General features: G+C 73.4%; 40 protein-coding genes, 3 tRNA genes and 4 pseudogenes. 16 read left to right on the top strand and 31 right to left on the bottom strand.

What is annotated here, in order from left to right; translation table 11 throughout:
- From AB0B01_RS24780 to AB0B01_RS24770, 3 genes are all read right to left on the bottom strand, one after another.
- A partial coding sequence (locus AB0B01_RS24780; protein WP_361723063.1) for a CHAP domain-containing protein occupies window positions 1–989 on the bottom strand: 989 nt, incomplete at its 3' end.
- Between the two features lie 152 nt (window positions 990–1,141).
- Window positions 1,142–1,411 carry a hypothetical protein gene (locus tag AB0B01_RS24775; protein ID WP_361723060.1) on the bottom strand — a complete coding sequence of 90 codons (270 nt, stop codon included), beginning with the start codon at window positions 1,409–1,411 and terminating at the stop codon, window positions 1,142–1,144.
- A gap of 6 nt (window positions 1,412–1,417) precedes the next feature.
- Window positions 1,418–1,612 carry a hypothetical protein gene (locus AB0B01_RS24770; RefSeq protein WP_361723057.1) on the bottom strand — a complete coding sequence of 65 codons (195 nt, stop codon included), beginning with the start codon at window positions 1,610–1,612 and terminating at the stop codon, window positions 1,418–1,420.
- A gap of 271 nt (window positions 1,613–1,883) precedes the next feature.
- Here AB0B01_RS24770 and AB0B01_RS24765 point away from each other — a divergent pair, with 271 nt between their 5' ends.
- The gene (locus AB0B01_RS24765; protein WP_361723054.1) at window positions 1,884–2,870 is read left to right on the top strand and encodes a helix-turn-helix transcriptional regulator; all 987 of its coding nucleotides are present in this window, start codon (window positions 1,884–1,886) and stop codon (window positions 2,868–2,870) included.
- A gap of 152 nt (window positions 2,871–3,022) precedes the next feature.
- Here the strand turns inward: AB0B01_RS24765 and AB0B01_RS24760 are convergent, their stop codons facing one another.
- The 6 genes from AB0B01_RS24760 to AB0B01_RS24735 all read right to left on the bottom strand — a co-directional run bounded on the left by AB0B01_RS24760 (window position 3,023) and on the right by AB0B01_RS24735 (window position 7,111).
- Window positions 3,023–3,319 (bottom strand): hypothetical protein, encoded by a 297-nt coding sequence (locus AB0B01_RS24760; protein ID WP_361723051.1) that lies wholly within the window; start codon window positions 3,317–3,319, stop codon window positions 3,023–3,025.
- A gap of 82 nt (window positions 3,320–3,401) precedes the next feature.
- Window positions 3,402–4,070, bottom strand: coding sequence for an NAD(P)-binding domain-containing protein (locus tag AB0B01_RS24755; protein WP_361723048.1), 669 nt, complete (start codon window positions 4,068–4,070; stop codon window positions 3,402–3,404).
- 61 nt (window positions 4,071–4,131) lie between these two features.
- Window positions 4,132–4,773: a disulfide bond formation protein B gene (locus AB0B01_RS24750; protein WP_361723045.1), complete on the bottom strand. Its 642-nt coding sequence runs from the start codon at window positions 4,771–4,773 to the stop codon at window positions 4,132–4,134.
- An 11-nt stretch (window positions 4,774–4,784) separates the two neighbouring features.
- Window positions 4,785–4,949 carry a DUF5993 family protein gene (locus tag AB0B01_RS24745; protein ID WP_361723042.1) on the bottom strand — a complete coding sequence of 55 codons (165 nt, stop codon included), beginning with the start codon at window positions 4,947–4,949 and terminating at the stop codon, window positions 4,785–4,787.
- A gap of 79 nt (window positions 4,950–5,028) precedes the next feature.
- Window positions 5,029–6,411 (bottom strand): HAMP domain-containing sensor histidine kinase, encoded by a 1,383-nt coding sequence (locus AB0B01_RS24740; protein WP_361723039.1) that lies wholly within the window; start codon window positions 6,409–6,411, stop codon window positions 5,029–5,031.
- A 10-nt stretch (window positions 6,412–6,421) separates the two neighbouring features.
- Window positions 6,422–7,111, bottom strand: coding sequence for a response regulator transcription factor (locus AB0B01_RS24735; RefSeq protein WP_361723036.1), 690 nt, complete (start codon window positions 7,109–7,111; stop codon window positions 6,422–6,424).
- Between the two features lie 79 nt (window positions 7,112–7,190).
- Between AB0B01_RS24735 and AB0B01_RS24730 the strand changes: the two genes are divergently transcribed.
- Window positions 7,191–7,736 carry a hypothetical protein gene (locus AB0B01_RS24730; protein WP_361723033.1) on the top strand — a complete coding sequence of 182 codons (546 nt, stop codon included), beginning with the start codon at window positions 7,191–7,193 and terminating at the stop codon, window positions 7,734–7,736.
- 177 nt (window positions 7,737–7,913) lie between these two features.
- Here AB0B01_RS24730 and AB0B01_RS24725 read toward each other — a convergent pair whose 3' ends face one another.
- Window positions 7,914–8,789 (bottom strand): fused MFS/spermidine synthase, encoded by an 876-nt coding sequence (locus AB0B01_RS24725; protein WP_361723030.1) that lies wholly within the window; start codon window positions 8,787–8,789, stop codon window positions 7,914–7,916.
- A gap of 34 nt (window positions 8,790–8,823) precedes the next feature.
- Entirely contained in the window at window positions 8,824–9,261 is a 438-nt protein-coding gene (locus tag AB0B01_RS24720) for a hypothetical protein (RefSeq protein ID WP_361723028.1), read from the bottom strand.
- Window positions 9,262–9,530: 269 nt separating this feature from the next.
- On the opposite strand from AB0B01_RS24720, the gene AB0B01_RS24715 reads away from it, so the two are divergent.
- The gene (locus AB0B01_RS24715; RefSeq protein WP_361723025.1) at window positions 9,531–10,823 is read left to right on the top strand and encodes a tetratricopeptide repeat protein; all 1,293 of its coding nucleotides are present in this window, start codon (window positions 9,531–9,533) and stop codon (window positions 10,821–10,823) included.
- A gap of 88 nt (window positions 10,824–10,911) precedes the next feature.
- Here the strand turns inward: AB0B01_RS24715 and AB0B01_RS24710 are convergent, their stop codons facing one another.
- On the bottom strand, window positions 10,912–11,514 hold the full coding sequence (locus AB0B01_RS24710; RefSeq protein ID WP_361723022.1) for a histidine phosphatase family protein: 603 nt from the start codon (window positions 11,512–11,514) through the stop codon (window positions 10,912–10,914).
- A 124-nt stretch (window positions 11,515–11,638) separates the two neighbouring features.
- Here AB0B01_RS24710 and AB0B01_RS24705 point away from each other — a divergent pair, with 124 nt between their 5' ends.
- The 4 genes from AB0B01_RS24705 to AB0B01_RS24690 are packed head-to-tail and all read left to right on the top strand — an operon-like array spanning window position 11,639 to window position 16,509.
- Window positions 11,639–12,532: a phosphatase PAP2 family protein gene (locus tag AB0B01_RS24705; protein WP_361723019.1), complete on the top strand. Its 894-nt coding sequence runs from the start codon at window positions 11,639–11,641 to the stop codon at window positions 12,530–12,532.
- Window positions 12,471–13,607 carry a hypothetical protein gene (locus tag AB0B01_RS24700; protein WP_361723016.1) on the top strand — a complete coding sequence of 379 codons (1,137 nt, stop codon included), beginning with the start codon at window positions 12,471–12,473 and terminating at the stop codon, window positions 13,605–13,607. The genes AB0B01_RS24705 and AB0B01_RS24700 overlap by 62 nt, the downstream gene beginning before the upstream one ends.
- Entirely contained in the window at window positions 13,595–15,178 is a 1,584-nt protein-coding gene (locus AB0B01_RS24695) for a hypothetical protein (RefSeq protein WP_361723013.1), read from the top strand. The genes AB0B01_RS24700 and AB0B01_RS24695 overlap by 13 nt, the downstream gene beginning before the upstream one ends.
- Window positions 15,175–16,509 carry an AAA domain-containing protein gene (locus AB0B01_RS24690; RefSeq protein ID WP_361723010.1) on the top strand — a complete coding sequence of 445 codons (1,335 nt, stop codon included), beginning with the start codon at window positions 15,175–15,177 and terminating at the stop codon, window positions 16,507–16,509. Before AB0B01_RS24695 ends, AB0B01_RS24690 begins: the two co-directional genes overlap by 4 nt.
- Window position 16,510: 1 nt before the next feature.
- Here the strand turns inward: AB0B01_RS24690 and AB0B01_RS24685 are convergent, their stop codons facing one another.
- On the bottom strand, window positions 16,511–16,984 hold the full coding sequence (locus AB0B01_RS24685; RefSeq protein WP_361723007.1) for a MarR family winged helix-turn-helix transcriptional regulator: 474 nt from the start codon (window positions 16,982–16,984) through the stop codon (window positions 16,511–16,513).
- 99 nt (window positions 16,985–17,083) lie between these two features.
- On the opposite strand from AB0B01_RS24685, the gene AB0B01_RS24680 reads away from it, so the two are divergent.
- The 4 genes and pseudogenes from AB0B01_RS24680 (at window position 17,084) to AB0B01_RS24665 (ending at window position 18,911) form a co-directional block, all read left to right on the top strand.
- A complete protein-coding gene (locus AB0B01_RS24680; protein WP_361723004.1) occupies window positions 17,084–17,683 on the top strand; it encodes an NAD(P)H-dependent oxidoreductase in 600 nt (199 codons plus the stop codon).
- A gap of 77 nt (window positions 17,684–17,760) precedes the next feature.
- Window positions 17,761–18,108 (top strand): hypothetical protein, encoded by a 348-nt coding sequence (locus tag AB0B01_RS24675; RefSeq protein ID WP_361723001.1) that lies wholly within the window; start codon window positions 17,761–17,763, stop codon window positions 18,106–18,108.
- A gap of 165 nt (window positions 18,109–18,273) precedes the next feature.
- Window positions 18,274–18,847, top strand: a pseudogene (locus AB0B01_RS24670) (hypothetical protein).
- A tRNA-Lys gene (locus tag AB0B01_RS24665) sits at window positions 18,838–18,911 on the top strand. The pseudogene AB0B01_RS24670 and the gene AB0B01_RS24665 overlap by 10 nt, the downstream one beginning before the upstream one ends.
- A gap of 67 nt (window positions 18,912–18,978) precedes the next feature.
- Here the strand turns inward: AB0B01_RS24665 and AB0B01_RS24660 are convergent.
- Window positions 18,979–20,214 (bottom strand): M6 family metalloprotease domain-containing protein, encoded by a 1,236-nt coding sequence (locus tag AB0B01_RS24660; RefSeq protein WP_361722998.1) that lies wholly within the window; start codon window positions 20,212–20,214, stop codon window positions 18,979–18,981.
- 431 nt (window positions 20,215–20,645) lie between these two features.
- Between AB0B01_RS24660 and AB0B01_RS24655 the strand changes: the two genes are divergently transcribed.
- Window positions 20,646–22,391: an EAL domain-containing protein gene (locus tag AB0B01_RS24655; protein WP_361722995.1), complete on the top strand. Its 1,746-nt coding sequence runs from the start codon at window positions 20,646–20,648 to the stop codon at window positions 22,389–22,391.
- A gap of 9 nt (window positions 22,392–22,400) precedes the next feature.
- Here AB0B01_RS24655 and AB0B01_RS24650 read toward each other — a convergent pair whose 3' ends face one another.
- From AB0B01_RS24650 to AB0B01_RS24635, 4 genes are all read right to left on the bottom strand, one after another.
- Window positions 22,401–22,661, bottom strand: a complete 261-nt coding sequence (locus AB0B01_RS24650) for a DUF397 domain-containing protein (protein WP_361722992.1) — start codon at window positions 22,659–22,661, stop codon at window positions 22,401–22,403.
- Entirely contained in the window at window positions 22,621–23,469 is an 849-nt protein-coding gene (locus tag AB0B01_RS24645) for a helix-turn-helix transcriptional regulator (RefSeq protein WP_361722989.1), read from the bottom strand. Before AB0B01_RS24645 ends, AB0B01_RS24650 begins: the two co-directional genes overlap by 41 nt.
- Before the next feature lie 164 nt (window positions 23,470–23,633).
- Window positions 23,634–25,316 (bottom strand): glycosyl hydrolase family 18 protein, encoded by a 1,683-nt coding sequence (locus AB0B01_RS24640; protein WP_361722986.1) that lies wholly within the window; start codon window positions 25,314–25,316, stop codon window positions 23,634–23,636.
- A gap of 260 nt (window positions 25,317–25,576) precedes the next feature.
- Window positions 25,577–26,707, bottom strand: coding sequence for an LLM class flavin-dependent oxidoreductase (locus AB0B01_RS24635; protein ID WP_361722983.1), 1,131 nt, complete (start codon window positions 26,705–26,707; stop codon window positions 25,577–25,579).
- Between the two features lie 249 nt (window positions 26,708–26,956).
- Here AB0B01_RS24635 and AB0B01_RS24630 point away from each other — a divergent pair, with 249 nt between their 5' ends.
- Window positions 26,957–27,715, top strand: a complete 759-nt coding sequence (locus AB0B01_RS24630; RefSeq protein ID WP_361722980.1) for an IclR family transcriptional regulator C-terminal domain-containing protein — start codon at window positions 26,957–26,959, stop codon at window positions 27,713–27,715.
- 99 nt (window positions 27,716–27,814) lie between these two features.
- On the opposite strand, the gene AB0B01_RS24625 is transcribed toward AB0B01_RS24630, so the two are convergent.
- From AB0B01_RS24625 to AB0B01_RS24600, 6 genes and pseudogenes are all read right to left on the bottom strand, one after another.
- Window positions 27,815–27,888: transfer RNA gene (locus AB0B01_RS24625), tRNA-Lys, on the bottom strand.
- A 66-nt stretch (window positions 27,889–27,954) separates the two neighbouring features.
- On the bottom strand, window positions 27,955–29,631 hold the full coding sequence (locus AB0B01_RS24620; protein ID WP_361722977.1) for an AMP-binding protein: 1,677 nt from the start codon (window positions 29,629–29,631) through the stop codon (window positions 27,955–27,957).
- Window positions 29,632–29,657: 26 nt separating this feature from the next.
- The gene (locus AB0B01_RS24615; protein WP_361723069.1) at window positions 29,658–30,275 is read right to left on the bottom strand and encodes a lytic polysaccharide monooxygenase; all 618 of its coding nucleotides are present in this window, start codon (window positions 30,273–30,275) and stop codon (window positions 29,658–29,660) included.
- Window positions 30,276–30,502: 227 nt separating this feature from the next.
- Entirely contained in the window at window positions 30,503–32,776 is a 2,274-nt protein-coding gene (locus AB0B01_RS24610; RefSeq protein ID WP_361722974.1) for an SPFH domain-containing protein, read from the bottom strand.
- A gap of 11 nt (window positions 32,777–32,787) precedes the next feature.
- Window positions 32,788–33,753, bottom strand: a pseudogene (locus AB0B01_RS24605) (peptidoglycan-binding protein); the annotation flags it as partial.
- A gap of 951 nt (window positions 33,754–34,704) precedes the next feature.
- Window positions 34,705–34,917 (bottom strand): annotated as a pseudogene (locus AB0B01_RS24600) (hypothetical protein); the annotation flags it as partial.
- A gap of 241 nt (window positions 34,918–35,158) precedes the next feature.
- Between AB0B01_RS24600 and AB0B01_RS24595 the strand changes: the two are divergent.
- Window positions 35,159–35,232: transfer RNA gene (locus AB0B01_RS24595), tRNA-Lys, on the top strand.
- Window positions 35,233–35,364: 132 nt separating this feature from the next.
- Here AB0B01_RS24595 and AB0B01_RS24590 read toward each other — a convergent pair.
- The 7 genes and pseudogenes from AB0B01_RS24590 to AB0B01_RS24560 form a co-directional block, all read right to left on the bottom strand.
- Entirely contained in the window at window positions 35,365–36,063 is a 699-nt protein-coding gene (locus AB0B01_RS24590; protein ID WP_361722971.1) for a class F sortase, read from the bottom strand.
- Between the two features lie 12 nt (window positions 36,064–36,075).
- Window positions 36,076–36,744: a hypothetical protein gene (locus AB0B01_RS24585; RefSeq protein WP_361722968.1), complete on the bottom strand. Its 669-nt coding sequence runs from the start codon at window positions 36,742–36,744 to the stop codon at window positions 36,076–36,078.
- Window positions 36,745–36,823: 79 nt separating this feature from the next.
- Complete coding sequence (locus tag AB0B01_RS24580) at window positions 36,824–37,603, bottom strand: HAD-IIA family hydrolase (protein WP_361722965.1); 780 nt, start codon at window positions 37,601–37,603, stop codon at window positions 36,824–36,826.
- 110 nt (window positions 37,604–37,713) lie between these two features.
- The gene (locus AB0B01_RS24575; protein ID WP_361722962.1) at window positions 37,714–37,839 is read right to left on the bottom strand and encodes a hypothetical protein; all 126 of its coding nucleotides are present in this window, start codon (window positions 37,837–37,839) and stop codon (window positions 37,714–37,716) included.
- Between the two features lie 639 nt (window positions 37,840–38,478).
- Window positions 38,479–38,625 (bottom strand): annotated as a pseudogene (locus AB0B01_RS24570) (haloacid dehalogenase); the annotation flags it as partial.
- A 126-nt stretch (window positions 38,626–38,751) separates the two neighbouring features.
- Window positions 38,752–39,519 carry a hypothetical protein gene (locus AB0B01_RS24565; RefSeq protein ID WP_361722959.1) on the bottom strand — a complete coding sequence of 256 codons (768 nt, stop codon included), beginning with the start codon at window positions 39,517–39,519 and terminating at the stop codon, window positions 38,752–38,754.
- Window positions 39,520–39,820: 301 nt separating this feature from the next.
- Window positions 39,821–40,948, bottom strand: a complete 1,128-nt coding sequence (locus AB0B01_RS24560) for an ROK family transcriptional regulator (protein WP_361722956.1) — start codon at window positions 40,946–40,948, stop codon at window positions 39,821–39,823.
- Between the two features lie 71 nt (window positions 40,949–41,019).
- Between AB0B01_RS24560 and AB0B01_RS24555 the strand changes: the two genes are divergently transcribed.
- Both AB0B01_RS24555 and AB0B01_RS24550 read left to right on the top strand, forming a co-directional pair.
- Complete coding sequence (locus AB0B01_RS24555) at window positions 41,020–42,126, top strand: Gfo/Idh/MocA family oxidoreductase (protein WP_361723066.1); 1,107 nt, start codon at window positions 41,020–41,022, stop codon at window positions 42,124–42,126.
- Between the two features lie 81 nt (window positions 42,127–42,207).
- A complete protein-coding gene (locus tag AB0B01_RS24550; protein ID WP_361722953.1) occupies window positions 42,208–43,404 on the top strand; it encodes an ALF repeat-containing protein in 1,197 nt (398 codons plus the stop codon).
- Window positions 43,405–43,475 lie beyond the last annotated feature (71 nt).

The raw sequence follows: 43,475 nt of genomic DNA, 5'->3' as shown, positions 1-43,475 counted from the left end.
GTGCCGTTGCTGGTGTAGGTCCACAGGCCGGTGCGGAAGCCGCCGCCGTCCTCCTGGCCGTAGTCGTACAGCACACCGACGTCGGCCTTGCCGTCACCGTTGAAGTCCGCCTGGAAGGTGGAGGTGGCCTCGCCGTTCGAGGTGATGACCTGGGTACGGGAGGTACCGGTGTTGCCGTTGGTGTCGGTCGCCTCGACGGACACGATGTGCTTGCCGTCCGGGACCCGGCTGCTGTCGAAGGCGTACCCGTACGGGGCCTTCGTGAGCTTGGGGCCGACCGGCTTGCCGTCCACGTAGTACTGGACGGAGGCGACCGGGTACGTGCCGGCCGTGGTCGACGCGGACAGGTTCGCCACGCCGGAGGCGGTGGCGCCGAGTCCGCTCAGGCTGACCTTCGGCGGGGTGGCGGCCTGGAGCTTCGGCGAGATGTAGGCGCTGATGGTCTGGCCCCAGGGCGCCTGGCCAACCCGGTACGAGGTGGTCGAGTAGGTGCTGACGATGCCCTCGGGGTTGGTGCTGTGGCCCTGGTTGCCGCCGGTGACGGTCACCACGTCGCCGTTGACCGCGGTGACCATGGCGACGTGCTGGGCGTAGCCGTTGGAGTACCCGTAGACGACGGCGTCACCGACGTGCGGGGTGCTCGACTTGGTGCCGTACTTCACCCCGTACTCGTAGAAGCTGGCGGCGCCGTCCGTGAGGGTGCTCATGCCCGTGACGTTGTAGTGGGACCAGACCCAGCCCACGAAGTCGGCGCACCAGGCGTGCGACTGGCCGCCGTAGCCGTCGCAGCTGTTGTTCTGGTTGATGTTGTCGTCGTAACCACCGTTGGCGCACGGCCCGTTGCCGTTCTGGCTCTTGGCCAGGGCGGCCATCTGGTCCAGCTCCGAAGCGGCGTGTGCGGGCGCCATGCCGAGACCGGAGATCGCGGCGGCGGCGACGAGGGCGGCGAGGCCGCTCTTCAGACGGAGCGGGTTCTTGGTGCTGGACATGGAGGTCTCCTGGAATCGGGCACAGCGGTGCCCTCGCAGTGGCGTGCGGTGGTGGGAGTGCGTGGTGCGTACTTCAGTGCCGCGTACTTCAGTGCTGCGTCGAGGCGTCGACGCGTGGCATGACCCGGCGGCGCGTGGCGCGCGCCGGAAGTTCAGGGGGCGGCGACGGTGAAACCGTGCGCGGCGATGGGGGTGTCGGCCCGGGTGAGCAGCGTGCGCATCTGCTCCATGGCCGACGCGTCGCAGTGGGCGCGGACGAAGAGGTAGAGGTCCAGACCGTGCTCGGTGGGGCGGGGCCTTATGTGCTCCAGGCCGTCGGCGAGCGTGGCGTGCGCCCAGAGCAGGTCGTGGATGAGGGGAGCGGCGCCCTGGGGGGCCGGTCCGGGAAGCGTGCGGTGCAACGAGGCCTGGATGACCCGCATCCGCGGTCAGTCCCAGCCGATGACGCGCTTGTCGGCGGCGGCCGAGTCCCAGCCGATGACGGGGGCGCCGGTGGCGACCGCGTGGTACGAGTCCCAGCCGATCACGCCGGAGCCGGCGGACGGAGCGACGACGGCGGCGGCGCCGACGGAGAGCAGAGCGGTGAGGCCGGCGGCAGCGATGAGGTGCGTGGTGCGAGACATGGTGTTCCCCCGAGCATGGAGTGGTGTGGTGCGGGTGGTGCGCGCTGCTCCGGCACGGCCTTTCGGCCCTGGCCTTGGGGGGGCTTTCCTGCCCCGCCGTCCCGGTGATCAATATCTTGCTGGCCGGTCCGGACCTCGGGAAGGTGCTCGGCCTGTCACCAGGCTGCATGGCAGCTTGGTGCCTGCGTCCGGGTTGCCGCAGGGGGCCGTTTAAGATCATCTACGGGCGGTCTGACCAGCCCGTCTGTACCGAACAGCTGGGGGGCTGAGCATGCTGGAAGCACTGGGGCTCGATGGGGACGTGGAGTCCGTGTACCGGGGGATGCTGGCGGATCCGTCCGGCGGACTGGCCGAACTGGGCGCGCGTGTCGGCCTCCCGGAGGGCCGGGTACGGGACGCGTTGGACCGGCTCGTCGACCTGGACCTCCTGACCCCCTCCCGGGAGAGCTCCGGCGGACTGCGCGCCGTCAGCCCCGAGGTCGGCCTGGAACTGATCCTGCGCCGTCAGGAGGAGGAGCTGGCGCGGCGCCAGCAGGAACTCGCCGCCGGCAAGGCGGCGGCGGCCCGGGCCATCGCCGAGTACGCCGGCCTGCGGCCGAACACGGAGACCGACGGCACGGAGCGGCTGGTGGGGATGGACGCCATCCAGTCGCGGCTGGAGCTCCTGACCCGTGACCTGGCCGCGGAATGCCTCGCGATCATCCCGGGCGGCGCGCAGTCCCAGGCCAGCCTGGACGCCTCGCGCCCGCTGGACGAGCAGGCCCTGGCCCGGGGCGTCGAGTTGCGGGCCGTCTACCAGGACAGCGTCCGCAACGACCCGGCCACCCTCGGCTATGCCCAGTGGACCACCGAACGCGGCGGCCAGGTGCGCACCAGCCCTGTGCTCCCGCCGCGGCTGCTGGTCTTCGACCGTACGACCGCCGTCGTCCCGATCGACCCGGCCAACTCCCGGCTCGGCGCGCTGTGCACCACGGCGCCGGGCATCGTCGCCTCGCTGATCACTCTCTTCGAGCAGACCTGGGAGACCGCCGTACCGCTCGGCGCGGACCTCAAGCAGCCGGCGGAGGACGGGATCAGCGCCGGCGAGCGGGAGCTGCTCAAGCTGCTGGCGTCCGGGCTGACGGACGAGGTGGCGGGCAAGCGCCTCGGCGTCTCGCTGCGCACCGTCCGCCGCCAGATGGCCGGCCTGATGGAACGCCTGCACGCCACCAGCCGCTTCGAGGCCGGCCTCAAGGCGGCCCAGCGCGGCTGGCTGTGACGGTATGACGTACCCCGCGCCATGGCCCTACCGGGCGGCCTTCGCGGTGGCGTGCGCGGCGGCCGCCGCCTCCGCCGTGCCGGCGTGGGCGGCGACGCGGGCGACCGCGGTGACTCCGAGGCCTACGACGGCTGCTACGGCTGCTACGGCTGCTACGACGACTTGATCGCCGCCAGTCCCTTCGCCAGTTCCTCGGCGTTCATCACCGGACCGACCTCGACCTCGGCGTTGAACTGCTGCAGCAGGTCCCAGGTCAGCGACGGCACCTGCGAGCTGTCCTGCAGGTCGAAGACGATCCAGCAGGAGCGCACACCCTCGTGGAGTCCGAAGTAGGCCGCTTCCGGTTTGACCTTGTCCAGCAGCCTCTTCATCGCCTCGGGCAGGGCCCCGGTCGTGATGCCCTCGTTGCTGGCGGCCGTGTCCATGTGTGCCCTGAGCATGACCTTCATGCGCGGCTCCTTCCGTCACGCCCACCCTCGGGGCGGGACGGGGGCACAGCAACATTTGCGCCCCCGTCCGGGCAGGGCGCTCCTAGCGCGTCACGCCCTGGATGTGGAAGTTGAAGTCCGTGTGCCCGAGGGTGCCCATCAGGCGGAGCCAGATCGGCAGCAGCATCTCGGTGCCGCGGGCCGTCTCGATCCCGCCCAGGTCGAGGACGGCCGCCTCCGGCCAGCCGAAGGAGTGCAGCAGCTCCCGTACGTTCTTCTTGGCCTCGGCGTCCTCGCCCGACAGGAACACGTGGTGCTCGCCCGCCACCCGGGCCGGGTCGACCATGACCTGGCAGTTCATGGTGTTCAGCGTCTTGACCACCCGCAGGCCGGGGAAGGTGCGCTGGATCAGCTCGCCCAGGCTGTCCTTGTCCACCGGGTCCAGGGTGGGAGGGAAGCCGTGCGAGAAGTCCAGCGGGTTCGCGATGTCGATGAGGATCTTGCCGTCCAGGTGCGCGGCGTCCGCCTCCGTCAGGGCCGCGATGCTCACCTGCCCGGCCGTCGCGTTGACGAGTGTGTCGCCCCGCCGGGCGGCCTCCGGGAAGGCGGCGAGGCCGGCCTGCGGGTTGGCCCGCTGCCAATCGGCGAAGTCGGCACGGGCGCGGGTGGCCCCGGGGTCCCGGGTGCCGATGACCACCTCGTGGCCCAGGGAGACGAGGCGGGCGGCCACCGTACGGCCGACGATGCCGGTGCCGAGGACTGCGTAGCGCATGACCATTCCATTCGGATCGAGGGGAAGGACCGACCACAACCAACCACCCCGTACGGTATGCCTAGTCGAGGATGCCGATGTCGTGGAAGAACTCGTATCGGCCGGGATCGTCCGGAAGGAACCAGTGCAGCCCTTCCTCCAGGAAGACGGCCACCAGGTTCACGGCGATCACCAGTCCCAGGAACCACAGGGCGAACAGGCCCACGGTCCGGTACCACCCCGGCCCCGTCGCCGGAATGGCCCTGTCCGCCGTCGTGTGGGCGTAGGCGAGCACCACGCCGATCGCCACCACCGACACCTGGAAGAGGATCCACGCCCACACGTACAGGTGGAGTCCGAGCACCTCGCTGCCGTACCCCTTGGCCCCGGGCAGGACGTGCAGCATGGTCTGCCGCCACGAGGCGAAGGATCCCGCGATCAGCGCGACCAGGGCCAGGCCCCAGCCCGTCATGTAGTCGCGGCCCGTCACCGCCCCGTCGGAGAGCGCCGTCCGCACGATGTACGCGGCGCCCGTCGCCGCCAGCAGCATGAACATCCGCTGCACGAGGCAGAGCGGGCAGGGGTACTCCCACAGGGCGAACTGGTAGAAGAGCCCGCCGCAGACGACGCCCGTCCAGCCGATGGCGAAGAAGCAGGCGAACCAGAACTGGACCCGCCCCAGCAGGCCGCCCTCCAGCGGGGTCTCCGGAACGATGCTGTGCATCACGGCCATGGTCAGTAGCTCAGGGTCAGGGCGAGGCTGCCGGTGATGTGGTGTGCCGTCAGCAGGAGCACGACGAAGAGCAGGATCCACCAGGCGGCGAGCACGACGGTCCGGGACGACTCCCGGTACAGGGCGATCAGTGTGGCGAGGAGCCCGCCGAAGATGAGGGTGTCCATGGCGCGGACCGTACCGACGCACGGCCACGCACCCGTCGAGGCGCGCCCCCGATCCGCATGGGTTACGTCGGTTGCCCGGTCAGCCGCTGCGCCGCCGGCGCCGGGGACCCCGTCGGCTGCGGGCGGCTCCCGCCCCGCCCCGGGCCCGGTCGTCCAGGGCGATCCACAGCCTGACCTCCGTGCCGCCGAGCACCGAACGGCCGATCCGCACGTCGCCGCCGGTCGATTCCGCGACCCGGCGCACGATGTCGAGGCCGAGGCCCGTCGAGCCGTCGCGGGCGCCGTCGTTGCCCCTGCGCAGGGCCGCGTCCGGGTCGGCGATGCCCGGTCCCCCGTCCGAGACGAGCACGATGACCGCGTCCCCCGCGTCGTGGACGTCCACCGCGAAGCGGGTGCCCTCGGGGGTGTGCCGGAAGACGTTGCCGAGCAGGGCGTCGAGGGCGGCGGCCAGTTCCGGCCGGGCCACGGGGATCCGTACCGTGCGGTCCACCCCGGCGAGCCGGACCTCGCGGCCCTCGTCCTCCGCGAGCGCCGACCAGAACGCCATGCGGTCGCGGATCACCTCCGAGGCGTCGCAGCCGACGCCGGTGACGCCCTGGGAGGCGGGGCGCTGCTCCCGGGCCGTACGGATGATCGTGTCGACCTCCCGTTCCAGCTGCTCCACCGCCGCCCGCGTCTGGTCGGCGGCCGGTCCCTCCCCGAGGGAGGCCGCGTTGAGCCGCAGCACCGTCAGCGGCGTCCGCAGCCGGTGCGAGAGGTCGGCGGCCAGCTCCCGCTCGTTGGCCAGGAGTTCGACCACCTGGTCCGCCATCGCGTTGAACGCGACGGCCGCCGAGCGCAGTTCCTTCGGCCCGGCCTCCGGCACCCGCGCCCCGAGCCGGCCGTCGCCCAGCTGGTGGGCGGCGTCCGCGAGCCGCTCGGCCGGCCGCACCAGCCGGGCCCCCAGCCGGTCGGCGACCGCCACCGAGCCCACGATCAGGGCCAGGCCGACGCCCGCGAGGATCACCCAGGCGGTCGCGACGCCGTTGCTGACCTCGCTCTCCGGTACGAAGATCTCCACCACCGCGATGTCTCCGGAGCCGAGGGCGGTCGGCTGGAGCAGCGCGGAACCGCCGCCCGCGACCGAGACCGTCATGGCCCGCCCGATCCGCCGGGTCTGCTCCACGGCGTGCGGGCCGGCCCAGCCCGCGCCGATCTCCACCGCCACCTTGCCGTCCATCGGGGGCACGTGCACGGCCATCCGCTGGGCCGCGCCCATCTGCGTGGACTCCACGGCCTTGCGCAGCTGCACGGGGTCGGTGGTGATGGACAGGGTCGGCCCGATGGTGGCGGCCTGCCGCTCGGCGTTGGAGAAGGCCCGGTCGCTGGCCATTTCCTGGACGACCAGCCCGAGCGGTACGGCGAAGGCCACGACCACCATGGCGGTGACCGCGAGGCACACCTTGACCAGGGCCCATCTCACTGCGCTCTCCTCACCGGGGCGGCTCCAGCTTGACCCCGACCCCCCGCAGCGTGTGCAGGTAGCGCGGGCTGGCGGCGGTCTCGCCGAGCTTGCGGCGCAGCCAGGACAGGTGCACGTCGATGGTCTGGTCGTCGCCGTACGACTGCTGCCACACCTCGGCCAGCAGCTCGCGCCGCGCGACGACCACCCCGGGCCGCCCGGCGAGGAAGGCCAGCAGGTCGAACTCCCGCCGGGTCAGGTCCAGTACGGCCCCGTCCAGCTCGGCCTGCCGCCGCAGCGGGTCGATGGCCAGCCCGCCCACGCGCAGCACTCGCGAGGGCGGCTCGGCCCCGGCGGCGGAGCGGACCCGGCGCAGGACGGCCGCCATCCGGGCGGACAGGTGCTCCACGGAGAACGGCTTGGTCAGGTAGTCGTCTGCGCCGTCGTTGAGCAGCCGGACGATCTCGGCCTCGTCGTCGCGGGCGGTGGCGATGATCACGGGCACGTCGGTGATGCCGCGCAGCATCTTCAGCGCCTCCGACCCGTCCAGGTCGGGCAGCCCGAGGTCCAGGATGACCACGTCGAACCGGTGGTGTGCGACCTCGCGCAGGGCCTCCAGGGCCGTGCCGACGCTGCGCACGGCATGCGAGGCGTCGGTGAGGTGCCGGATCAGGGCGGATCGTACGAACTGGTCGTCCTCGACCACGAGCACACTTGCCATGGCCCGCACCGTAGTCCATTCGGGGGACCGGGCGGGGTGTCGGCCGGTCCCTGGGACGCGTGGTGCAGTATGTGCGCTGATGCACCGAGCACTTGTACATGCTTTCGCCTGGACGCTGGCGACCGGGGCGGCGGTGACGCTGTCCTGGTGGGGCGTGCACACGGTCATGTCCGGCACCGCCTACGATCCCCCGCTGGCGGTGCCGCTGGCCACGCAGCCGCTGTCCTCCTCCACGCAGCGCCCCTCCCCGCCGGACGCGCCGTCCCCCTCCGCCTCGCCGTCCGAGAGCCCGGCCCCGTCCTCCTCGGCGTCCCCGTCGGTGGACCCCTCCCCCGCCAAGTCCGCGCCGAAGGCGGCGGCACCGGCCACGCGCCCGGCCGGGCAGCCGCCGGCGGGGGATCCGGGCCGGGTCAAGGGCTATACGGTCTCGGGCGGCCGGGTCGTCTTCGACCTCGGGACCTCCTCGTCCGAGCTGGTCTCGGCGACCCCGGCGGCGGGCTGGCGAATGCAGGTGTGGAAGCAGGACTTCTGGATCCGGGTCACCTTCACCCTCGACAACCGCGAGGTGTCGGTGTTCTGCACCTGGCACGACCACCCGCCGACGGTGGAGATCGTCGACCCCTGAGCCGGATCTGCGGTGCCTAGTGCTGTGGCCGGGAAGGTTTGCCGGGTCGCGTTGTCCGGTGCGGTGCATCGCAAGGCGGAGGCCCGCGGCTCGTACTGGACGTACTTGCGCGGTCCGACAACGCCGCGAGGTGCCGTGCCGGGCGGCGCGACCCGGTGGACCTTTCCGGCCACAGCACTAGCGGAACACCGACGGCGGAGGCTCGGGCGAGGCCACTGCCGAGGCGTCCGCGACCGCCGCCGCGCCGCCCGTGAAGTCCGCGAGGGCCCGGCCGTGCTCGACCCGGCCGGGGTGCGGGTCGCTCGCCACCCGGCGGGTGAACTCGGCCACCGGAAGCTCCCGGTCCGCGGCCACCAGCACGGCGTTGCCGAAGCGTTTCCCCCGCCACACCACCGGGTCGGCGGCCAGCGCCAGGTGGGCGAAGCGGGAGGCGGCCGTGGCGATCTGGCCGCGCAGGTGCGCCAGCGGCGGGCCGTCCGCGAGGTTGGCCACATACCACCCGCCGGGTGCGAGGGCCCGGCGTACGTCGTCCAGGAACTCCGCGCTGGTCAGGTGCGCGGGGGTGCGCGCCCCGCTGAACACGTCGGCGATCACCAGGTCCGCCCAGCCGTCCGGCACCTTGGCGAGCCCCGCGCGCGCGTCCACCGCCCGGACCCGGACCCGCGCCTGCTGGTCCAGCGGCAGGTGTTCCCGTACGAAGGCCACCAGGGCGGCGTCGATCTCCACCACCTGCTGGGTCGAGCGGGGGCGGGTGGCTGCCGTGTAGCGGGCGAGGGTGAAGGCGCCACCACCCAGGTGCACCACGTTCAGCGGCTGCCGGGCGGGCGCGACGAGGTCGATCAGGTGCCCGATCCGCCGCTGGTAGGCGAAGTCCAGGTGGCGCGGATCGGCCAGGTCCACGTGCGACTGCGGAGCGCCGTCGATCAGCAGGGTCCAGGCGTCGGCACGCTCACGGTCCGGGAGCAGTTCGGCCCGGCCGCCGTCCACTTCTCCGACGACCGCCTCGGCGGCCCCCCGCCGTTGCTGCTGCTTGCCTTTTCCCCTGCCTGCCACCATCCCATTGTCACCGGTCAGGGGCCCGCCGCCGTCAGCGGCAGTTGTCCGCGGCCTCGATCAGGCGGGCCGCCTCGCCGAGCGCGGCGCGCAGCACCTCCGGGTCGGTGACCGGCCCGACGGCCTCGGGCGGGAGCAGCCAGCCGGTGGCGCCCGCGGAGGGCGAGACGTCCCCGAAGCGCATGCCGCGCCCGTTGGTCTGCGTACACGCACTGCCCGGCAGGTCCCAGGCGTCCGCGGTGCCGGGCGGGACGAGGAAGCCGAGGGTGCCGCCGGAGCCGTCGTGCAGGACCGGGCCGACCCCGCCGGCCGGACTCGCGGCGCGGCGGATGATGTCCACGGCCTCCAGCCCCTGCCGGGCGGGCACGGTCACCAGGTCCGGTGCGTCGGCGGCCACCACCGGGAGGATCGGGACGAGCGGGACAGGGGGCGCGCCCGGTGCGGGCGCGGTGTTCGTTCCAGTGCTCTCCATGCCGCCCTCCGCCATCGGGACCTCCTTCATCCACGTACGGACAGGGCGGGAGTCGCCTCCCGCCCCCATCCCTTCAACGCACGGGAACGTCAACGGGTGCGGCGCCAAGACGCTGCAAAGGATGGCACTTCATGGCGGATCGTGGGTGAGATATCCGTTTTGTAGGCAAACACCGCCTCAAGAGGCCTGCTCGGGCGGTACGTTCATGCGCGCCGGACCCAGGTCGTCACAGGACCGGCGGTGCGTCCCTTGCCAGAGAGGTCACGTCCATGGCGGCGTTCCCCCACTCACCCAACCAGACGTTCCGGCGGCTGCGCGGCCAGCACTCCCCGGCCGAGTTCGCCGCCCTGGTGCGCCGGGCGGCGAAGGAGATCGGAGAAACGGTTTCCTGCGACGCCCGCTACATCGGCCGGGTCGAGTCCGGCGAGATCCGCTGTCCCAATTACGCCTACGAGCGGGTCTTCAGCCACATGTTCCCGGGCCGGGCCCTGGCCGACCTGGGATTCTCCCCGCGCGAGGCGGTCCGGGGCCGCTCCGCGCAGCGCCACCCCACCCCACCCAAGGAGAGCGACGTGCTGCGTCGCGCGTTCATGGCGGGCGGCTCCGCGACCGTGGCGGCCGCGACGCTCGGCCTCACCCTGCCCGGCGACACCCGCCGGGCGCCCTCCCGAGCCGGCGAGGCCGAGGCCGCCGCCGTCGAGGACGCCGTACGCCGGATCCGGCTGCTGGACGACCGGCACGGGGCCGACGCCCTGTACCGCAGGGCGGCCGAACCCCTGCGCACCGCCTATGCGTTGCTCGACGCGGGCACCTCGCGGCAGTCCACCGAGGACCGGTTGCACGCGGGCGCGGGCGAACTGGCCGTCTCCGTGGGCTGGCTGGCCCACGACTCCGGCCGTTTCGACGACGCCCGCTCCCACTACGCGGAGGCACTGGCCACGGCCCGGGTCTCGGGGAACGCGGGCCTGGAGGCGCACGCCTTCAGCAACATGGCGTTCCTGGCCCGGGACTGCGGGCGCCCGCGCGAGTCGGTACGGGCGGCCCAGGCGGGCCGCCGCGCCGCCCGCTCCCTCGGTTCCCCGCGGCTGCTGTCCCTGCTGGCCCTGCGGGAGGCCGGCGGCTGGGCCGGGCTCGGTGACCGCAAGGCCTGCGAGGAGGCGCTGAACCGCGCGCACACGGAGTTCTCCCGGGGCCCGGCGACCGCCGACCCGGAGTGGATGTCCTTCTTCGGCGAGGCCGAGCTGGAATCGCTGGAGTCGCGGTGCTGGGCGGCCCTCGGGGAGCATGCCCGTGCGGCCCGGCACGCCCGTCGCGCGGCGGACCTCCAGGATCCGCACTTCGCCCGGAACGTGGCCCTCTACACCGCCGAGCTCGCGGACAACCTGGCTCGCGCCGGCGCCCCCGACGAGGCGGCCTGGGCCGGCGGCCGGGTCATGGACCTGCTCACCGAGGTCCAGTCGACGCGGATCCGCTCGATGCTGTCGGAGACGGCCCGCACCCTGGTCCCCCACCAGCGCAGCCCCCGCGTGGGCGCCTTCCTGACCCGCCACGCCTCGGCCTGACCCGAAGGCCCGGCCCTAAGGCCCGGCCCTAAGGCCCGGCCCTAAGGCCCGGCCCCGGCGGCCGGGCCGGTGGCGGCGGGGCGGCGCGCTACGCGTCCAGGTCCAGGTGGCCCGTGTCGTTCCAGCGCTCCAGCGCCGGGGCGCCGTACGCCCATCCCAGCACCGACAGGGAGGTCGGGTCGAGCCGGATGCGGGCCCCGAAGGAGGCCTCCAGGCCGAGCCAGCGCGCGGCCAGGGTGCGCAGGATGTGGCCGTGCGCGAAGACCAGCACGTCGCGCTCCGCCGAGCGGGCCCAGGCGACGACCTCGTCCGCGCGGGCGGCGACATCGGCGACGGACTCCCCGCCCGGCACGCCGTCGCGCCAGATCAGCCAGCCGGGGCGGACCGCCTGGATCTCGGCCGGGGTCATGCCCTCGTACTCGCCGTAGTCCCACTCCATCAGCGCGTCCCACGGCTCCGCCCGGACGCCGAAGCCGGCCAGCTCGCAGCTCTCGCTCGCGCGGGCCAGCGGGCTGGTGCGGACCTCCACGCCCGGCAGCCCCCGCCACGGGTGCCGGGCGAGCCGCTCGCCGAGCAGCTTCGCGCCCTGCCTGCCCTCCTCCAGCATGGGCACGTCCGTCCGCCCGGTGTGCTTGCCGAGGCGGGACCACGCCGTCTGGCCGTGCCGGGCCAGGAGGATGCGGGGGGCCATGCGTTTTCTCCGGTTCTGAGAAGTTCATTCCGATTCATGTCATGACATCGTCCGACCATCATCCATCAGATGAACACCAGGCGGCCGAAGCAACCCATCCGGTCGAACAGCCGTCTTACGCCGTATGACTAACCGGCAGAAGCCCACCCGCTGGTGGGCCGAACTGCTGCTCCTGGGGCTCGTCTACGGCGCGTACTCCGGCGGCAGGCTCCTCGCCCGCGGCGACGTCCACCTCGCCGTCGACCACGGACTCGCGATCCTGCGGGCCGAGGAGTTGCTCCACATCGACTTCGAACGCCCCCTCAACCGGCTGTTCTCGCACCACGGACCGCTCGGCATACCCGCCGACTTCGTCTACGCCTCCCTGCACTACCTCGTCACCCCGGCCGTGCTGGTCTGGCTCTACCTGCGCCGCCCACAGCACTACCGGGCGGCCCGCAGCTGGCTGGTGGTGTCCACCCTGCTCGGGCTCGTCGGGTTCGCGCTGATGCCCACCTGCCCGCCCCGGCTGCTCGACGCGGCGCACGGGTTCACCGACACCATGGCCCAGTACAGCCCGTACGGCTGGTGGGGCGCCGAGGCCAGTGCCCCGCGCGGGCTCGGCGGGCTCACCAACCAGTACGCGGCCATGCCGAGCCTGCACGTCGGCTGGGCCCTGTGGTGCGGGATCCTGCTGTGGCGGCACGGGCGCCACCCGCTGCTGCGGGCGCTCGGCATCGCCTACCCCGCCCTCACGACGCTCGTGGTGATGGGCACGGCGAACCACTACTTCCTCGACGCGGTCGCGGGGGCCGCCGTCATGGGCCTCGGGTACGCCCTCGCACGCCGCCCGTCCGCCGGAGCCGCGGCCGCCCGGCCCACCGGACCGGCCGCCGGGACCGCCGCATCGGCCGCCGAGTCCGCCGGTTTCCGCAGGAAGACCACGATTGTCAGTGGCGGATGGGACACTTCCGCCCGTGAGCTCCTACCCGCCCAGCGGCCCGCCTCCGACGACGACTCTGCGGCAGCGGCTCGCTGACCTGCGCGGCCCCGCCGTGCCGCCCCGTCCGCTCGACGCCCGTGCGATCGCGGCGCTCGCCGCCAACCCCGGCTGCCGCAGACGCGCCCTCCTGGACGGCGCCGGTGTGGACAAGAACGCACTGGCCTCGGCGCTCGGCTCGCCCGCAGCCTTCGGCCAGTCGCAGTTCGCCATCGTCCGCGGGAACTCCTTCGAGGCGAAGGTCAAGGGTGACGGCGGAGCCGAGCTGCTGCGGCTGGTCCACGAGCACCTGGGCACGGGAGCCGCCGAGCCGCCCGGCCCTGGCGCCCTGGTCCCCGATCTCACCGCCGCCGGGCCCGAGGGCCGCGCCGCACGCACCGCGCTCGCGCTGCGCGAGGCCACGGCCGCGGGGGCCTGGACCCTGCTGGACCATCCGATGCTGGCCCTGGAGGTCGCGGGCACTCCGGCGTACCTGGAACCCGACGCCGTCGTGGTGCATCCCGACGGCCGCTGGACCGTCGTGGAGATCAAGTCGTTCCCGCTGCTCGACGGCGCGGCCGACCCCGCGAAGGTCGGCGCCGCCGCCCGGCAGGCCGCCGTGTACGTCCTCGCCCTGGAGAAGACCGCCGCGAAGGTCCCCGACGCCGAGGTCGGGCACACCGTCCTGCTCGTCTGCCCCAAGGACTTCTCCAACCAGCCCGCCGCCGCACCCGTGGACATCCGCCGGGAGCGCGCGGTCACCCGGCGCCAGCTGCGCCGGCTGACCGGAGTGGAGGAGCTGGCCGCGGCCCTGCCCGAGGGGCTCGGCTTCGATCCCGCACGGCCCGCCGAGGAGCTGGCCGAGGCGGTCGCGGCCGTCCCCGCCGCCTACGCCCCCGAATGCCTGGCCGCCTGCGAGCTGGCCTTCCACTGCCGTGAGCGGGCCCGCGCCGCCGACGAGGTGAGCGCGCTCGGCCGTTCCGTACGCGGGGAGCTGGGCGCCCTCACCACCGTCGAGCAGGCCCTCGCGGCCGCCGCCGGGGCCGGCTCCCCCGAGGACCCGACCGCGGCCGCGCTCCAGCGGGCGGCGCGGCTGCGCGCCGAGGCCCTGGAGGCGAGCGCATGTCGCTGTTGAGCACCCTCGCCCGACTGGAGGCCGTCAGGGCGGGCCGGGCCCGGCCGCTCGCGACCGTACGGCACCGGCATCTGAGCGAGCGCCCGCTGGTCTTCGTACCGCTGACCACGGCAGGCGAGACCGGGGCTCCGCTGGGCGCCCTGGTCGGCACCGATCCGGGCGAGCCGCGGCTGCTGGTGGTTCCGCAGCCGCGCGACCGGGACCTGCGCTGGGCGTTCCTGGCGGACCTGGCCGACCTGGTGCTGCCGTACGTGGAGGCGTACGCGGACGAGGTCGAGTACGTGGAGCGGACCGAGACCGACCCGGAGACCGGGGCGCGGAGCAAGGTCGAGGCCGAGCTGTGCCTGGACGCCCCGCAGCTCATCGTGCCGAGCCGGGCGGGCATCGAGTACGTACGGCTGCTGGGGCGGTCGATGCGGTTTCGCCGGACGGCGGAGGAGGATCCGGAGAACCCGTATCCGGCGCCCGCCCGGGTGCCGCTGCTGGGCCGCTGGCTCACCCACCTCGGGGAGCGGGCCCGGGTCCCGGGGGCGTCGATGCTGCTGGCGGCGACGGACCTGCTGGGCCGGCACTGGGCGACCGGCCAGAGCAACCTGGAGGACCAGCACCTGGGCGCGCTGCTGGCGTGGATAGCCCCGCCGGAGGGGGAGACGGGCGCGGAGGCCGCCCTGCGGGCCGAGCTGGAGCGCGACCGGGACGGCCAGCTGCTGGTCCCGCCCGCGGGCCCGGCCACCGACCCGGCCTTCGACAACAGGCTGCTGGCCCCGGCGATGGCCCGCTACGACGCCGCGCGGGCCGACGGGCCGCCCGACGCCCGGGCGCTCGCGCGCGCCGAGGACGGAGTGCGGGCGCTCGTGGAGCGGCAGATGCGGCCGACCTGGGACGCGGTGTGGCGGTCCCTGGAACTGCTGCGCGCGCTGCCGGCCGGGGAGCGGGCCGAGGAGCGCTGGACCCGCGACCGCTGGTCCTACACCGGCCACCGGGACCGGGTCCGGGCGGGCGAGCCGCCGCAGCCGCGCCGCGACGACGCGGTGACCGCGGCCCAGAAGCTGGCCACCCGGGAGACCGAGCAGGTCCGGCTCGACGCGCAGGAGGCACTGGACGACCCGCTGGTGATGGCGGGCCGGCGCCTTGCGGGCGAGGCGTTCGCGGGCGAGGTCACCGAGGTGCTGATGGAGTGGACCGAATCCAAGCGGCCCAGCCCCAGGCCGCTGGTCACGGTGGCCACGGAGGACCGGCCGCAGCTCGCCGAGGACCATGGCGACCGCGGCCCGAAGGTGTTCCGCTCCCTGGACGGGCGCCCGCAGAGCGCGCAGTTCGTACGCTGGGAGGACGACGGGCGGCTGGTGCTGCGGCTGCTCGACAAGATGGGCCGGGGCAGGGAGCCGGAGCCGGGCTCGGTGCCGGAGAAGGGCGACCGGGTGTGCTGGACGCTGTTCGAGCACGACGCCCGCGGCGGCCCGAAACTCCCGGAGCCGGAGCGGACCCCGTGGACCCACGGCGGCCCGCCGGGATCCGGGCCGGCCGCCGCTCCGCTGCCCGACGCCGTGACCGACGAGGACCTCCTGTGAGCACCGTTTTCGATCCGGGCACCGCCGCCGCCGAGGCGACCGCCGCCATCCTGCGCGACACGCTCCACGGCACCGAGCGGGGCGTGGTCGTCGACTCCCCGCCGGGCGCCGGGAAGTCCACGCTGGTGGTGCGGGCCGCCCGGGAGCTGGCCGCGGCGGGGCGGCGGCTGATGGTCGTGGCGCAGACCAACGCCCAGGTCGACGACCTGGTGCTGCGGCTCGCCGACAAGGACCCGGAGCTGAGGGTCGGCCGCCTGCACAGCAGCGACGGGGACGCGTACGACCCGGCGCTGCGCGCGCTGCCCTCGGTGACGCTCTCGGCCAAGCCGGCGGATCTCGCCGAGCTGCCGGTGACCATTTCGACGGCGGCGAAGTGGGCGTACGTCAAGGACGCCGAGCCCTGGGAGCACGCCATCGTCGACGAGGCGTACCAGATGCGCTCCGACGCGCTGCTGGCCGTGGCGGGCCTGTTCGAGCGGGCCCTGTTCGTCGGGGACCCGGGGCAGCTGGACCCCTTCAGCGTGGTCGGCGCGGAGCAGTGGGCCGGGCTGTCCTACGACCCTTCGGCCTCGGCCGTGTCCACCCTGCTGGCACACAACCCGCAGCTGCCGCAGCACCGGCTGCCCGTGTCCTGGCGGCTCCCGGCGACGGCCGCGCCGCTGGTGTCGCGCGCCTTCTACCCGTACACGCAGTTCCGCAGCGGCACCGGGCCGGGCGAGCGGCGGCTCGCCTTCGGGGTGCCCTCGGACGGGAGCGGCCCGGACCGGGTCCTGGACGAGGCCGCCGAATCGGGCTGGGGGCTGCTGGAACTGCCGGCCCGGCACACCCCGCGCACGGACCCGGAGGCGGTGCGGGGGGTGGCCCTGGTGGTGCGGCGCGCGCTGGACCGCGGGGCGGTGACCACGGACGAGCAGTCGGCGGTCCCGGGTGCGCTGACGGCGGACCGGATCGCGGTCGGGACCGCCCATCGCGACCAGGCGGCCGCGGTCCGCGCGGCGCTCGCCTCGCTCGGGGTCCGGGGGGTCACGGTGGACACCGCGAACCGGCTCCAGGGCCGGGAGTACGACCTGACGGTGGTGCTGCATCCGCTGTCCGGGCGCCCGGACGCGACGGCCTTCCACCTGGAGACGGGCCGGCTGTGCGTGCTGGCCTCGCGGCACCGGCACGCCTGCGTGGTGGTGGCGCGGGCGGGGATAGCGGAGCTGCTGGACGAGCATCCGTCCACGGAACCGGTGCAGTTGGGGGTGACGGTGAAGTTCCCCGACGGCTGGGAGGCCAACCACTCGGTGCTGGCGCACCTGGCGGAGCACCGGGTGGTCTGGCGGCCCTGAGTCACCTCTTGCGCTGGATGCCCCTGCGTTCGCGGAGCAGCTCGCCCACTTCGGCGAAGGTGCGCAGCTGCTCCGGGTCGAGCAGGTCGATCAGGTGGCGGCGTACGGACTCCACGTGCAGGGGGGCCGCGGTCATGATCGCCTCCACCCCCGCTTCGGTGAGGACCACCTCGGCGCCGCGGCCGTCGGTGGCGACCTCCTCGCGGCGGACGATGCCGCGCTGCTCCATGCGGGTGAGCTGGTGGGAGAGGCGGCTGCGGGACCACTGCATGTGTCCGGCGAGGGTGCTGATGCGCAGGCGGTGGCCGTCGGTGGAGCCGAGCACCGACAACACGTCGTAGTCGGCCTCCGAAAGGCCGCTGTCCTGGTTGAGGTCGCGGGCTATGTCGGCGTTGACGAGCGGGAACATCCGCCGCCACGCGTACCAGGCGTCCTGTTCGGCGGGGGTGAGCCAGCGGGGCCCGGGAGCGGTCATGTGCTCACCCTAACCGAGTGGATGACACATCACCTACCTGGTTGACATGTCACCTAGTGACGCGCTTCCATGGCTGACACGTCAACAAAGGAGCTCGGCATGACCGCCATGACCACCACGCCCGACCTGACCGCATCCGGGACGCCGCGCCTGCTCGTCCTCTCCGCCTCCGTCCGCCCCACCTCCGCCGCCCGCCCGGTCGCCGACTGGGTCGCCGGGCAGGCGCGCGCCCGCGGCGGCTTCGAGGTGGTCGAGGTGGACCTCGGCGAGCTGGCCCTGCCGTTCCTGGACGAGCCGGAGTACGCCTCCAGCGGGATCTACACCCACCAGCACACGCGCGACTGGAGCGCGGTGGTCGACGCCGCCGACGCCTTCCTCTTCGTCCTGCCGATGTACAACGCCGGCTTCACCGCCCCGTTCAAGAACGCCCTCGACTTCCTCTACCGGGAGTGGCAGGGCAAGCCGGTGGGCCTGGTCAGCTACAGCGGGGGCCCCTCCGGCGGCGCTCCGGCCGCGGAGATGCTCCGGCCGGTGCTCGACCGGATCGGCATGCTGCCGGCGGAGCGGTCGGTGGCGATCCCCTTCATCGGCGAGCTGGTCGACGGCGGGGCCGGGGGGTTCCGGGCGCCGGAGGGCCTGGCGCAGGAGCTGGCGGGCGTACTGGACGAGGTGGCGGCGAAGGCGGCGGTCACGGCGTGAGGCGAGGCCCTCTTGCACGGCGTTGGACAATGGAGGGTGGCCCGGAAGGAACCCGAACGCGCAGCAGGAGGACACGCATGGCAGAGCCCGAGCGGACCGAGCGGAGGCTGCGGCCCGCGCCGCTGCTCTTCGAACCCTCGGAGGCGGCCGCGGATCCGGAGCACTTCTTCGACCTGGAGTCGATCGAGGACCCGCGGGAGCTGCTGGCCCGGGCCACTGAGCTGACGCTCGCCTTCAGGGCGGCGCAGGAGCGGGCGATGGAGTTCCAGGCGGTGGCGGCGGCCCAGCTGGCCGACCCGCGCCGCTTCGACCGGCTACCCCCGGCGGTGATCGCCGAGGAGGCCGAGTGGACCGAGGACTACGCCCTCAAGATGATCGAGTTCGGCGAATCCCTCCAACGCGGTACATCCCCGGACGCGGACTAGGGGCCGCCCGGGCGCGGCCGAGGAGGCGCCGGGCGGGGCGGCATGGGTAGACCGCCGTAGGCAGGTGGCATATGCGGGGCGCAACATAGCCCAGCAAAGCCCTTCCTGTCCCGGTTTTCCGTAACTCCCGGAAACCGGATCGCTACCCCCGGTACACCGGGAGGCATGACGACGCTCACCACCGCCTCCGCCCGCGACACCCGCACCCCCGCGCACGTCACCCCCCAGGGCGCCGCCTGGCTCACCTCCGCCTGCGCCCATCCGCGGAGCACCCTCGCGCTGTGGGAGGCGCGGGCCGCCTCGCCCGCCGTGCTGCCCTGCGGGACCGCCTTCGACGTCGTCAACGTCCCGCTCGTGGTCGGGCGCCGCATGCTCGACCTGCTCTGGGGCGAGGGCCCCGGCTCCGGGCCCGTCGCCGTGCACCGCGGCCGGATGCTGCTCTTCGCCGCCACCGGGACCGCCCACCGGCTGCCCGCCCTGCTGGAGTGGGAGGAGTGGGGCAGGCCCGTGCCCGCGCCGCTCTGCCACGGCCGCGGCGACGCCGTGACCGTGCCGCCGCTCGACGCGTCCGCCCCCGGCCCGTCCCGCTGGCTCGTCGCACCCGACACCCGGACCCCGTGGCTGCCCGGACCGGAGGCCCTCCTCTGGGCGTATGTCCGCGCCGCCCGAGCTGCGGATATCGATTTTTCCTTCGGGGCCTCGGCCTGCTAATGTCTACCTCGTCAGCAAGCGCCGCTAGCTCAGTTGGTTAGAGCAGCTGACTCTTAATCAGCGGGTCCGGGGTTCGAGTCCCTGGCGGCGCACAGACGGAAGAAGGCCTCCACGCGAGTGGGGGCCTTCTTCGTTGTACCGGGAGCCGGCCGGCACCCGTCACGTGGTGATCTTCACCGTGAACGCGCCGGACGGGGTCCGGTCCGCCACCTCGATGCGGATCCGCTCCCCGGGGACGGTGAACGACTGCCCCACCTCCAGCGGGGCATCCGCCAGCGGCGGGAACACCGACCGGTCCCAGCACGCCTCAGTGCCCGGATGTCCGTCCAGCACCTCGATCGGCCCGCCGCCCGACGCCGCCTCGTTGCGGACCCGGTAAACCAGGACCCCTTCGGTGCAGGCGTCCCCGTCGTTGCCGGCCGAGCCCCGCGCCTCGACCGCGACCGCGCTGCCGGGCCCCGTACGGATCACCGCGAGCCGGGTCCCGCCCGTACCGCCCGGCTGCGGGGACTGCCCAAGCGGCTGGAGGGTGTGCAGCGAGGAGCCCGACTGCACGCAGTCCACCTGGGAGGCGTCCAGCCAGCCCAGCTTCCACTTGTGCCAGGCGAAGAGGTCCGGGGACATCCCGAACTGGCTGCCCATGACGTCCCAGTCGCCGACGTACGTGTCCCAGTCACCCTTTCCGTCCGTCGGCCGGTGGTAGAGGTCGGGCAGGTCGAAGACGTGCCCGGTCTCGTGCGCCAGCACGTTGCGGTCCGGCGGGTGGTGCTCGAAGACGGTGACGATGCGGCGCAGCTCCGTCCCGTCGGCGGTGATCGGCCGATCGAAGTTGACGACCTTGGTGGCATCGGAGTCCACTCCGGGCGCCTCCGGGTCCGCGACGAAGTACACGACGTCGTACTGGGCGAAGTCCACCCCCGGGTCGGCGGCGGCGACCGCGTCCCGCAGATAGGCCGCCCGGTCCTCCGCGGCCCAGTCGCGCTGTATCCCGTACGCGGTGGACGGCCTGGGCATCTGGATCCACTGCTTCTGCGGATGCGGGACCAGGCGGAACCTCCCGTAGGAGGCCCGCTCGAAGAAGTCGCTGGTGGCGGGGAAGTAGTCGCCGCTCAACTGCTCGGGGGTCAGGGCGGCGCGGTGGTCGGGGAAGGAGAGGAAGACCATGACCGCGTTGAGGGTGCGCTGCGGCCGCGGGTAGGCCCGGTTCCAGGTGTCCAGCCCGAGGGAGTGGTGCGCCGAGGTACGGGCCAGCGCGCACGGCCCGGCCCCGGTGTCGGCCACCGCGGGCCCCGCGACGAGCGACATGGCGGCGAGCGCCGTCAGGGAAGTGAGCGCAGCCGCCGTGCTTCTGACGCGGGAGCGGTCCACTCCCCCGGGTGTCTGCTGTCGCGGCACATCGACCTCCGGTGGTGGATTCGTACCATCTCGGTCCACCTTGAGGGGATTGTCTTACTAATGCCCTGTTCCGCTGCCCCACACGAGTGAGCAATACGGCAAGTCGGTGACCCCGGCGGTTCACTCTCTTGCCTACAGAACGTCACGACCGATCACGCGAGATCAGTGAGGGCCTTCGGGCGCTCACAGCTGTGCAGAAACGATCGAGCCGGAACAGGCCGACGAACCGTCAGCACGCCGAACTGTCGCCCCCCACACGGCGACGCCGCTGGATAGGGCCGTCCGGCTGCCTCTATGATCGGCACACTTTCCTGCACGGACACCGACGAACACTGCGGGAGCCAACGGTGAGCGGAACCTCAGAAGGAACCGGTTCGGCGGCCGACAGCATCCGATCGGCCATTACGCAGCGTCACCCAGCAGTGCCGGCCATGCCGACCACACCGACCCGCACGGAGTCCGAACTGCGCGACTACCGGGCCGCATTCAACGCGGCCCACCTCGCCATGGCCGTCGTCGACCGCGAGGGCTACGTCGTCGCCGCCAACGCCGCCCTCGCCGGGCTCCTCGGCACCGAGCCGCACGCCCTCGTCGAGCAGTGCGCGGCCGACCTGGTCGACCTGGCCGCCGAGACCCGTACCTGGCAGGCCTACCAGGAGGTGCTGCGCGGCCGACAGGCCCGGCTGCGCTGCACCCGCCGGCTCAAGCACCCCGACGGGCACTCGCTCTGGACCGAGGTCACCCTCGGGCCGGTACCGGGCACCCGGGACGTCCTGCTGTCGGTGGCCGACATCAGCGACCGGCGCGACCTCCAGGCCCGGCTGCGCCACCTCCAGATGCACGATCCGGTGACCCGGCTGCCCAACCGGGCGCTGTTCTTCGAGCGGCTCTCCGCCGCCCTGGAGGCCTCCTCGTTCGAGCACGGCGGCACGGGCCGGATCGGGCTGTGCTACCTGGACCTGGACGGGTTCAAGGCGGTCAACGACACCCTGGGCCACCGGGTCGGGGACCGGCTGCTGACCGCCGTCGCGTCCCGGCTGACCCAGTGCGCCGACCAGTCCGGCTACGGGCGTACGGGCGGACACCTGGTGGCACGGCTCGGCGGCGACGAATTCGCCCTGCTGGTCGAGGACTCCACCGGCACCGAGCAGCTCGCGGACCTGGCCCGCAGCGTCCTGGCCGCCGTGCAGGAGCCGTTCGAGCTGGCCGGGCAGCGGCTGTCGGTCTCGGCGTCCATCGGCGTGGTGGAACGGGCCGCGGCCGGAACCTCGGCGACCGGGCTGATGCAGGCCGCGGACACCACGCTGTACTGGGCGAAGGCGGACGGAAAGGCCCGCTGGACGCTCTTCGACCCGGAGCGCAACGCCCACCGGATGACCCGCCAGGCCCTGAGTTCCACCCTGCGACCGGCTGTGGAGCGGGGCGAGTTCGAGCTGGAGTACCAGCCGCTCGTGGACCTGGAGAGCGGGGCGGTGCGCGGGGTCGAGGCGCTGGTGCGCTGGAACCACCCGCAGTTCGGCATGCTGACGCCGAATCGGTTCATCGGAATTGCGGAAGAGGACGGGTCCATCGTCCAGTTGGGGCGGTGGGTCCTCCAGACCGCCTGTCGGCAGGCCCGGCGCTGGCAGATCGAGCACCCCGGCGACACCCCGGTCTTCGTCTCCGTCAACGTCGCCGTGCGGCAGGTCTGGGACTCCGACCTGGTCGGCGACGTGGCGGAGATCCTCGCCGACACCGGTCTGGCCCCGCAGCTGTTGCAGCTGGAGCTGACCGAATCGGCGGTGATGGGCTCCGCCGGGCGGCCCCTGCAGGCACTCCAGGCGCTCAGCGACATGGGCGTGCGGATCGCCATCGACGACTTCGGCACCGGCTACTCGAACCTGGCCTACCTGAGCCGGCTTCCGGTGTCCGTGCTGAAGCTGGACGGCTCCTTCGTCCGCGGCTTCCGCTACGAGGAGGGCACCCACCCGAACCCGGCCGACGAGACCATCGTCGAGGCCCTGGTGCAACTGGCGCACCGGCTGGGCCTGACGGTGACCGCGGAGTGCGTGGAGACCGCCGGGCAGGCGGCCCGCCTGCGGCGCGTGGGCTGTGACACGGGCCAGGGCTGGCTGTACTCCCGCGCGGTGGCTCCGGAGCGGATCGCCGAGATGATCGGCACCCGCCCCGGGGCGTAGGGCTCAGCCTCAGAGGCTGCGGACGAAGGTGGTGAACGCCTCCGGGGCGACCGTGAAGGCGGGGCCTTCGGGGTTCTTGGAGTCCCGGACCGCCACCAGGCAAGGCTGGGCGGCCACTTCGACGCAGTCGCCGCCGGTGTTACCGCTGTACGAAGCCTTGCGCCAAGCGGCGGTACCGAGCGGGGCGCACTCGACGCATTCGCCGCCCGTGGTCCCGCTGTACGACGACTTACGCCAGACTGCGGCGGTCAGGTTTGTGTTCGTCCCCATAGCGTTCCTCCATCACGCGGGCAATCAGCCGAGCCGACTCCTCAGGAGAGAGAGCCCCAGCCTGCAAGCGAGCGTAGCCGACCGAACGCTCCCTGATCACTGCCGGGTTGGCTGTCATGTGACCCTGTGCGTAGCCCTCCTCATAGAGGATTTCTGGATCATCGTCGAAGCGCAGGAGGGTGAACGACCCAAGCATCCCGGTGTGCTGCCCGGCCGAGAACGGGAGGACCTGGATGTGCACCCACGGTTCATCGACAAAGCTCAGCAGATGACCGAGTTGACCGCGCATGACCGCTGAGCCACCGACCTCCTGATATAGCACCGCCTCGCCGAGGACCACCCACAGAGCGGGTGGGTGTTCTCGCGCCAGTGCACGCTGCCGGTCGATACGGGCCGCTACCAACTCGTCCACCCGGTCGGGGCGGTCGACGTTGAGAAGCGCCCGCGCGTAGCCCTCCGTCTGCAGGAGTCCGTGCACCAACTGCGCCTGGAACGTCGAGATGAACGCGGCCCGCGCCTCCATCTCCGCATACGCCTGGAACCACGTCGGCAACACGCTCCGCAGGACCAGCCCCACCAGGCGGGAGAAGTGCCCGTCCGTGCCCAGCGCCGCGTCCACCCGCTCCGAGAAGTCCCGGGTCGGCACCCGCTTCGTACACTCCACCTGGCCGATGAGGGAGCCCGTGCAATAGATGATGTCGCCCAACTGTGCCTGCTTCAGGCCCGCGGCCTCTCTCAGCCGACGCAGCTCGAAGCCGTAGTAGTCCAGCGGCGAGGCGCTGGGGTCGAGGTCGCGGGCCAGGACCATGAACGGTCACCCCATGCAGACGGAGCGGATCGGCTGTAGCCGAGCGTAGCGATACGGGCACGCAACGGGATCGCAAATCCCACAACCATGTGACACACCTCCGCCCCGCACCCGAGATGGCAGGGTGCGGGGCGGGGTGTCGCTCGGCGCGGGGTGGGGGGAGATCAGCAGGCGCCGAGGTCCTTCCAGACGCCCCATTCACCGGTGGTGCCGGGCTCCTCGTTCTGCGTCCACCACTGGGCCTTCCACTTGTGGCCCTTGTGCGAGACCTCGGTGCCGCCGGTGTAGACCGTGCCCGCGACGTAGGCCGGGGCGGTGCAACCCGAGGTGGGCGGCGGGGTGGTCGGCGGCTGCGAGGTCGGCGGGGTGGTGGTCGGAGGCGGCGTGGTGGGCGGCTGCGTGGTGCCGCCGAGGGCGTCCGAGATCTGGTTCAGCAGCGTGGCGTTGGTGTCCAGGCCGAGCAGGGAGTACATCATCGCGCCGGCGAGGCCGCGGCTCTTGCCGTAGTCGACGCGGGCCTGGATGGACTTCTGGTTCAGGCCGGTGAAGAACTCGCCGTCCTTGTAGAAGTACGAGGCCTTGGCCTGGTCGTCCCAGAAGGTCGTCGCCGGGTTGTCGACGATCCCGCCGAGCTCCTTGTAGTTGGCGATGCCGGCCTGCTGGCTGGTGGGCCGGGCGGCGGACGGGCCGGTCGCGCTCTGGGCGAGGCCACCCGCGGCGCCCGCCGGGACGCCCTTCCAGCCGCGGTAGTAGAACTCGTAGCCCAGCGTCAGCTTGTTGGCGGGGAAGCCGCCCGCGATGCCGTAAGCCGCGTTCCCGTCGAGCCAGGAGTCGATGGCGTTCTTGATGCTGTACTTCTCGGTGCCCGGCGCGATCGGGTCGGTCGGATCGGCCGCCGAAGGGTTGAGCGGGGACTGGTGGTACGTCGGCCCGTCGCCGTCCCAGGCGCCGTGCATGTCGTACGTCATGATGTTCGCGTAGTCGAGGTACGCGCCGATCTTGTTCGTCTCGATGTACTTGATCTTGTCCTGGCCGGCCGGGAGGGCCGCGGTCAGCAGGTACTTCTTGCCGCCGTTGGCCGCGCCGTACGCGTCGAGCTGCTCGCGGAACTCCTTCAGCAGCAGCGTGAAGTTCTGCTTGTCCTCGGGGGCGTAGTGGTTGCCGAGGTGGCCGCCGGGGGATCCCGGGTACTCCCAGTCGATGTCGATGCCGTCGAAGATCCCGGCCGCGCTGCCCGCGCCGCCGTAGCCACCCTCGACCGGCAGGTTGCCCTTGATGTACTGGTCGATGCAGGAGGAGACCAGCCTCTTGCGGGAGGCGTCCGTCTTGGCCGCGTCGCTGAAGTACTTGGAGTACGTCCAGCCGCCGATCGAGATGTTGATCTTGAGGTTCGGATACTTGGCCTTCAGCTGCTTGAACTGGTTGAAGACGCCGACGATGGGCTGGTCCCACTTGTCGGCGACGCCGCTGACGCTGTCCACCGCACTGAAGGACTTCTGGTAGTCGGCGTACGAGTCGCCGGCCCCGTCCCCCGCGTTCGGGTTGTTGTCGTCGCCCGCCGCCTTGTTCGCCTCGAAGCAGGTGAGGTTGGTGGGGTGGATGTTGCCGAACGAGTAGTTGATGACATCCAACTTGCCCGCTATGCCGCGGGTGTCGAGGTGCTTCGGGTAGAAGGCGTTCCCGTACACGCTCCACTGGTCGTAGTACGCGATCCTGACGCCGCCGCCGCCCGCCGCGGCCGCGGAGCCGGCGGCCTGGGCGGCGGGGAGCCCCGTGAAGCCGGCCAGCGCTCCGGCTGCCAGCGCGGCCGTGGCGGCGGCCGCGATGAGGGGTTTACGGATGTGCATGAACTGCCTCCGGGGGTGGGAGGGGGAAGCAAGAGGTCGGGTGGGAGAAGTGATAGCGATCACTCCGGGCCTCAGTCAATGGTTTGGACCAAAGAAGGACTAGACCACTCACCACGCAAACCCGCTCGTCAGAGACGTGTGAGCACAGCAGAAACCGCCCGCCACCCCGGTGACGAGCGGTTTAAGGATGCCTTAGGCCATCCCCGTGCAAGGTTTCGGCAACAAACCAGCCGAAGTCCGTGTCCGCGGACTCCGTCAGCTCAGCCCTCGTGCACCGGCATCCCGTACACATCTGCGATCAGTCCGTACGAGCGCACCCGGGCCGCCCCGCTGTGCGCGTTGGAGGTCAGCATCAGCTCGTCGGCGCCCGTCCTCTTGGCCAGGCCGTCGAGGCCGGAGCGGACCTCGTCGGGGGTCCCGTGGACCACGTTCGCGAGCCAGCCGTCCACGAACTCCCGCTCCAGCGGGGAGAACGCGTACGCCGCCGCCTCCTCCGGCGTCGGGATCAGCCCCGGTCGGCCGCTGCGCAGCCGCAGCATGGACAGCGCGCCCGTGAGCACCTGCGCCCGGGCCTCCTCGGCGGTGTCGGCGGCGAGCGCCGAGACCCCGATCAGGGCGTACGGGGCGTCGAGGACGGCCGACGGCCGGAAGCTCTGCCGGTAGAGGTCGAGGGCGGGCAGCGTCCCGGCCGCGGAGAAGTGGTGGGCGTACGCGAAGGGCAGGCCGAGCTCGCCCGCCAGGCGGGCGCTGAACCCGGAGGACCCGAGCAGCCACAGCGGCGGCCGCCCGGCGGGACCCTGCACCGGGCCCGGGACGGCGTGCACGCGGGCGTACGGATGCCCGTCGGGGAAGTCGTCGTCGAGGAACCGGGTGAGCTCAGCGAGCCGCCGCGGGAACTCGTCCGCGGCCTCGTCGAGCCGCCCGGGTCCGCGCAGCGCGGCGGCCGTGCGGCCGTCGGTGCCCGGCGCGCGGCCGAGCCCGAGGTCGATCCGGCCCGGGGCGAGCGCTTCCAGCGTGCCGAACTGCTCGGCGACGGCGAGCGGGGCGTGGTTGGGCAGCATGACGCCGCCCGAGCCGAGCCGGATCCGCGAGGTGTGGGCCGCCAGGTGGGCCAGGATCACGGCCGGGGAGGAGCTGGCGACCCCGGGCATGGAGTGGTGCTCGGCGACCCAGTGCCGGTGGTAGCCGCGGGACTCGGCGAGCCGCGCGATGTCGACGCTCGTACGCAAGGAGGCGTAGGCGGTGCTGCCGCTGCCCACGGTGACCAGGTCCAGCACCGAGAGCGGCACCGGGGCCAGTCCGCGCACGGCGCCGCGGACCGGGTCGCCGCCGCCGGCGTCCCCGCTCCCGCTCCCGCCCCCGCTCCGGTCGGCCTCCGCGGTGTCACTCATGGTCGCTCCCGTCTCCTGCCGCCCGTTCGGCGGCCGTACGAGAAAGCGAACCCGGGGCGGGGTCCGGGCATTCCCGGACTCCTCGGGATCACTCCCATGACCATATGCATGACCTTGGCATATGCCAGACGGGTAGATCGAGGCGAAGGGACATGATTGAGCCATCAATCTCATCAACGGGCGCTCCACGTGGGCCTCTTGGTGGCTATCGTGGTAGGGCAAGCGGTAACAACCTGCTAGGGGGAAACCGTGGCGCTGAAGCCCGAGCCGACCGCGCCGTTCCACTCGGTGCAGTACGCCCTGCGCGTACTCGAAACGATCGCCCGCCACACCGGCGGTGTGACCGACGTACAGATCGCGCGCGAGACCGGGCTGCCCGCGGTCCATCTCGCCCCCATGCTCCTCATGCTGCGCCGGGAGGGGTACGTACTGCAGGTGTCCGACGGCGCCTACGCCATCGGGGACTCGCTCGTCCTGCTCGGCTCGGGCATAGACAGGCAGCAGGCGCTCCAGAGCAAACTCCAGGAGACCCTCGACCGGCTCCGCGACTCGGTGGGCGCGGCGGTCTACATCAGCCGGTACGTGGACGGCGAGGTCAAGATCACGCAGTTCGCGGACAGCCCCCGCACGCCGAAGGTGCACGAGTGGGTCGACTTCCGCTCGGCGGCGCACGCCAGCGCGGTCGGCAAGTGCCTGCTGACCCAGCTCGACCAGAACGGCCGACGGGACCACCTGTCCCGGCACAAGATCGCCCGCCTCACGTCGAAGACGATCGTGAACGAGCGGATCCTCTTCTCCAAGCTCGACAGCCAGCCCGCCACGGTGCCCGTCCTCGACCTCCAGGAATACGCGGTCGGCACGGTCTGCGCGGCCGTTCCGATCACCGCCGGCGCCTCGGTGGGATGTCTGGCGCTGTCGATGCCGGTCGAGCACGCACACCGGCTGAGGGCCGCCGCGGACGCGCTGAACCGCAAGGCCGCACCGCTGCTGCTGTCACTCACGCTGTGAGCCCGAGGATCGGAATCCCGAGCACCCCGAGCCGGGGGCAGAGCCCGGAAAACACTTCGGGCGGCTCCCGGTGAACCGGAAAACCGCCCGAAGGACAGGTGCGCCGCCAGGGACTCGAACCCCGGACCCGCTGATTAAGAGTCAGCTGCTCTAACCAACTGAGCTAGCGGCGCCTGCTGACAGAGAAAATACTACCTGGTCCCCGGGGGTGCTCAAAACCATCACCCGGGCCACCTTGATCAGCGCTCCAGGAGCGCCGCCCGGTCGTGTGCCGCATACGCCTGCAGGAGGCCGGACAGGGCCGCCCGGTCCAGCGGGCGGTAGCCCGCGGTGCCCGGCGGACGCCACCAGACCGGGTCCGTGCACCGGAAGCCGGACCGGCGCAGCGCCACCCGGTGGATCTTGTTCGTCGCCGTGGTCGGCAGGGAGTCCATGATCCGCAGGTAGCGCGGGGACATCTTGGTCCCCAGGTCCGGCTGAGCGGCGAGGAAGGCGCAGAAGTCGTCCGGGTCGAAGGCCGCCCCCTCCCGCAGGGCGATCGCCGCCATCACCTGATCACCGGCGGCCTCGTCCGGGACCGCGTAGACGGCGACCGAGGCCGCCGCGGGCCAGCGGGCGAGGATGTTCTCGATCACGGCGGCGGCGAGGTTCTCGCTGTCGACCCGCAGCCGGTCGTCGGTGCGGCCCGCGAAGTAGAGGAACCCGTCGGCGTCGCGGAAGAAGAGGTCCCCCGTCCAGTACCACCCGGCCCGGGTGCGTTCGGCCTCCGCCTGCGGGTTGCGCCAGTAGCCCTCGAAGAGGCTGCGGCCCCGGTTGACCAGCTCTCCGATGGCCTCGGAGCCGTTGAGCAGGCGGCCGTCCGCGTCCAGGACGGCCGGCGGGCACTCCTGTCCCGTCTCCGGATCGACCACCGCCAGGTCGTCGCCGGCGCCGGCCCGGCCGAGGGCGCCCGGCGGGGTGTCGGGGGTGCGCTGGACGGAGGCGCCCCCCTCGGTGGCCCCGTACCCCTCCACCAGCCGGACCCCGAAGCGCTCGGTGAAGCGCGCCGCGTCCACCGCCCCGGCCTCGGTGCCGAAGCCGAGCCGCAGGGTGTGCTCGCGGTCGTCGGGGCGGGGCTCGGTGGCCAGGAGGTACTGCACCGCCCGGCCGACGTAGGTGAAGTACGTCGCCCCGTACGCGCGTACGTCGTCCAGGAACGCGGAGGCCGAGAAGCGGCGGCGCAGCGCCACGGACGCGCCCGCCGCGAGCGCGGGGAGCCAGTCGGCGATCACCGCGTTGCCGTGGAACAGCGGCATGCAGATGTAGTGCACGTCGTCCGGGGTGACCGAGAAGTGCCGGGCGAGCGAGTCCCCGGCGGCGGCCAGCCGGCCCTGGGAGCAGACGGCCGCCTTGGGGGCGCCGGTGGAGCCGGAGGTGAAGTAGAGGAGGAGGCGGGAGGCGGGCGTGGGGACGCGGAGCACCGCCTCGCCGGGCTTGGCGGCGGCGTACGGGGCGAGGAGGGCCGCGTACTCCGAGGTGTCGGTCACGAGGATCCGTACGCCCGGCAGGTACACGCCGCGCAGCAGCGGCAGGTGGGCGCGCTCGGTGACCAGGATCCGGCAGTCGGTGTGCAGGATGTCGCGCGCCAGCTCGGGACCGCGCCGGGTGGGGTTGATCCCGGCGACGGCGGCCCCGGCGAGGGCCGCCGCGCCGAGCCAGAACGGGAACTCCGGGGTGTTGTCGAGCAGCACCCCGAGGTGCGGTTCGGCGTCCGGCGGCAGGAGGTCGACGAGCAGCGCGGCGCGGGCCGCGGCCTCCTGGGCGGCCCGGTGGTGGCTGAGGACGGCGGGGTGCGTCCCGCCGTGCTTCAGGCCGGGCCGGTGGTCGCCCCATTGGCGCGCGATGAGCTCCGCGACGGTTCCGGGTGTCGTCCGCATGCCGCCGGAGGGTAGCTGACGTACCGTCAGAACTGAACGTCGGAGCAGGCGTAGAAGGCGTTGCCGGTGTCGTTGATCGTCCAGACGGCCAGGATCATGTGCCGCCCGGTCTTGCCGCTCGGCATGGCGCCCTGGTGGACGGTGGTCATCGGGGGCCGGGCACCGTTGTACGCGACCGTGAGGAAGGGCTGGGATTCGAGGGCGGCGCGGGTGAGGGGCTTGGTGGGGTCCCAGCCGTTCTTGGTGACGTAGTACCGGAAGTCGGTGGTGGAGTGGTTGGCGGTGAACTGCCAGCGGAAGCCGTAGCTCTGCCCGCCGGTCACCTTGGTGGTGGGCCAGGCGCCCCCGCGCGGGTCGTCGAGCTGCGCGAACTCGCTGTGCCCGCCGGAACAGATGTGCCCGTCGGCGGGTCCGGCGGCCGGGAAGCCCTTGAGGCCCTCGACGCTCTGCGGCTCCCACTGGATGGGCCCGCAGTCCGCGACCGTCTTGTTGGCGCAGAGCTTCTGGCGGCTGATGGGGGTGTCGGTGTAGCCGTGGCTGCTCGCGGTGGGGGCGCTGAGCAGGGTGAGCCCGGCGACGACGCCGAGACCGAGGGCGGCGGCGGCGAACCGTCCGGGGCGGCGGGACGGCACGGGTATGGGCATGCGCAGGGGCATGCGGACGGGCATGCGGATGGGACGCATGATGCTCCTTGAACGTGGGGGGAGTTCGGTGAGAGCGTGCGCACGCATGGGGATCGCTGCGGTCTAGACCAAGCCCCAGCGTATGGACGAGAGTTGGCCATGTCCATACCAACGAGAGAACGGGTGGTCCGGTTGGTTCCGGCCACCCGTTCCGCTCGTGTGCTGCTGTTCGGACCGTGCTCGGGCTGCTAGTCGGAACGCCCCGTGTAGAAGGCGACGGTGAGGTCCTTCACCAGGGCCTTGCGCTCGTAGTCGTCGAGCTCGACGAGCCCACGCGTGGTCAGCCGGTGGACGGTGTCGTCGACGGCGTCCACGATCGAGGTCAGCACCGTGTCCCGGTGCTTGGCGTCGATCGCGGCCACCCGGCGCCGCCGCATGGCCTCGGCGACCTCGGGGGCGTACTCGATCCGGGTCGGTTGCGCGGAGTACACCTCGATCCCGACCGCCTCGGTCTCGGCGGCGAGCATCCGCGTCAGCGCGTCGCCGACGGCCTCGGCGTCGCGCAGGGTGGGGGCGTCCTCGTGGAAGGCGTCGGCAGGGAGCTGGGACAGGACGCGGGCCATGGCCGATTCCACCTGCTCGGCGAGGTACCCCGTGTGGTTGGCGACCCCCAGGGTGGCCCTGGCGGTGTCCTTGACCTGCCAGACGACCTGGACGACCACCTGGAGGGCGAGCCCGCCCGCATCCACGGCGGGCATGGGCTCGCTGCGCCAGTGCCGCAGGCGTACGTCGACCCGGCGGCGCAGGAGGAGGGGGCTGACCCAGGTCAGGCCGGTCCGCCGGACCGTGCCGCGGTAGCGGCCGAAGAGAGTGAGCACCCAGGCGTAGCCGGCCTTGCCGCGGCCGAGCCCCCCGAGGGCGAGGAGCGCCACGATGCCGAGGAAGGCGAGCGGGGGCCAGTGCGTGGGGCGCAGCCCCTCGTACGGACGGGGGGTCGCGCCGAAGGCGGCCACGAAGGCGGCGGGGACGGCTCCGGCCCGCCAGAGCACGGCCAGGCAGCCGGCGAGGGCGAGCCCGCCGACGGCCACGGCGACCCAGCCCGGCAGCACGGGGCCGTAGTGCTCCCGCAGGCGGTCGTCGCCGCGGGGCGGCCGGCGGCCGGCGGCGGTACGGGGGGCCCATCCCTGCGGATGCGGCTTGCCCGACTTGGGCCGCTGCTTCTGCTTCGGCTTCGGCTTCGGCTTCGGCTTCGAGGTGGACTTCGCCTTGTGGTTGCGGGGCTGGGGCTGCGCCTGCCCGAGGAAGGGCAGGCGCACCGGCACTTCGGTCACCGCGACCCCCCGGCCGGGCGCGGAGTGGGGGAGGTCCCCGGTGGCCTCGTCGCCGCCCTTGTCGATCACGCGGTCCATCGCCTGGGCCACGGCTCGGGCGACGGCCCCGGCGAGGCCGGGCCCGGGCACCTTCGCGGCCGGGGCGCCGTCGTGCGCGGGGTGCGCAGCGGGTCCGCCGTCGTCTGCCGGGTGCGGGAGGTCCGGGGCTGCCGCCGTCGGCTCGGCGGCGGGAGCCAGGTCCGGAGCTGCCGTCGGCGCGGCGGCGAGCGGGGCCTCGGCGTCCACGGGGACGGCGGCGGGCTCGTCCGCCGGGGACGCGGTCCGCTCCTCTGCCACCGGCTCCGGCGCCCTGCCCTGCTCGGGCTGCGGGACGACCTCGTCCACCGACACCCGTGCGGGCAGGCCGATGTGCACCACCGGCGGCGGGGCCGGGGAACCGGCCGGCGCGGCGGCCGTGACCGCCTCGGGCTGCGGATGCGCCCGGGCCGTGTCGACGGACACCCGCGCGGGGAGGCCGATGTGCACCGCCGGGGGCGGGGCCGTTGGCGCCGGCGACCCGGCCGCCGGGGTGTCGAGGGCCGCCTCGGGCTGCGGATACGCCCGGCCCGCGTCCAACGCCGCCCGCTCCGGGTGCGGGGTGGGCAGCGCGGCCGGGGCCGGCTCCGGCGCACCGTCGGGCGCCGGCAGCACGGGCTCGGCCGGAGCCGGCATCGGCTCCGGTACGTCGGCATGGGCCGGGTGCGGGATGTCGGCGAGGGCCAATGGCACGGGATCCGCGAGCGGCTCCGGCGCGCCGGCGTGGCCCGCGTGCGGGATCTCCGCGGACGGGCGGGCGGCCGGGCTCGCCGCCGCAGCCGCGTGGGCGGCGGGTCCGACCGCCACCGGCTCCGGCGCGGGGTCACCGGTGCGCAGGCGCAGCGTGGCCGGCCCCTCGGACGGGCCGCCGTACGCCGGGTGCGGGATGTCGAGCACTCCGGGCGGGCGGCCGTGCGGCACGGCGGCGGGCGCGGGTGCCGGGGCGGGGGCGGGGAACAGTTCGCCGGTGGCCCGCGGGGCCGGAGCGGCCGGGGCGGGGGCGGGTTGTACCGGGGGTGCCGGGGGTGCCGGTGCCGGCGGATCCGTCCGGGTCACGGCCGCCGCGGGGGGAATGCGGAGGGTGCCCGTCGTAGAGGTGGTGTGCGTGGGGAACATCGTTGCCTCCGTCATGCGAACAGCCGGCGCCAGGTTTCCGGGCCCGGGTAGCCGTTGGCCAAGGCGCCGCGCCAGCCCTGGGCGCGCTGGAAGGCCTCGACGTTGCGGCGGTCGGCCTCGCTCCAGCGGGACGCCGGACCGGACGTGTGGTTCTTGCCGAAGCCCTTCTTCGCCAACTGGCGGCCGAGGGCGGTGATGGACGGGTGGGACGAGCCCGGCCGGAACACCGAGACGCCCGGGTAGGCCGGCACCCCGGCGGGCCCCGGCGCGGCGTCCACCGTCGGGCGGATGTCGTTGCCCTTGTGCTCGGTCAGCAGCTGCCAGGTGTGCGGGCCGGGGATGCCGTCGGCGTCGGCACCCGTCCAGCCCTGGGCGGTCTGGAAGGCCTGGGTCGCGAGCTGGTCGGCGTCCTTCCAGAGGGTGCTGGCGCCCTTGGGGTAGAAGCGCCGGCCGCCCCGGTCGATCAGCATCCGGCCCAGCTCGGCGACGTACTCGTTGTTTGCCCCGGGACCGAACTTCGCCGCCCCGGGGAAGGTGCTCGGCACCGCGGGCTTCGGGTCGGTGGCGGGGCCCTCCGGGACGAGCCCGCCGGTCACCCCGTTGAAGCGGTACGGCACGTACTTCGTCGCGTTGGTCCAGTAGCCGTAGGGCGCCGGCGCCTTGCGCGTGTTGGGGCGGGTCTGCTCGTAGGCGATGTAGGCCGTGCGCGTCTCGTCGGCCCATCCGCCGAAGAGGACGACGTGCGAGCCGTTGTTGGGGTTCGCCGGATTGTGGAAGAGCAGCATGTCACCCGGCAGCAGCTCATCCTTGGTGATCTTGGTGGCGAACTTGTCGAGGCTGCCGGTCCATTCGTTCGTCCCGAGGTTCCAAGCCATGGAGACGTAGCCGGAGCAGTCCTGCCGGTACCCGTCCGACCAGTACTCGGACATGCTGTACGGGACCTGTGCGTCCACCCACAGCTTCGCCCGGTTGATGATCGTCGTCCGGTCGATCCGCTTCACCGCGGAGGGCGCACCCGGCGCACCCGGCGGTCGCGCGTGCGGGGGGCGCCCGTGCAGGGGGGCTCGGCCGCCCTGGGGGGAGCCGGGGGCCTCCGGAGCGGGCAGTCCCTGCCCGGACGGCCCCGGCCCGGACCCGACACCGCCCGAGTGCCCGGCCCCCTGCCCGCCGCCCCCCGCCCCGCCCCCGGCGACCTGCCCGGCACCGGGGGGCGGGGCCGGGGCGGTGCCCGCAGCCGTGCCCGCGGCCTGGGCCGTGCCCGTACCTGCTGCCGAGCCCGGCGCCGTGCTCGTGCCCGACGTCGACCCCGGGGCTTGGCCCGCACCCGTGCCCGACGTCGACCCCGGGGCTTGGCCCGCACCCGTACCCGAAGCGGACCCCGTGCCCGCGGCCTGGCCCGTACCCGAAGCCGAAGCCTGGCCCGCGCCCGTACCCTGGTTCGGGGCCTGGCCGGCGCCCGTGCCCGTGCCCGCGGCCTGGCTTGCACCCGTACCCGGTGCCGACCCCGTGGCCTGGTCCGTGGCCGTAGTTTGACCCGCACCCGCAGCCGAAGTGTGGCTGGTGCCCGAACCCGGGGCCGGAGCCTGGCTCATGCCCGCACCCGAAGGCGAAGTCCGGCCCGTGTCGGTGCCCGTCCCCGGGGCTGCACCCCCGGTCTGGCCCGCGCCCGTACCCGGGCCCGGGGCCTGGGCCGTACCTGCTGCCGGGCCCGTACCCAACCCCGTGCCCGCAGCCTGGCCCGTGCCCGGGGCCGCGGCGGCCTGGGCCGAGTCCGAAGCCGACCCCGCGCCCGGGGCCGGTGCCTGGGCCGGACCCGACGCCGTCCCCGCGCCCGGAGCCGGGGTCCGGACCGGGCGGTCCGGGTCGGGGCTCGTCGGGGCTGCGGCCCGGGCCGCATCGGCGCCCGAACCCGCACCGGGGACCGGGCTCGGGGTCGGGGTGGCGGCCGCCGGTGCGGCCGCGCCGCCGCCGCTGAGGACCACGCCCACCGCCGCCGCCAGAACCAGCGCCCGCCGGGCCCCGCGCGCCGCGGGGTGCCCACCGTCTCGGAGCGGTATGGCCAGGGCGCGGCGCCGCAGCGCACATCCCACGCACACGCAGTCGGGCGCGGGCTCGTACTCCTCGAAAACGGGCGTCGGCATCGGCATCGGCTGCGGCGCCGTCATCGGCACATGCACCGGAGGCTGCATCGTCATGCGGTTCCGTCCACTCCCCTGCTCGTCCACTGGTCAGGCGGGCCGCACATCTGGCGGGGCATCAGATTCGGCTCGGCCCAGACATATCGTGCACGATAAACCCCTCAAACATGGGTTAATCGGACAAGGCGGGCGCGGCTGGTCACGAGCACCACTCCACGTGGGGTAGAGTTTTTCTCGTCAGCAGGCGCCGCTAGCTCAGTTGGTTAGAGCAGCTGACTCTTAATCAGCGGGTCCGGGGTTCGAGTCCCTGGCGGCGCACAGACAAGAGGAAGCCCCTCGCAGCGAAAGCTGCGAGGGGCTTCTTCGTCATACGGGCGTACCGGCGTACCGGCATATAGCCGCACCGGCGTGTCGCCCTCTCGGCGTGTCGCCCGCCCTCGGGCGGGCGCCTCACACCGCCGTCGTGCCGGTCCGCGCGCCCGTGTCCGTCCCGGCGGCCGTTCCCGTCAGGTACGCCGACACGACCACGTTCGCGGTGTAGGCCTTGGCCGCCTTGTCGTAGGTGCCGCCGCAGGTCACCAGCCTCAGCTCGGCCCGACCCTTGACCCGCGGCCCGTACGCCTTGTGGGGGTCGAAGCCAGCGCGCTCGTAGACCCGTACGTCCTCGATCGTGAACTCGGCGACCGAGCCGTCCGCCCGGACGACCCGCACCCTCCCGCCCTTCTGCGCCGTGCTCAGCCCGTAGAAGACCGCCGGTTTGGAGGCGGTGTCCACGTGCCCGACCATCAGCGCCGTCCCGGCCTCGCCCGGCTTGGCCCCGTCACCCCACCAGCCCACCGTGCCGGGCCGGTCGTACGGCGGCGGGTCGATCGCCCCCTGCCGGTCCAGGCCGCGGGAGATCACCGGTGCCTGGATGCCCATGGACGGTACGACCACCCGCACGGGCACCGACGCCTCCAGCGGGGGGTGCGCCGCCGGCAGGCCCGGCGCGGGGATCGCCGTGCCGCCGGCCCGGCCCGCGAACGAGCCGGGCGGGACCCCGGTGATCTCGCGGCCCCACAACCACAGGCCGAGCACCAACACCGACCAGGCGGCGAAGGTCAGCAGCCGGCCGGCGCCGGAGGACTTCGGTTCGTCCGAACCCGTCACCGCCGGGCCCCCTCACTGACCGCTGCGGCGGCGGCGCAGGGTGAGCGCGCGTCCGGCCACCGCCAGGGTGGCGGCGGCGGCGAGGACGGCGCCGATCACGGTGTGCGGCAGGCCGGGGCCGTCGCCCTCGTGGCTCTTCTTCGCTGCCGCCGCCTGCCCCTGCTCCTTCAGCTGCGCCAGCCGGGCCGACTCCGCGAGCTCGGCGGACATGCCGCCGCCGCCCGCGTGGACCGGCCCGACGGGGCTCTGGTGGGGGTGCGGGTCGGGGTTGGGCTTGGGACGGTCGCGGTCGTGGTCGCGGTCTTCCTCGCGGTGGCGGACCACCTCGATGGAGCCGCGGACGCGGTCGTCCTCCCCGTCGCAGCGCACGCGGACGTCGTGCCGGCCCGGCTGGGCGTGCGAGCTGATCATCGCGTCGCCCTGCAGGGACCCGTCGCCGTCGCGCCCGGAGGACAGGTGCACCTCCGAGACGAAGACGGAGGACTTGGCGGACGCCCATTTGCCTTCGCAGCCGCGGACGCGCAGTTTGACCTGCGCCCCCGGCTCGGCCTGGTGCGGCTCGGCCGAGACGCTGCCGCGGTTGTCCCCGGCGGCGAGGGCGGTGGGCGCGGACACGACGGCGAACGCCGTCAGGGCGACGGCCACCCCGCCGGCCCGGAAAGCGATCGGAACACTGCGCATTGGTGAACCTCCTCTCAAGGAGGTTCACGTGCGGTGCGGCGCTCCGCATCCGGAGCGCCGCCCGCTTGACCCGTTCGGATCAGACGAGATCGACCAGGTCAGCGATGGAGCTGACCGTCCTGGTGGGCCGGTAGGGGAACTTCTCGGTGTCCGCGGTCGTGGTGAGGCCGGTCAGCACGAGGAAGGTCTGCATGCCCGCCTCCAGTCCGGCCAGGACGTCGGTGTCCATCCGGTCACCGATCATGGCGCTGCTCTCGGAGTGCGCGCCGATGGCGTTCAGTCCGGTCCGCATCATCAGCGGGTTCGGCTTGCCCGCGAAGTAGGGCTGCTTGCCGGTCGCCTTGGTGATCAGCGCGGCGACGGCGCCGGTGGCGGGCAGCGGGCCCTCGGTGGAGGGGCCCGTCTCGTCGGGGTTGGTGCAGATGAAACGGGCGCCGCCGTTGATGAGGCGGACCGCCTTGGTCATCGCCTCGAAGCTGTACGTCCGGGTCTCGCCCAGGACCACGTAGTCGGGCTCGTGGTCGGTGAGGATGTAGCCGATGTCGTGCAGGGCGGTGGTCAGCCCGGCCTCGCCGATCACGTAGGCCGTGCCGCCCGGACGCTGGTCGTCGAGGAACTTGGCGGTGGCCAGGGCGGAGGTCCAGATGTTCTCGACGGGGACGTCGAGGCCCATCCGGCTGAGGCGGGCCTGGAGGTCGCGGGGGGTGTACATGGAGTTGTTGGTCAGGACGAGGAAGGGCTTGCCGGACTCGCGCAGCCGCTTGATGAAGGCATCGGCGCCGGGGATGGGAGTGCCCTCGTGGATGAGGACCCCGTCCATGTCGGTGAGCCAGGATTCGATCGGCTTGCGCTCTGCCACGGGACTGTTCTCCGCTCTCGGTGACCGGACTTCTCTGGTCTGTACCACCCTATCGGGGTGGGCCCGCGGACGTCGGGGGCGTCCACAGCCCGGACTCCGAAGGGCCCGGCTCAGCCCAGGTGCACGTCGTCCACGGTCCGGTACCAGTTGTTGCCGCCGGTGTAGCGGAAACGGATCCGGACGTCGGTGGCGCCGGGGTGGAGTCGTGGCCGCCGGTGTGCGTCTTGTCGTCCCACTCGTCGGAGCCGGCGAGCGGGACGGCGACGGCGAACACGTCACGGCAGCGGGCGTTCGGGCCGGCGCGGTGTGCGTGAAGCCTTTCACGCACACCCGGGACGCCGGTATCGTCCACGCCCGCTTGCAGGTTGGGGCGCAGGGTGTCGAAGGCGTCGTTGTCGTCGGGGGGTTCAGGGGGATGCTGTCGACGGCGCCGCCGTCGTCGTCGACGCCGGCTCGGGCGGGCGCGGTGGCCGCCACGTCGACGAACCCGGCTGGAATTCCTGCACCCCTGCGATGTGAAGGTGCCGTGTTCCTGGACGGTCGAGCCGCCGTGGCCGCCCGCATCGGTGTGGAAGACCGGGCCGTTCCGGCGGTGGAGGTGAGGGGCTCCCGGTCGGCTGCCGCGTAGGTGTTGAGCGTCGGCTTGGCGTTCTCGGTGCGGGCCGGGAAGTCCGGGTGGGCGGTGTGGTTCTTGCCGATGAAGGAGTTGCGCAGGGCGGTCAGACCCCGGGCCATCAGGCGTGGGTGTTCGGACGTCGGCGGCTTTGACGCGGTCGAGGACCGTGCCGTCCAGGCCGATGACGAGGACCTTGTCGGTGGAGGCCGGGGTGGCCGTGACGGAGGCCGTCGAAGCGGATGCCGCTCACGTGCCCGGTGAGTGCCTCGCGGTCGTGGGCGGGGGTCAGGACCCCGGCCACGATGCGGGCGCCGGAGCGGCGGCCGCTGAGCATGGCGTACGCGGTGTCACCGGCGACCACGAGCTCCCGTACTCCGCTCGCGGCGCCCGTACGCAGGAACGCCGCGGTGCCGAGGCGCTCGCCGTGTTCCGGAAACCCGGAGCGGACGGGCGAGCCGGGACGGTGAGGCGAGGTCTGTTCCTCCGGTCTGTTCCTCCCCCTGGGGCCGTACGCAGGCGGGGTGTACGGAGATCAGCGGGCGGGAGTGCGCCTGCTGAGGCGCCGGGCCCCGAGCACGAGCCCGCCGCCCGCGACGAGGGCGGTCACCGCGCTCGTCCCGTACGCCCAGGCGCGGTCGCGGGGGCCGGTGTGCGCGAGGGAGCCCGCCGCGACCGCTTCCTGCGGGCCTTCGACGGTGAACCGGTAGCCGCCCGCTTCGCCGACCCAGTCGCCGTCGTCGGTGCGGCGCTGGACGAGGGCGGCGTCGGCGACCACCTCGCCGGAGGGGGCGTCGGAGGTGAAGGCGAGGTGGACAGTGACGGTCAGGGACCGCCCGGCGTCGACGGTGAAGCCGGGGAACGCCTCCCCGCCGTCGAAGACGGCGATGATCTCGTCGCGGTCGGTGTGCTCCAGGGTGGCCGGGAGGGCGCCCTCGGGGGTGTCGAACTCCATCCGCACGTGGGCGGGGCGCAGGGCGCGGGCGGTGTCCGTGAGCACGACGACGGGATGGATGTCGGTGCAGCGCGAGCCGGTGGTGTTGGTGAGGTCCAGCAACCAGGTCTGCGCCCCGCCGCCGGTCCGGTACACCTCGGGACCGCCCCGGATCCGCGCCCCGAGGGGGAACGCGCTGCTCTTGCCGTCGCCGCAGGTGGCCTTCGTCCGAGAGGGCAGCGCGGGTGCGGGCGCAGGGTGGGCGCCGCCACCGTTGTTGCCGATGTCGGCGGTGGTGGCGGTGGCGGTGGGGGCGGCGAGGGCGAGGAGGACGACGGAGAGGGCAAGGGCTTTGCTGCGCAGTCGCATGGCAGACCTTCGCTGCTCGCCGGACGGGACGATGGTCGGACAATCACCCCGACCTCCCGCGCACCCTCCCACGCCACCCCGCCCCCCGCCCCTCCCCGACGCACCCAACCCCGAGCTTTACGCCTGATCGGCCCACGCCCCAGCCCCGGAACTCCAGCCCCGCCGGCGTTTGAGGCGCGGGGGTCCGGGGGCCGGCCCCCGGCAACGGCGCCGCACCCGAAGGCCGCCGGGGCGAAGCCCGGGACCGGCAGAACGCAGCCCCGCCGGCGTTTGAGGCGCGGGTCCGGGGCCGGCCCCGGTTCTACCGCCCGCGTCCGAACAGCGGCGCGAGCACCAGCTCCGCCGCCCCCTCCGCCACCCCCACCCCCACCACCGCAACCCCCGGCAGGGGCCCGGCCCGCTCCGCCAGCACCCGCCTGACCCCCTCCGTGAACACCCCGGGACGTGCGTCCACCACCCGTCCGCCCAACAGCACCCGGTCCACGTCCAGCAGCGCCACCACGTTCGCCGCCCCCTCCCCCAGGATCCGGGCCGCCTCCGCGAAATCGCCCCGCGCCACCGCCTCCAGGCACAGCACCTCCGCGCACCCGCGCCGCCCGCACCTGCACACCGGGCCGTCCAGCCTCAGCACCTGGTGCCCGAACTCCCCGGCCGCCGACCTGGCCCCCCGGTAGACCTCGCCGTCCAGGCGGAGCCCCGCGCCGAGTCCGGTGCCGAGGTGCAGGTACACCGAGGTGCCGCCCCCGACCGGCAGCGCGGCCACCGCATTGGTGTCCTTGTCCACCACCACCGGCACCGCCAGCGGCACCGCCATCGGCGCGGGCACCGCCCCCGCCACCGCCCCCGCCGAAAGCCGCCCGGCAAGGGCCTCCCTCAGCCGGAACCCCTCCCACTGCGGGATCCCGGTCACCCGCCCCAGCACCCCGGTCCGCCAGTCGAGCGGTCCCGGCGCGGCAACGCCGACCCCCACCAGCGCCGCCCCCGCGTCACCGCTCACCTCCACGACCGCCCGTACGGCCGCCTCCACCACCGCCTCCGGACCCGCCGTCACGAAGTCCAGCCGGTCACGCCACTCCTCCACGACGCCACCCGCGAGGTCCACCCGTACCGCCCGCAGCTCATCGCGCTCCACCTGCACCCCGACCGCGTACCGGGCCTGGGGCACCAGCCTCAGCAGGGTCCGCGGCTTGCCGCCGGTCGACACGCCGCGGCCGGCGTCCGCGACGAGCCCCTCGGCGCGCAGCCGCGCCGTGATCTTGCTGACGGCCTGCGGCGTGAGCCCCGTCCGCTCGGCGAGCTCCCCCCGCCCCAGCCCCGCCGCGCCGGCGCCCCGCAGCAGGTCCAGGACCAGCGCGTCGTTGTGCCCCCGCAGCGCCGGCAGGTTCACGCCGCTCACGCCGCCACCGCTCTGACCATTACCCCTGTCCACCTGCCCATTCTCCCTCCTCCTTGCACATGCGCAACACTGTTGCCAAAGTAATCACCATGAACTCCGCGCCGATGACCCCCACCACCCCCCTCCGTGTCGGCCTCGTCGGCTACGGCCTCGCCGGCTCCGTCTTCCACGCCCCGCTCGTCTCCGCCACCGCCGGACTGGCCCTGGACACGGTCGTCACCTCCGATCCGGCCCGGCAGGCGCAGGCACGCGAGGCGTACCCGGACGTCCGGATCGCCGCGTCGGCGCAGGAGCTCTGGGACCGCAGCCCCGCCTTGGACCTCGTCGTCATCGCCTCGCCGAACAGGACCCACGTCCCGCTGGCCACCGCCGCCCTGACCGCCGGCATCCCGGTCGTCGTGGACAAGCCCCTCGCCGCCACCGCCGCCGAGGCGCACGAACTGGCCGCACTCGCCGACCGGACCGGAACCTTCCTGTCCGTCTTCCAGAACCGCCGCTGGGACAACGACTTCCTCACCCTGCGCCGCCTCCTCGCCGACGGCGAACTCGGCGAGGTCCAGCGCTTCGAGTCCCGCTTCGAACGCTGGCGCCCGCAGCTCAAGGGCGGCTGGCGCGAATCCGGCGCCCCGGAGGAGGTCGGCGGCCTGCTGTACGACCTCGGCAGCCACGTGGTGGACCAGGCGCTGGTGCTGTTCGGCCCGGCCGTACGGGTGTACGCGGAGACCGACGTGCGCCGCCCCGGCGCGGAGGCGGACGACGACACGTTCATCGCCCTGACCCACGTGAACGGGGTCCGCTCCCACCTCTACGTCAGTGCGACCACCGCGCAACTCGGGCCGCGCTTCCGCGTGCTCGGCTCCCGGGCCGGCTACGTCAAGTACGGCCTCGACCCGCAGGAGGCGGCCCTGCGCGAGGGCCAGCGGCCGGTCGGGGACGCGGACGCCACGTGGGGCGTGGAGCCCGAGCACCTGTGGGGCCGGCTGGGCTCCGGCGAGTCCCCGCTGACCGGCGGCGGCACCCCGCTGCCGACGGTGCCGGGCAACTACCCGGCGTACTACGCGGCGGTGGCGAACGCGCTGCGCGCGGGCGGTCCGCCGCCGGTCGGCGCGCACGAGGCGGCCCAGTGCCTGGCCGTGCTGGAGGCGGCGCGGACCTCGTCCCGCGAGGGGATCACCGTGGATCTGAGCGACCGACGGACCACCTTGTCGTAAAACTTGGCGGTTTGCGGTCGCTTGACGATCTATCCTGCACAGATAATTGATCATTCTGTGCGCGAAGAACGGACCGCCCCTGTGAAGTTGCCCCGGATCGCATCGGTCGTCGCCACGGCCGCGATGGCCCCGGCCGTCCTGCTCGCCTCGCCGGCGTTCGCGGCTGACGCACCGTCGCCGTCCGTCCCGGCCGCTCCCGCCGCTCCTGCTCCCGGCGCTCCCGGCGCTCCGGCCTCGCCGGACCAGCCCGCGGAGGATCCGCAGGCCGCGAAGGACCGGGCCGCGATCCGGGCCATCCTGGCGGACCCGGCGAGCGGGCCCGGCGTACGGGAGGCGGCGGAGGCGGCGCTGAAGGGATCGGCCGCGGACATGCGGCACTTCCTGGAGGTGACCTGGGCGAAGAAGCATCACGAGGACAACCTCGTCCTGGTCGCCCGGATCGGCCAGGCCGGCGGGAAGGCCGTGAAGAAGGCAGCCACGGACGCCATGCAGGTGGGCACGCCCGAGGCGATCAACGAGTTCCTGAAGAACGGGCAGCACGTGGCCCGCTTCGAGGACGACCGCGTCGAGATGGCCCGCATGCTCCCCGGGGCGGGCAAGGCGATTACGGAGGCGGTCAACCGCCTGCTGAGCAGCGGAACGCGCGAGCAGGTGCGCGAGTTCGTGGCGACGGGCCAGCACACGCTGCGGGCCGAAGACGACCGGGTCGCGGTGCTGGGCATGCTGAAGGACGCCGGACCGGGCCTGAAGGCAGCCGCCATCAAGCTCCTGGAGGGCAACCCCAGCCCGGTGGAGCTGCGTACGTTCGTCACGAAGACGCAGCACGAGCTGCGCGACGACGACAACAGCGTCCTGATCTGGGCGATGCTCGACAAGGCCGGCCCGGAGCTGCGGAAGGCGGCGATCGCTGCCATCAAGGGAACGGCCGCCGACCGGGCCGAGTTCCTCAAGACCGGCCAGTACGTGGCCCGGGACAAGGACAAGGCGGCCGAGGGCCGGACGGGCTCGGGCGGCGACAAGAACACCGACACGTCCGGTACCGGGCAGACGAAGGACACCGCCACCGCGAACGGCGGCACGTCAGCCTCCGGCGGCAAGAGCACCGGCAACGGAAACGGAAACGGCAACCTGACGGCGGCGGGGGGCTCCGGCGCCCTCGCGAGCACGGGCGCCGCCCCCCATCTCGCCCTGCTCGCGGGGGGCAGCGCCGCGGCTCTCGGGGTGGGCGCCGGCCTGGTCTTCACCTCCCGCCGCCGCCGCGCATCGGCCAACGGCTGACCGCAGCCGCACCGCGGCGCCCGCGGCACGGGGACACCACGGGTGGACGCGGGAGGGGCGGGGCCGACGGC

This window comes from Streptomyces sp. NPDC044571, assembly GCF_040647115.1.
Classification (GTDB): Bacteria; Actinomycetota; Actinomycetes; order Streptomycetales; family Streptomycetaceae; genus Streptomyces.
This window is presented reverse-complemented; position numbering and strand designations above follow the sequence as displayed.

What these genes read in the sequence shown, in the direction of transcription:
- AB0B01_RS24775 (WP_361723060.1), bottom strand. Translation starts at nt 1,411, where the DNA reads ATGCGGGTCATCCAGGCCTCGTTGCACCGCACGCTTCCCGGACCGGCC.
- AB0B01_RS24770 (WP_361723057.1), bottom strand. Translation starts at nt 1,612, where the DNA reads ATGTCTCGCACCACGCACCTCATCGCTGCCGCCGGCCTCACCGCTCTG.
- AB0B01_RS24765 (WP_361723054.1), top strand. Translation starts at nt 1,884, where the DNA reads ATGCTGGAAGCACTGGGGCTCGATGGGGACGTGGAGTCCGTGTACCGG.
- AB0B01_RS24760 (WP_361723051.1), bottom strand. Translation starts at nt 3,319, where the DNA reads ATGAAGGTCATGCTCAGGGCACACATGGACACGGCCGCCAGCAACGAG.
- AB0B01_RS24755 (WP_361723048.1), bottom strand. Translation starts at nt 4,070, where the DNA reads ATGCGCTACGCAGTCCTCGGCACCGGCATCGTCGGCCGTACGGTGGCC.
- AB0B01_RS24750 (WP_361723045.1), bottom strand. Translation starts at nt 4,773, where the DNA reads ATGCACAGCATCGTTCCGGAGACCCCGCTGGAGGGCGGCCTGCTGGGG.
- AB0B01_RS24745 (WP_361723042.1), bottom strand. Translation starts at nt 4,949, where the DNA reads ATGGACACCCTCATCTTCGGCGGGCTCCTCGCCACACTGATCGCCCTG.
- AB0B01_RS24735 (WP_361723036.1), bottom strand. Translation starts at nt 7,111, where the DNA reads ATGGCAAGTGTGCTCGTGGTCGAGGACGACCAGTTCGTACGATCCGCC.
- AB0B01_RS24730 (WP_361723033.1), top strand. Translation starts at nt 7,191, where the DNA reads ATGCACCGAGCACTTGTACATGCTTTCGCCTGGACGCTGGCGACCGGG.
- AB0B01_RS24720 (WP_361723028.1), bottom strand. Translation starts at nt 9,261, where the DNA reads ATGGAGAGCACTGGAACGAACACCGCGCCCGCACCGGGCGCGCCCCCT.
- AB0B01_RS24715 (WP_361723025.1), top strand. Translation starts at nt 9,531, where the DNA reads ATGGCGGCGTTCCCCCACTCACCCAACCAGACGTTCCGGCGGCTGCGC.
- AB0B01_RS24710 (WP_361723022.1), bottom strand. Translation starts at nt 11,514, where the DNA reads ATGGCCCCCCGCATCCTCCTGGCCCGGCACGGCCAGACGGCGTGGTCC.
- AB0B01_RS24705 (WP_361723019.1), top strand. Translation starts at nt 11,639, where the DNA reads ATGACTAACCGGCAGAAGCCCACCCGCTGGTGGGCCGAACTGCTGCTC.
- AB0B01_RS24695 (WP_361723013.1), top strand. Translation starts at nt 13,595, where the DNA reads ATGTCGCTGTTGAGCACCCTCGCCCGACTGGAGGCCGTCAGGGCGGGC.
- AB0B01_RS24685 (WP_361723007.1), bottom strand. Translation starts at nt 16,984, where the DNA reads ATGACCGCTCCCGGGCCCCGCTGGCTCACCCCCGCCGAACAGGACGCC.
- AB0B01_RS24680 (WP_361723004.1), top strand. Translation starts at nt 17,084, where the DNA reads ATGACCGCCATGACCACCACGCCCGACCTGACCGCATCCGGGACGCCG.
- AB0B01_RS24675 (WP_361723001.1), top strand. Translation starts at nt 17,761, where the DNA reads ATGGCAGAGCCCGAGCGGACCGAGCGGAGGCTGCGGCCCGCGCCGCTG.
- AB0B01_RS24655 (WP_361722995.1), top strand. Translation starts at nt 20,646, where the DNA reads ATGCCGACCACACCGACCCGCACGGAGTCCGAACTGCGCGACTACCGG.
- AB0B01_RS24650 (WP_361722992.1), bottom strand. Translation starts at nt 22,661, where the DNA reads ATGGGGACGAACACAAACCTGACCGCCGCAGTCTGGCGTAAGTCGTCG.
- AB0B01_RS24645 (WP_361722989.1), bottom strand. Translation starts at nt 23,469, where the DNA reads ATGGTCCTGGCCCGCGACCTCGACCCCAGCGCCTCGCCGCTGGACTAC.
- AB0B01_RS24640 (WP_361722986.1), bottom strand. Translation starts at nt 25,316, where the DNA reads ATGCACATCCGTAAACCCCTCATCGCGGCCGCCGCCACGGCCGCGCTG.
- AB0B01_RS24635 (WP_361722983.1), bottom strand. Translation starts at nt 26,707, where the DNA reads ATGAGTGACACCGCGGAGGCCGACCGGAGCGGGGGCGGGAGCGGGAGC.
- AB0B01_RS24620 (WP_361722977.1), bottom strand. Translation starts at nt 29,631, where the DNA reads ATGCGGACGACACCCGGAACCGTCGCGGAGCTCATCGCGCGCCAATGG.
- AB0B01_RS24615 (WP_361723069.1), bottom strand. Translation starts at nt 30,275, where the DNA reads ATGCCCATACCCGTGCCGTCCCGCCGCCCCGGACGGTTCGCCGCCGCC.
- AB0B01_RS24610 (WP_361722974.1), bottom strand. Translation starts at nt 32,776, where the DNA reads ATGTTCCCCACGCACACCACCTCTACGACGGGCACCCTCCGCATTCCC.
- AB0B01_RS24585 (WP_361722968.1), bottom strand. Translation starts at nt 36,744, where the DNA reads ATGCGCAGTGTTCCGATCGCTTTCCGGGCCGGCGGGGTGGCCGTCGCC.
- AB0B01_RS24565 (WP_361722959.1), bottom strand. Translation starts at nt 39,519, where the DNA reads ATGCGACTGCGCAGCAAAGCCCTTGCCCTCTCCGTCGTCCTCCTCGCC.
- AB0B01_RS24555 (WP_361723066.1), top strand. Translation starts at nt 41,020, where the DNA reads ATGACCCCCACCACCCCCCTCCGTGTCGGCCTCGTCGGCTACGGCCTC.